This is a genomic window from Patescibacteria group bacterium, from assembly GCA_016784145.1.
Lineage (GTDB): Bacteria > Patescibacteriota > Patescibacteriia > UBA2591 > UBA6264 > BS150m-G65.
In genome coordinates this window covers 115,344-173,014 of the sequence record JADHVF010000002.1, presented here as the reverse complement: position 1 = coordinate 173,014, position 57,671 = coordinate 115,344, and the positions used below count along the sequence as shown (strand labels likewise).

Genomic DNA, 57,671 nt, shown 5'->3' with positions numbered 1-57,671 from the left:
ACAATAAAAAATTATCTTATTCTGAGGCTTTTAAAGAAATAATTAAATTATTGAATCAGACTAAAAATTATAACGGTATTTTTGTTTTTCTTTGGCATAATTGTTATATGACTGAATTATTCACGCCTAAATGGAAAAGACTCTTTGAAAATTTTTATAAATTAATCTCAAAAGAAAAATATTTGGTTATTCCAATAAATAAAATAAATAAAGATGCTAAAAGCATTAGTAATTAAAAAAAACAAAATAAAAATATTTACTCTTATAATTATTTATAGAGTTATTTTAGATCTATCCTATTATTTGATTATTTCTCCTTTTTGGGCTTACTCTAAGTTTGTATTTCAACCTAATTCTTTTAAATTAATTGAATCATATTTATTACTTTTCATTGTTTTTGTTCTCATTCCTAAAAAAACAAAAAAACCATCTCATATAATTTTATGGATGCTATTTTTAATATCTTATATTCCAATGCTTACTCTTTTCTGCCTAATGGATGAATCAAGAATCTTTATGTATGCCTCCACTTTTTTCTGGATAATAATTTCTTTGATAATACAAGCTATCCCTCTTAAATTAAATATTAAAAAAATAAAACAATCTAAAGCTATTATATGGACAATATTTATCATTATTTCAACTTTATCTTTTATTTTTATTTATAAATACTTAGGATTCCAAATAAATTTTAATATCAGAAATGTATATGAAATACGCTCTAGCTATGCTAATCTACATGTCTTACTTGCTAATTATACATTAAATTGGTTTGCAAAAATTATAGGACCTTTATTTTTTACAATATTTTTAATTAAAAAAAAATGGGGATTACTTATATTAACCACATTGCTTCAAATATTGTTATTTTCTGGAACAGGAAATAAATTATATTTATTCATATTACCATTTATATTAGTATTAATTTGGGCTTTAAATAAAAAAAACTTTTATTCAAGAATAACAATTAGCTTGATCGGATTAATATTGTTAAGTGTACTAATTTATTACACAACAAATGACCTCTTACCCCCTTCTTTTGCTATACGACGAAGTTTACTAGTGCCAGCACAATTATCATTTTTTTACTATGATTTTTTTTCAGAAAATCCATATACATATCTTTCTCAGCATCACTTTTTTCAAAATTTCATAAATTATCCATATGAATTATCTCCCTCGAAACTTATAGCAAAAAACTACTTAAGCAACCCAGCAGGTAATCCCAATAATGGAATTATTAGCGATGGATACATAAATTTTGGATTTTTAGGCATGCTGTTATGGGCTATAATATTATCATTTATCCTAAAATTAATAGACAATATTTCTTATAAAAAAAATATTAAAGTAGTAATGGCAGTTCTGGCAACATTTATATTATCCATCCGAGGAACAGCTTTGCTTACTGCCTTTATCACGCACGGCCTTTTACTCGCTTTATTATTATTATATTTATTACCAAAAGAAAACTTAAATAGAAAATATGAATAAAATTTGCATTCTTACGTCTGTTCATCCTTTGCTTGATACAAGAATTTTTTATAAACAAACTAAAACATTAGTTAATTCAGGTTACAATGTTACTTTAATCGCCCAGCATAATAAAAATGAAACAATAGATAAAATAAAAATAATTGCTATTCCAAAATCTAGAAACAGAATTAAAAGATTTTTAAAACTAGATTATTTAACCTATAGAAAAGCCTTAAAACAAAAAGCAGATATATATCATTTTCATGATCCAGAATTATTGCCATGGATGCTAAAACTAAAAAAGAAAACAGAAGCAAAAATAATTTACGATGTTCATGAAGATGTTACTAAACAAATTTTATCTAAACATTGGATTCCTAAAATATTTAGAAAAATAATTTCTAATTTATTTAATTTATTTGAAAAATGGGTATCTAAAAAATTAGATTATATTATCACTGCTACACCAAATATTAAAAGTAATTTTAAACAAAATAATGTAATTGATATTAAAAATTATCCTATTCTTTCTTTATTTCCAAAAGAAGAAAAGAAAAAAGAAGCAAACTCAAAAAAATATATTGAATTGATTTATGTTGGTGGTTTGTCAAAAGAAAGAGGAATTAAAAAAATTATTAAATCTTTAAAGTATATTAATTCTAAATATAATGTAAAATTAACATTAATTGGTAAATTTTCTGAAAAAAAGTTTGAAGAAGAGATTAAGAGTATGGCAGAATGGAATAGTATCAACTTCTTAGGGTTCTTACCTCAAAAAAAAGCATATCAACACATGAATAATGCTAATATAGGTCTTATCTGTTTTCTCCCTGAACCAAATCACATTAATGCAATCCCAAATAAAATTTTTGAATATATGATAAATAAATTGCCAATAATTGCATCTGATTTTCCCTTATGGAAAGAAATTATAGAAAAAAATGATTGTGGGTTTTGTGTTGATCCAAAAAAACCTAAAAAAATTGCTGAGACAATTGAACATTTCATAAAACATCCAGAACAAGCAAAACAAATGAGAGAAAATGGACAAAAAGCTATTTTAAAAAGATATAATTGGGAGAAAGAAAGCAAAAAATTATTAAAAGTATATAAAAAATTATTAAAATAAACTATGAAAAAAATAAAATTTCTTTATAAAAAAGCAATTGTGACTGGCGGAGCAGGATTTATTGGTAGTCATATAATTGAAGAACTTCTAAATCTAGGAGTACAAGTTATTAGTATTGATGATTACAGCGCTGGTAAAAAAGAAAACTTGAATAAATTTAAAGACAATAAATTATTTAAAGCTGTAAAATGTGATGTAACTGATTATAATAATTTAAAAAAATATTTTAAAAATATTGACATCGTCTTTCATGAAGCGGCTTCTAAAAAAACGATTTGTCTAAAAGACCCTAGAAGAGATCTTGAAGTTAATGGAAAAGGGACTTTTAATATATTAGAATTGTCCAGAGATTTTGGAGTAAAAAAAGTTGTACATGCCTCAACTGGTTCAGTTTATGGAGAAGCGCAATATTTTCCTCAAGATGAAAAGCACCCATTAAATCCAACCTCATATTATGGGGTGAGCAAATTAGCAGGAGAAAGATATGCCAAAGCATTTGAGCATCTTTATAATATGGATATTACGATTCTTCGTTATTTCCATGTTTATGGGCCTAGACAAGAATCTAGTGATGTTGGTGGAGTTGTATCTATTTTCGGACGAAAAGCACTAAACAATCAACCCCCTATTATTTTTGGAGATGGAACACAGCAAAGATCATTTACCTATGTTAAAGATATCGCTGCTATTAACCTTTTAGTTGCTCAGAAAAAAGAAACCAAAGGAGAAGTTTATAACTGTGCCTCTGGCATCAAAGTAACAATTAAAGAATTAGCTGATAAAATATTAAACCAACTAAATAAATCTGATCTAAAAATTAAATATACTGAATGGACTCCCGGAGACATAAAAATATTTGACATTGATAACTCTAAATTAAAAAAATTAGGATTCAATTTTAATACTAACTTTGAGAAAGGATTAAAAACAACTATTAATTGGCTTAAAAAATATTTAAACAAATAAAAAGATATGTTGAAAAATAAATCTATTGGAGTAGTTGTACCAGCATACAACGAGGAAAAATTAATTGAAAAAACTCTAGCAACTATCCCTAACTTTGTAGACAAAATTATTGTCGTCAATGATTTTAGCAAAGACAAAACAAAAAATATTATTGAAGGATATAAGAATCAAGATAAAAGAATTATCTTAATTAATCATAAAAAAAATCAAGGACTTGGACAGTCTTTGATAGATGGCTACTTAAAAAGCATTGAATTAAAAATAGATATTATCGCTATTATGGCAGGCGATGCTCAAATGGACCCAGATGATTTACATAAAATCATTGAACCAATTATTAAAAAAAATATCGGCTATGTTAAAGGAAATCGTCTATTAACTCATAATATTAGTAAAATCATGCCAATGCATCGATTAATTGGCAATTCTTTTTTAACATTGCTTACTAAATTCGCAACCGGATACTGGAGTTTAATCGACCCACAATGTGGATATACTGCTATTTCGCTTCAAGCCCTCGAATCAATAAATATTAAAAAAATGACAAAAGGATATGGATATAATGCAGACATTCTAAATATGTTAAATCTTGCAAACATTAAAGTGCAAGATGTTGAAGTTAAGCCAATTTACGGAGAAGAAAAAAGCAAAATAAAATTAATAACTTATATTCCCAAGGTTAGTTATCTTCTTCTAATACTATATTTAAGAAGAATGACTCATAAATATCTTGTAAGAGAATTTCATCCATTAATATTTTTTTACCTGTTTAGCTTTATTAACATCTTCCTTATTTCCATGCCATTAATGATCAGGTTTTTTTACTTATTTTTCAAATTAAACGAAGCTCCAAAAACTACATTAATTATTCTTTGTTTTTCCATAATGATGGGTTTTTTTTCCTTCTTTTTTGGAATGTGGCTAGACATGGAAGACAACAAAAAATTAACAAAAAAATAATAAAAATGAATTCAAAAAAAACAAAATATCTTCCAAGAAATAAAATGCATAATTTTAAAAATTATTTCATTCATGCAATTTATTTTGCTTTGTATGGAATGGTTAAATATATTCCATTCCCTTTATGTAATTATCTTCGTTATCTTGTTTTAAAATTATTCATGGGAAGAAATTTAAAAACATCTTATATCGGAGAAATGGTTAATATTTATTTCCCCTGGAATGTAAAAATTGGAGAAAAGTGTTCTTTAAATGAAGGGGTAATCATTGATGGAACAGGGGAAGTAAAGATTGGCAAAGGAGTAAGAATCGCAGCTAGAACAATGATTAATACTGCTGACCATAAAACAGATTCTGATAAATTAATCGCTGAACAAGGATTTATTATAGGAAAAGTAATTATTGAAGACGATGTTTGGATTGGAGGACATGTCATTATAAACAAAGGAGTAAAAATTGGAAAAGGATCAATAATTGGAGCAGGGGCTGTTGTTACTAAGAATATTCCTCCATATTCAATCGCTGTTGGTGTACCATGCAAGGTAATTAAAAAAAGAGAATAAAAAGTATTTTATGTTAAAAAAAATTTTAAATAAAATACCAACTTCTCAAAAATTTAATATTGATGTTAGTTGGAATATTTTAAGCTTCGTAATAATGGGAATAATTGGAATTTTATTAAACATTATTATTGCTAAATTCTACAATACTTCGGTCCTTGGAGTTTTTAATCAAGTATATGCTTTTTTTATTTTTTTCTCTCAACTTTCTGTAGCAGGAATCCATCTATCTGTCTTGAAAAATGTTTCTCAATTCCATACTGATTACAATAAAAAAAATATTATATTTTCGTCTTCCTTGTATTTAACTATTATTATTTCTTTTTTAATTTCAATATCTGTCTTTTGGCTAAAAGACTTTATTGGCATTCTGCTAAATAGCCCATCTGTTAGTATTGGTATTTATTATGGATTACCTGGGCTATTCTTCCTAGCAATAAACAAAATATATTTATCATTTTATAATGCTTGTCGCAAAATGAAATTTTATGCAAGCATAAATATAATAAGATTTTGTTTATTATTACTATCTCTTATTCTTTTCATCTATTTAAAAATTGATGTAAATAAATTGCCTGTTATATTTTCTTTAGCTGAAGGAATTACTTTTGTTATACTTTTTATTTATAGTATTAAATTTATAAAATATTCTTTTTCTAAAAAAATAATACAATGGATTATTAAACACATTAAATTTGGCGTCAAAGGATTGCTAGGACATGCTTTACTAGACTTAAACACAAGAACTGATATTATTATGTTGGGCTTTTTTGTATCAGACAGTACTGTTGGCATCTATAGCTTAGCTGCAATATTGGCTGAAGGATTTGACCAGCTAACAGCTGCTTTTAAAATAAATATTAATCCTCTTTTAGCTAGATACAAATTTAAAAAAACAAAACAAGCATTAAAATCTTTAATATCTAGTGGAAGAAATCTTACATATAAAATTATGTTTCCTATAGGGGTGTTATCTATTTTTCTCTTTCCTCTAATGCTTTCCTTATTAAAAATAAAAACCGAATTTTCAAAAGCATGGCCAATATTCTCTATTTTAATTTTGTTTCAAATTATCTGTGTTGGCTATGCCCCTTTCAGAATGCTTCTTACACAAACAGGATTTCCTGGGTATCAAACATTTTTTGTATCTTTATTTTTTATAAGTAATATTATCTTAAATTTAATACTTATCCCTGTTTTTGGAATGTATGGAGCCGCAATAGCTACTGGAACGTCATTTATCTTAGGCATTCTTTATTTAAAAATTTTTACTTGGAAAAAATTAAAAATAAAAATTTAAAATTATGTGTGGAATATTTGGTGTTATAACAAAAGAAAAAACTAATTTTAAACAAAAAAAACTAATAAAAAGTCTTTTTATTTTATCTGAATCAAGAGGGAAGGAAGCATCTGGAATTGCTTTGATTGATGATAAAAAAATAAATGTATGCAAAACTCCTAACAGGGCACGTTATTTTATAAAAAGCAAATCATTTAATAAATGTTTTGCTAAAATAAACAAAAATTTTATTGGATGTATTGGACACTCGCGACTAGTAACCGATGGGTACGAACATGAAAATAAAAATAATCAGCCCGTAATTAAAAACAAACTAGCTGTTATCCATAATGGCATAATTGTAAATACTAAAGACCTCTGGAGAGACTACTCAAAAGAAATAAAACAAAGCCAATTAGACACTGAAATAATTCCTGTAATTATTTCTTCTGAACTAAATAATAATAAAAATTTATCAGAAACAATAAAGATATTATTCAATAAAATTTATGGGATGACTTCTGTCGCAATTTTATTTAATAATTTAAATAATTTACTCCTGGCTACAAATAACGGTTCTTTATATTATCTTTTAGATGAATCAAACAATATATTTGCTTTTGCGTCAGAATTTTATATATTAAAAAAATTCATTAAAAAAAATAAATTAAATAATTACTTTTCTGAAAAAAATATCACTCAATTAAAAGCAGGAGAATATCTTTTGCTAGATTTAAAAAAAATAAAACACGAAAAAACAAACATTAAAGCCTGTCAAAATTTTACAAATATTAAGACATTATCTGTCCCTAGAAAAATAAAAGATATTGCTGTAATTTCAAAAAAGAAAGACAAATACATTAACACCAGTTTTGAGTATAATGCTCAAAATATTTCAAATCAATTTTATAAAACATACCAACAAAGAAAAAAAGAAATTTCTAAAATAAAATATTGCAAACAATGTATACTCCCTGAAACCTTTCCTTATATTTATTTTGATAAAAATGGCGTTTGTAATTATTGCAATAAATATTTTAAAATAAACTATCAAGGAAAACAGAATTTAAAAAATATTCTTAAAAAATATCAAAAACCAAACAGCCGACATGATTGTCTAGTTCCCTTTAGTGGAGGGAGAGATAGTAGCTATATGCTTCATTTTCTAAAAAAAGAATTAAAAATGAACCCATTAGCTTATTCTTATGACTGGGGAATGATAACTGATTTGGGCAGAAGGAATCAATCAAGAATTTGTGGAAAACTGGGAATAGAGCATATTTTAATTTCTGCTGATATTAGAAAAAAAAGGGAAAATATTAAAAAAAATATATTAGCTTGGATAAAAAGGCCAAACCTTGGAACAATCCCTTTATTTATGGCTGGGGATAAAAAATATTTCTACTATGCCAATCTTCTTATGAAACAAAATAATTTAAAAATTTCTATTCTTGGAGAAAACTTATTAGAAACAACTAATTTTAAATCTGGTTTATGTAAAATTAAGCCAAATTTTGACAAAAAAAATACATACGCTCTTACCTCTAAAAATAAATTAAAAATGCTTTATTTTTATGGGAAAGAATACATATTAAATCCGGCATATCTTAATTCTTCGCTATTCGATACCATAGACGCCTTTAAGTCCTACTATCTAATTAAACATCAAAATATTAATATTTATAATTTTATAAAGTGGGAAGAGAGAAAAATAAATAAAACACTTATTGAAGAATATGACTGGGAAACAGATCCACATACAAAAAATACCTGGCGAATTGGTGATGGCACAGTAGCATTTTATAATTATATTTATTATATAGTAGCTGGGTTTACTGAAAATAATACATTTAGAAGTAATCAAATTAGAGAAGGAGTAATTACTAGGGAAAAAGCATTAATGTTGGCTGAAGACGAAAATAGGCCAAGATATGAATCAATTAAATGGTATTGTAATACTATAAAAATTGATTTTGAAAAAACATTAAAAATAATAAATTCAATTCCAAAACTTTATAACAAATAAAATGAAAATTATAAGCAAAATTACAAATAATAATAAACAAATATACATGGTATTACTTTTGTTTGTTATATTATACATTACTCACTTAATAAAATATTTTTGGACCCTACCAACTCCATCAGACCCATTGCAATATCTAGGATCTGCTGCCTGGGGGACAACATATGGATATTGGCCTTGGCTAGACAGAATAAGCCTGGCAGTAAATCTTAAATTATTCACGATTTTCTTTTCAAAAATATATATTGCAGGGATGGTATATATAGGATTCATTAATTCTCTAATTTTATCCATATCAATGCTTTGGGCTTTTAAAAAATCAGGGATATGGGCATCATTATTAATTGGCTTATTTATAAATTCTTCTTATTTAATGCTTGGCTGGGGAACATATTTATATCCAGACCAAACAGTCGCTCTTTATTGCTTAATCTCATTTTTCTTTTATTTTTCAAACATAAAAGAAAAAAAATATTTTAACTCAATCTTAATTTCAGGAATATTTGCTTCATTGGCAACACTAACAAAAGCAACTGGAATAATGGCTCCCCTATTTTTTCTTGGACATATTATTTATAAAAAAGATTGGAAAAAATTAAAACAATTTATAACTGGCATGATCTTAGGAACCATTATTATCGTTTTACTATTTATTTCATTATATAATTGGCAATCTTTTGTAAATGTATATAATCAATTCTTTTTTGGGAACAATGGTCTTATTTCTAATATTAATGCAATAAATAACCCTCATTATGGTACTAATGCTGGATATTTTTATAAAACTCTATTGTCAATCAAATATTTCCCTCTAATTGCATTGTTTATTGTTGTTAAAGCATATAAAAAAGAAAAAACTAGAAATTTATTTCTTTTTGCTTGGGGAAATATAATCATTATAAGCATATTAAAGGCAAATGGACCAGCTATTCCTAGCTATATTTATACAGCCTACGTATTTACTTGTCTAGGATTAGCGATATATTTATCTGATTTAATTAAAAATACAACCAAAAATGAATAAAAAAAATATCAGCAAGCATTTACTAACTATTGTTTTAATCTTAACATTAATTTTAATAGTGCTTGGGATTAAAATTGGGATTAAATATAGTCCTGTAAAAACATTTAATTATAGTTACAATTACTTGCAACCGCTTGATATTTATGGGTCAACCTTATTAAATTATCCAACAATAATTAATAAATTATATTCATTTGGTCCAATAATTTTATTTGGCGCTTTAATTTATCTTTTAATATCAAAAACAACCAAATCATTAATTTTATTTATTTTTATTTCTTCTTTTCTACTTTCATTTTTTAATGGAGGCCTTGCCTTTAAAAAAGCTGATTTTGATAGAGAAGAATCCAATTTCTTTTATCAAAATGCTCCTATTTTAAATATGGTTCCAGATAAAAAATTTAGCATCTATATTGAAGAATGGAACAAACATAATAATTCAGATCGCATTTTATGGATATATAGAATATTTTTTGATGAAAAATATAAAAGAATATTTGACGCTAAATACAAGTCACAATATCTAAATGAAAACTTAATTAAAAAAAATATATCATTTATAAAAAAAGAAACTAATCTTTTAGACAAAATTAATGGAAATCAAGTTTTAACAGACAATGAAAAAATTATCTATAGATATTTTCCTTCTGCTCAAAAAATAAAAAGTATAAAACACAATGGAAAAACATTATTCATACTAGATATATCACAAAATAAAAAAAATCTAATAAAAATTGATGAATATAAAAATGATTTTTCTATATGGAGTGGACCTGATAAAATAACAATGGAAGAATTAACCAAAACATCTCCTCCATTAATTTTGTCAGGAAATAGAGGAAATTTTTCCTTTCAAAGAACAAAAGAAAAAAATGATAATATTGTAAAAATACAATTAATAAAACCACATACTTCTGAACAATCTGTTATTCAATTTGGAATTAATGGCGGAAACATTCAAAGCCCAGAGAATATTATTGCGACATTCAATGTTTTTGCCAGAATATCATCAGACAAAACCTCTGCTTCAATTTTTATTCAAGACAAAACAGACGAATGGGAAAGAAATTCAACCATAATAAATTCTCTTGAATGGAAGAAATATTCTATTAAGAAAAAATTTAGGCCTGGCATTTCTAATATTAGTATTGGAATTAACTATCAACCTAAAAACAAAAAAAACTGGCTTGAAATAAAAAATATAAATATCATTTTTGAAAAATAAATATGAATAAAGATAAATTACCATTTGTTTCAATAATAATTCCTTGCAGAAATGAAGAAAAATTTATTAAAAAATGCCTAGATTCTATTCTTTGGCAAAACTATCTTAAAAATAAAATAGAAGTTTTAGTGATTGATGGAATGAGTAATGACAAAACAAGGTCGATCATAAAAGAATATTCTAAAAAATATCATTCTATTCAATTATTAATTAACAAAAAAATAACCAAACCATTTGCGCTAAATATTGGCATAGAAAAAGCAAAAGGAGAAATTACAATGATAATGGATGCTCATGCTGGATATAAAAAAAATTATGTTTCTAAATGCGTTGAAACTTTAATTGAATATAATGCTGACAATATCGGTGGAATATTAAAAACAATCCCACGAGAAAATACTATTTCAGCTAAAGCCATTGTTACTTGTCTTTCTGGTTTTTTTGGCGTAGGTGGTTCACATTTTAGAAAAGGATTAAGTAAAATTAAAGAAGTTGACACTGTATTTGGTGGATGTTATCAAAAGGATGTATTTAAAAAAATTGGACTATTTAACGAAAATCTTGTGAGAAGTCAGGATATGGAATTAAATATAAGATTAAAAAAAGCTGGTGGAAAAATTATTCTAAATCCAGATATAATATCATGCTACTATCCAAAATCAACTTTAAAAGAATTTTTTATTCATAATATTCAAGATGGCATTTGGTCTATTTATCCATTAAAATTCGTTAAATTACCTTTTAAAGCAAGACATTATATCCCTTTAATTTTTGTTTTGTATTTAACATTTACTGGATTATTAGGAATTTTTTATTCTTTTAGCTGGTTTTTATTCTCGTTTATAATTATATTGTATTTATTATTAAATCTATTTTTTTCTATTAATATTGCCTATAAAGAAAAAAATATAAAATATTTGATTTTAATGCCTATTACTTTTGCTTGTCGTCATTTTGGTTATGCCATGGGGGCATTAATTGGATTAATTAAATTATCTTTAAAATAAAAATATGGAAAAAAGAAAACATGAAGAAAAAACATTTCATAACAAAGTCAGAGATAAAAAATTAGAAAAGAATGCATCTCAACATAAACACTTAACTTCAAATAAAAAAATATATTCAATCACTAGAAAAAGTAGAAATTTTGTTAATAATTGGTTAATTAAAAACTGTTCTAATAAAAAAACACTAGATTATTGTTGTGGAGATGGGGATATGGCTATTTTTTTAGCAAAAAATAATGCTTATTCATTTGGCATAGATATCTCTGATGTCTCTATTCAAAATTGTAAAAAATCAGCAGCCAATAATAATATCAAAAAGAAGCCAATTTTTTTAATTATGGATGCTGAAAAGCTTGAATTCCCAGATAATTATTTTGATATTATTACATGCATTGGAATGTTACATCATCTTGACATAAACAAAGCATATATAGAATTAAAAAGGGTTATTAAACCAAATGGGAAAATCATATGTAATGAACCGCTTGTATATAATCCAATTTTTCATTTATATAGAAAATTAACACCCCATTTAAGAACAAAATGGGAAATGAACCATATTTTGAACAAAAAAGCTATAATGGATGCAAAAAAATATTTCAACAAAATTGATGATATTAAATTCTTTCACCTTTTTACTGTATTAGCTGTACCTTTTCGAAATTTAAAAATATTTAATTTTGTTTTAACATTTTTTGAAAAAATTGATTCAATAATACTTAGAATTCCAATTATAAAATGGCTGGCCTGGCAAACTGTTTTTATCCTTTCTAATCCAAAAAAATAAAAAAATAATATGAAAAAGAAACAATCTCGCTCAGCAATTGCAATAGCTGGAAAAAAATTTAGGACTAAAAATATTTCAAAAAGAGTACAAAAAATAGTTATTTCCCCTATTAAAGAAATGTCTATTTTGGCAGACCAAATAGAAGAAAAAATTGGGCAAAATAAAATTATCTCTTTTGGACAAGGTATCCCCCATTTAGATACTCCTGATTATATAAAACAAGGAATTAAAAAATCTTTAGATAAAAAAACAACTGCTTTTTATACTCTTGAGCCAGGCATCACTGAATTAAGGGAACTGGTGGCTAATTTTTTAAAAAAAGAAAAAAAAATAACCAATATCAAGGCAAAAAAAGAGATAATGATTTCTACTGGAGCACAAGAAGGATTAGCTTGCGCATTAGCCACAATTATAGATCCTGGCGATGAAGTATTGGTTATCTCCCCTGCTTTTGCATCTCATATTGAACAAATAATACAGTTTAATGGCATCCCTAAATTTGTTTTTTTAGACGAAAAGAAAAATTGGGCATTAAACATAAAAAAATGTGAAAAAAAAATAAGCAAAAAAACAAAAGCAATTATTCTCAGTCATCCATCTAATCCTACAGGAAAAGTTTTTTCAAAAAAAGAAATAATAGAATTATCTAAATTTGTTAAAAAACACAACTTAATATTAATTACTGACGAAACTTATGATTTCCTTATTTATGACAATATCAAACATATATCACCTGCTTCTATTCCTAATATAAGAAATCAAATTATTCTTTGCGGTAGTTTTTCTAAAAAATACAGAGTAACTGGATACAGAATTGGGTATACTTTTGCTGATGAAGGGATTATTGACCACATGCTTAAAGTACATGATGCTCTGACTATTTGTGCGCCAGCTATTTCTCAAAAAGCAATAATAACTGCCCTTAAAAACAAGGACCAATCAGCCAAAACAATTAAAGAATTAACCAAAAAAATGTCTTTTAATAGAAATTTAATGTGCTCTGAGTTAGACAATCTCTCGGATATTTTTGAATACCAACCACCAATGGGGGCTTACTATATTTTGGTCAAGATAAAAATACCTAAAGTTGATTCATTTAAGTTAAGTTTAAAAATCTTAAAGCAAGCCCATATTATTACTATCCCTGGAGCAGCCTTTGGGCCAAGTGGTGAAGGACATTTAAGATTTTCTTTTGCCGGAGAAGCAAAAGATATAAAAAAAGGATTTCAAAGATTAAAAAAATGGGCTATTCAATGGAAAAAAGAAGCATATAAGTTATAAAAAAATGAAACAAAGAAAAAAAGAGGAAATTTCTCACTATGAAAAATTATCTGAAAGATGGATCAAGAAAAAAAATAAAAATAACTGGGACAAAGATATTGAAAATTATAATATTAACATGCTTTTAAGTTATAATTTTTGTAAAAACTGGTTGAAACAAAATATCACTTCTAATATGAAAATCTTAGATTATGGTTGTGGGCATGGCATGCATTCTATTTTGCTGGCAAAATTAGGAGCAAAAGTTTATGGTATTGATTTATCAAACAAATCATTACAAATCGCAAAAAAAAGAGCCGAACAAGAAAAAATAAACCACAAAATAAAATTTATTAAAGGAGATTGCGAAAAGACTGAATTTCCTGATAATTATTTTGATATTATATGGGATGGAGGGACATTTTCTTCTCTTAATATAAAAAAAGCATTCCCTGAATTAAATAGAATCTTAAAATCAAATGGAAAATTAATTGGCATAGAAACCTTTGGACATAACCCCTTAATAAATATAAAGCGATGGCTAAATAAAAAAAGAGGAATTAGAACCAAGTGGGCAGTGGAGCATATTATTAAAGACAAAGATTTAAAATTTGCTAAAAAATATTTTAATATAGAAAAAATATCTTATTTTCATTTATTAGCAATGTTTTTGTTCCCATTTAGAAATTTTTTAATAGGGAAAAAAATATTCAAATTTTTAGATAAAATAGATTATATATTATTAAAAAATAACTGGATTAAAAAATATGCTTTTAAGATTGTCTTTATTTTTTCAAAAAAATGATTAAACGAATTTTTGATATTTGTTTTTCCTTAATAGGGATAATTATTCTATCCCCTGTTTTTATTATCATTACAATGCTAATAAAAATAACATCTAATGGCCCTGTTATTTATAAAGGAATTCGTATTGGTAAAAATAAAAAACCATTTAATGTTTATAAGTTTCGTACAATGGTTTTAAATGCTAATAAAATAGGAGGGCCTTCGACTCCTAATAATGACATACGATTAACTAAAACAGGAAAATTTTTAAGAAAATACAAAATTGATGAACTTCCTCAGTTATTTAATGTAATTAAGGGAGAAATGAGCTTGGTTGGCCCTAGACCAGAAGTGCCTGAATATGCTAAACTATATAAAGAGGACGAACAAATTATCTTTAATATAAGACCAGGAATAACTGACTTGGCATCATTATGGAATTCTAATGAAGGAGAAATCTTAAAAAATAGCCATGACCCTGAAAAAACTTATTTAGAAGAAATAAGACCAAAAAAAGTTAAACTACAAATAAAATATGTCAAACAAATGTCATTTTTAAATGATTTAAAAATAATTTTCAAAACAATTAAAAAAATTATCAAAAATTAATATGGAAAACAAAAAATTTTTATTAAAATTATATAAAAAAATGGTAGAAATAAGGTTGTTTGAAGAAAGTCTAGTTGATCCAATTCTAAGAGGCGAAATTAAAACTCCCTGCCATTTATATACAGGACAAGAAGCAGTTGCTGTTGGCGTTTGTGCTGCTTTAACAGACAATGATTATATTCTTGGAAATCATCGGTCTCATGGACATTATCTGGCCAAAGGAGGAAGCATTGATAAATTAATGCTTGAAATTTTTGGAAAAAAAGATGGCTGTGCAAAAGGAAGAGGAGGGTCAATGCATATAATTGACAACCAGCACGGATTATTAGGAACAGTTCCGTTGGTAGCTGCTACAATTTCGCTTGCTTTGGGTGCAGCTTTATCATCAAAAATAAACAAAGACAAAAAAGTAACAATTAGTTTTTTTGGCGACGGAGCAGTTGATGAAGGAGTCTTACATGAATCATTAAACTTTGCTTCTTTAAAAAAATTGCCAATTATTTTTGTTTGTGAAAATAACCTATATTCAACTCACATGCCAATAAAAGATTGTCTGGCTAATACTAAAATCTATGAATTTGCCAAGTCATATAACATGCCTTCCAAACAAGTACAAGGGAATGATGTCTTAAAAGTTTATAACACAACTAAAACCATGGTAAAGTATGCCAAAAATAACCAAGGGCCTTCTTTTATTGAGTGCTTAACATATCGAATGAGAGGACATGTTGGCCCTGATGACAATATCCAAGGAGAACACACTGATATTAGACCAAATAAAGAAGTTATTAAATGGGCTAAAAAAGATCCAATTAAAAATTTTGAGAAAATATTAATGAAAAAAAATATTTTAAACAAACAAACAATTAACAATATATATAAAAAATTAAATTCAAAAATTATTAAAGCATATAAATTAACACTTAAAAGTGATTTTCCAAAACAAGGAGAATTATTAAAACATGTATATGAAAAATAAAAAAAACCAAAGATTATTAACTTATAGTTTGGCAATTAATGAAGCAATCCATCAGGCAATGGGTCAAGACAAATCTGTCTTTTTAATTGGACAAGGAGTTAAAAGCCCCTGGTATGTTGGAAATACTTGTAATGGGTTATTAGAAAAATACGGAGAAGAACGAGTAATTGATACACCTGTTTCTGAAAATGCTATTACTGGAGCTGGCATTGGAGCAAGTATTGCTGGCATGAGACCAATTGTAGTTCATCCAAGAATGGATTTTATGATTTATGGATTAGACCCAATAATAAACCAAGCGGCTAATTGGGACTATATTTTTGGTGGACAATCAACCGCATCAGTTGTAATTTGGCCTATTATTAATCGTGGAGGTGAACAAGGAGCCCAACATTCTCAAGCACTCCAATCTTTATTTGCTCATATTCCTGGACTACAAGTTGTAATGCCAGCTACTCCATATGATGCTAAAGGATTAATGATATCAGCCATTAAATCAAATAATCCTGTAGTATATATTGATGATAGATGGCTTTATGGACTGAAAGAAAATGTTCCAAAAAAAATATACTCTGTTCCAATTGGAAAAGGGGTAATAAGAAAAAAAGGCAAAGATATCACAATTGTTGGAATATCGTATATGGCCAATGAAGCCATAAAAGCAGGCGAAGAATTAAAAAAATATAAAATTGATGCTGAAATAATTGATATCAGAACTGTTAAACCAATAGACCTCCCAATTATTATTAATTCTATTAAAAAAACAGGGAAATTAATTATTGCTGAGGCAGCCTGGCTTACTGGCGGAGTTGCTGGAGAGATTTCTGCTTTGGTTGCTGATAAAGGATTCAAGTATCTAAAAAAACCAATCAAAAGAGTCTGCTTGCCTGATTCTCCTGCCCCAACCAGTGCCCCTCTTGAAAAGAAATATTACACAACCTACAAAGATATTATTAAAAAAGTAAAACAATTATTAAAATAATTATGTATAAAGTACGATTTGTTAATCCTGAAAAACAATACAAAGACCATCGCAAAAAATTTCTTAAGAAAATTGATGATATTTTCTCAAGAGGAGATTTAATTATGAGACAAGATTTAGTCAAATTTGAAAAAAACTTTGCTAAATATATTGGTGTTAAGCATGCTATTGGTGTTAATTCTGGAACAGATGCACTAACCCTTTCCCTGGAAGCAGTTGGACTAAAAAAGCAAGACAAAGTAATTACTGTTGGACATACTTTTATGGCTAGTATTTCTTGTATTTATCATCAAAATGCTGAAGCAAAACTTATTGATGTTGGCGAAGATTTCAATATGAATACTGATTTAATAGTCAAGAACATAACAAAACAAACAAAAGCTATTCTGCCTGTCCATTTAAATGGAAGGATGTGTGATATGGAAAAAATAATGAAAATTGCTAAGCAATATAATTTAATAGTTGTCGAAGATGCTGCCCAAGCAATTGGAGCTAAAATGAAAATTAAAAATAAATGGAAAAAAGCTGGCACATTCGGAATAACAGGCTGCTTTTCAATGTATCCATTTAAAATGCTCGGGGCATTTGGTGATGCTGGTATGGTTACAACCAATGACGATAAAATCGCTAGGAAAATACGTCTATTACGCTATAATGGCGAAGATAGACAAAACAGAAAGTTTTACTTTCATGGCTATACTGCCTTATTAGACAATGTTCAAGCAGGATTACTGGATATTAAATTAAAATATCTGCCAACATGGATAAAAAAACGACAACAAATTGCCAAACTATATAATGATGGATTAAAAGATATTTCAGAAATAAATACTCCTAATTTTGAAGATTCAAAATTTTTTGATGTCTGGCAAAATTATGTTATTCAATCAACTAATAGAGACAAATTAAAAAAATATCTGGACAAAGAAGCCAAAATAGAAACATTGATTTCCTGGCCAGCCCCTACTTACAAAGAGCCTATTTTAATGCCAAACAAGATATATTTATCAAAAACAGAAGAAATATGTAAACAAGTATTGTCTTTGCCAATGTATCCAGAATTAACTATTTCTCAAGTGAAATATGTTATTAAATCAATTCAAAAATTTTATGACAATAAAAGATAAAATTTGGGAAAGAACAACTTTAAAAAGAACTATTTTTTTTGTTGTAACTGATATTATTCTAATTTCTTTAGCTTGTTATTTAGGATTTTTATTACGATTTGATGGAAAAATTCCTATTGAATATTATACCATGATTAAAGGGTTTGTGGCCATGAGCTTGCCTATAATTCTTTTTTTATTTTCGCTGGAAAAACTTTATTCTATTTCATGGTCATTTATAAGCATTAGAGAATTATTAAAATTATTCAGAGCAGTAATGATTGGCTTTTTAACAATTGGAGCCATTTTATTTATTTTTAGAGACAAAACAATCTTTACCGGCTTTCCCCGTTCAATTATCTTTGTGTCTGGGTTTTTATGTCTGCTAACTACTGGCGGATTTAGGTTTGCTAAAAGAGTTTATGCTCATTTATTTAAAAATGGGGTGACAAATAATAAAAAAAATGGGAAGCGTGTTCTTATTGTCGGAGCTGGAGAAGCTGGCGAACAATTAGCCCGTCATATTACTGTTTCTGGTAATACCCCCTATCTGCCAGTTGGATTTGTTGACGACAACCACATGAAACAAAATATATTAATTCATGGCATAAAAGTTTTGGGAAGAATTAAAAATATACCTGTTATTATTAAAAAACATCAAATAAAAGAGATAATAATTGCTTTGCCATCTGCTTCTAAAAAAATAATTAAAAATACTGTTAATCTTAGCCGCGAAGCAGGCATTCAAAAAATTAAAATCTTGCCTAGCACGGCTGAAATTTTAGATGAAAAGATTAGCTTAAAAGATTTGAGAGAAATCTCTATTGAAGACCTGTTAGGACGTCAACCAGTAAAAATTGATACTCAAGCAATCCAATCTTATATCAACAACAAAACTATTTTAATAACAGGAGCAGCTGGTTCGATTGGCTCTCAGTTATGTGAAGAAATTATTAAATTTGCTCCTAAAAAAATAATAGCTTTAGACCAAAGAGAAACAGCTATATTTTATTTAGAAAAAAAATTAAACAGATTATTCCCTGATGCCAGTAAAATATTTATTATTGCTGATATTTGTGATAAAAATAAAATTAACAATGTATTTAAAAAACATCAACCAGAGATAGTATTTCATGCAGCTGCCTACAAACATGTACCAATGATGGAATCAAACCCGGACGAAGCTATTAAAAATAATATTTTTGGTACTTTAACTGTTGGTCAAGCTTCTATTAAAAATAAAATTGAAAAATTTGTAATGGTTTCTACTGACAAAGCAATTAATCCAACCTCTGTAATGGGAGCTAGTAAAAGAATATGTGAAATGATATGTGTCTGTTTAAATAGCAAAAACCAAACAAAATTTTCTGCTGTTCGCTTTGGAAATGTTCTTGACTCTCAAGGGAATGTTGTTAAAATATTTGAAAATCAAATCAAAACAGGTGGGCCAGTTGAAGTAACTCATCCTGAGATGAAAAGATATTTTATGGTTACTGCTGAAGCTTGTCTATTAATAATGCAGTCAGGCGCAATTGGACAAGGTGGTGAAGTTTTTGTACTAGACATGGGACAAGCCATTAAAATTGTTGATTTGGCCAAAGAAATGATTAAATTAGCTGGCTATGAACCGGATATTGATATCCCTGTTATTTATAGCGGGATTAGACAGGGGGAAAAACTTTTTGAAGAAATCCTGATTGACAAAGAAAAGCCAACCAAGCATGAAAAAATATTTATTTCTCATCTTGAAAAAGTTAATGAAACTAAAATAAAAGAACTAATACAAGAATTAAAGCAATCATTAGCAGACATGGATGTTAAAAAAATGAAAGAATTGCTTGATATTAAATAAAAAACAGCATATTGACAAACAGAGAAATAATAAATATAATAAGAATATATGAATATGGAAAATCAAGATCAAGACAATCAATATCATGAAGATGAAATTGACTTAAGAGATTATGTTAATGTCATTATAAAAAGAAAAAAAGAGATTATAAGCATATTTTTAATTGCTATTATTATCTCTATTGTAATTAGTTTTATGCTCTCGCCTATTTATCAAGCCAGCAATTTAGTTAAAATTGGCAAAAACAAAAATTATCTTTCTAAAGAAAAAGGATTTTCTTATGCCACCTTGCAAGAGTTTGAAGACATTAAATCCGTCTTTAATACAGACACTGTCTTGAAACAAATAAGAACCAAATTACAAGCATCAACTGATTTTTCAGAACAATCAACAACCAATGACATTAAATCAATGATTGAAATAGCCAACCCTAATCAAGGCAAACAAGAATCACAATTCATTCAAATAATTGGGAAAAGCAATACGCCTACTAAAGCTGTTAGTATTGTTAAGGTTGTGACTGATATTTTGTTAACCTATCATGAAAACATGTTTGCTCAAGCAGCTAAAACACTTGATACTGAATTACGTGTAATTGAGTTAGATAAAGCTAAAATAGATAAAGACAAAGTTAAAACAACAGCCGACTTAGAGAGATTAGATCAAGATATCAAAAAATATGAAGAAGAAATTAACAAAAGAAATAATGCTTATTCTGATGGACAAGGTAGAATTGCTCAAAGCTATATTAATCTTTTAGCCGGAGCTAAAAACCAAAAAGAAAACAAAGAAGCTCAATTATTAACCCTAGAACAAAAACTTATCAGCTTGGAGCAAGATATTCAGCAAAAACAACATGAAAAGAATTATGAAGTCAAGCCTACTGAAGTAGAAGTAGAGGCAAGTTTACCCGAAACACCAATCAGCCCGAAAAAACAGCAAAATGTGATGATTGGAGGCATACTAGGATTGTTTGCAGGAATATTTTATGCCTTTGGATCTGAATATTTTAAAAAAGAAGAAGAATAAATCAAATTCCAAGAAATAAGATACAAACAAATTCCTTTGCAAACTCTATAAACAAGATAAGCAGAGCAAACAATAACCAATAACCAAACAAAAAAATATTTGTTTGGTTTTTATATTTTGATTATTGCTTGATTATTGCCATGCCCGCCGAAATTCTGCGAAACAGAACACAAGAGAGCATCTTATGTCTTGATTATTATTTGGTTATTGTATTTTGTATCTTAATCGCTTTGTTTTTATTTTTTAATGCTTTTATGTTTTTATTTTTTTGCTTCTCTACTCTGTTGCTTGCTTGCTTATTTCTGTTAAAATTTCTTTTTTAAGCTTATTAGCTGTTTTAGGATTATCTCTTAAAAAATTCTTTGCTTTTTCCCACCCAACGCCAAGTTTGGCTTTGTCATAACTTAATGTATTCCCTGTTTTAATAACCAACCCATGGGTAGCTCCAAGATTAATTAAATCGCCTGCATAAGATATGCCTTCGTTATAAATAATTTCAAAATCACAAGTTTTAAACGGCGGGGCTACTTTGTTCTTAACAATTTTAGCCCTAACTCTATTTCCTATTACTTCATCTTTTCTTTTAATTTGAGCTAATTTCTTAACATGTATTCTAACTGAAGAATAAAACTTTAAGGCCATACCCCCGGTGGTTGTTTCTGGATTACCAAAAAATACTCCTATTCTCATTCTAATTTGATTAATAAAAATTACACACGTTTTTGTTCTACCAATAATACTAGTTAATTTTCTTAACCCCTGACTCATTAATCTTGCTTGTAAGCCAATATGATGGTCTCCCATTTCTCCTTCTATTTCTCTTCTAGGGGTTAAAGCTGCCACGGAATCAACTACAATAATATCTACCCCGTTTGAGCGAACAAGCGTTTCAACTATTTCTAAAGCTTGCTCTCCACTATCTGGTTGTGAAATAAACATATCATTAATTTTAACTCCTATTCTCTCTGCATATTGAGGATCTAAGGCATGTTCTGCATCAATAAAAGCAGCTATTCCTCCTTTTTTCTGTGCCTGCGAAATAATATGAAGTGCTAAAGTTGATTTGCCGCTCATCTCTTGTCCAAAAATTTCTGTCACTCTTCCTCTGGGAATACCACCTACTCCTAATGCTAAATCAAGTGAAAGACAACCAGTTGAAATAACTTCGGTTGCTTGATGCTTTGCCTCCCTTAATCTCATTATTGTTCCTTCACCATATTTTGACCTTATTTGTTCAATGGCATTTTCAGTTGCTTTTTCTCTTTTATTTTGCTCATTTTTTTTAGTATTTTTTTTTGTCATATAATAAAATTATTCTTTTAAAATTATTTTTCTATTAATAACTGTTTTTTTAGCATGTTGTTTGGTTGCAGAAATTTCAATATTATTTAATCCAGGCGAAAGCTCTATTTCTTGTTTAAAAAATCCATTGCTATTAAGCACTATTGATTCATTGTTCACAAAAAGATTTGAAGATATTGGAGATACTCTTCCTTTGATAATAAGGGTTGATTCTTGTGTTATTAAATTATCTACTGGATTAAAAATTTTAATTTCTGGAGATGTTAGCACTCCTTGCTTTATATTAATGCCTAAATAAAGCAAAACTAAAAGCATAAAAACAGTCACAAAAGCTGATTTAATACCAAAAGATTGTTTTGATAATTTTAATTTGTTTGTTTTAGATAATGTCTCTCTATTTTTATTAAAACCAACCTTAAAATCTCTGTTAAGATTGGTTATCATGTCTTTGGAATCAATTTTTAAGAACTCTGAATATTTTTTAAGAGCTCCCCTGGCATAAGATGGACTTGAAAATTTATAAAAATTATTATTTTCTAAAAACTTCAAATAATTTAAGGAAATATTTGTCTTTGATTCTACTTGTTTCAAAGATAAATTAAAAGATTTACGAACTTGTTTAAGAACATCTCCAATTGTATTATTTTTAATTTTATGACGAATAAAAGACACTTTATTGATTATTTATTATTGATTAACGATTAGTGATTATTGATTATTGATTAGTGATTATTGATTATTTATTATTTATTAGTGATTATTGATTAGTGATTATTTATTATTTATTAGTGATTATTGATTAGTGATTAATGATTACTAATTATTGATTATCAGCTTCTTCTGTGTCTTCTGTCTCACTATTTTCTTCAAATGACTTATAAACTTTTCTTGGCTTGGCTCCATCTGCCGGACCAATAATCCCTTTTTCTTCCAATAAATCAAGTATTCGAGCTGCCCGAGCATAGCCAATTCTTAGTCTTCTTTGTAAATAAGATGCAGATGCTTTGCCAGCCTGAATAATTATTTCCTCTGCTTCTGGCAATAATTCATCTTGTTTTAAATCACTAAAACCATCAGTTGTTTCTTGGGCTGGTTCTTTAATAACCTCTTCATCATAAGATTGATCTAGTTTTTCAGTTAAATAAGAAACTACTTTTTTTACCTCTTGGTCTGAAACATAAGCAGCTTGAATTCTTTTGGGCTTTGATAATTCCGAAGAAATAAAAAGCGCGTCCCCTCTGCCTAGTAGCTTTTCAGCCCCTGAGAAATCTAAAATTGTTCTAGAATCAATCAAGGAAGCCACTGAAAAAGCAATTCTATTTGTAATATTTGCTTTTATTATTCCTGTAATCACATTAACAGAAGGTCTTTGAGTTGCTAAAATCAAATGAATTCCAACTGCTCTAGCCATTTGAGTCAATCTTACAATACATGATTCTAATTCTTGAGGGACAAGAGCCATTAAATCTGCTAATTCATCTATTATTATAATTATATTTGGTAATTTTTCTTCTGCATATTTATTGTAAGAAGAAATATCTCTTTTTTTTGCTTTTGACAAAACTTCAAAACGTCTGTCCATCTCTGTGATTGCCCATCTTAATGAACTAACTGCTTTATCAGGGTCAGTAATCACTGGAGTTAAAAGATGTGGCAAGGTATTATAAAGAGTTAATTCAACTTTTTTAGGATCAATTAGAATAAATCTTAAATCTTCTATTGAATTTTGGTAAAGCAAACTAATTATTATTGCATTCAAAAAAATTGTTTTACCAGAGCCAGTTGCACCAGCAATTAATAAATGGGGCATTTTATCAAAGTCTCTCAGCCAAACATCTCCTGAGACATCCATGCCTAAAGAAATTGTAAAGTTTGATTGGCTATTCTTAAATTCTTTACTATCTAGCATTTGTTTCAATCTAACAACTGCTATTTTGTTATTTGGAACCTCCACTCCAACCAGTGACCTGCCCGGAATAGGGGCTTCAATTCGAATTGGATGAACTGCGAGGGCCATGGCTAAATCATCTTGTAAAGTTGTAATCTTTGATAATTTAATACCCTCGGCTGGTTTAAAAGTATATTGTGTAACAGTAGGCCCTGTTTTGGTCTCCCCCATTTGAACTGGTATTGAAAAATTTTGCAATGTATTTTCAATAATTAATTTATTTTCATCCGTATCTCCTGCATTTGGTCTAGACAAAGACCCATCTAACAAATCAAGAGGTAAATCTATTTTCTTATTAGAAAAAGTTTTTTTACTTTGCTCAACATTAATTTCAGAAAATTCTTGTTTTTTATTTATTGAAAAAAGCTTTGGTTTTAACTTTTTTTTAATTGAACTTATTGGTTGTTTCTTGTTAGAAACATCATCAATTAATTTTTGTTGCTGATGATTTTCTGTTGACCTATCTTTTCTTTTCTTAAAATCAAATTTAATTAAGCCCGTTAAAACAATAATTGCTAAAACAATTAAAAATCCTATAAAAATAACCCATGTGGCAATATTGCCAAAAGTATTAAGCATAATATAGCTCAAACCAAAACCAATATATCCCCCACCATTATGTAGTTGAAATGATGTTTTGTCATTAATAAAATTAATATGAGCCAGCCCAGACAAAATCAAAACCATTAAAAATAAAGCTACTATTCTAGCTTTAAAGGAAAATATATGACTTTTTTCTGAAACTTTATTGTAAGCAAAATAAAAAAATGATATTACAAGCAAGCAAACAGGAACTCCCCAAGTAGCCCTGCCTAATAATATTTTAAAAATTAAACTTAAAAATTCTCCACCAACACCAGCTAAATTAAACATTCCCAAAAGCAAAAGCACGGCTACAACAATTAAAACAACCCCTGTTATTTGTTGCCTTGCTTTATGATTTTGGTGAACAATTTTTTTCTTTTTATTAACTTTTGCTTTTATTTTTCGCATATATTAATTATAACATATAAAAAAATATTTTCAATGTTTACTATATTTTGATAACATAAAAAATTCCAAGAAATAATTTCCTGGAATATTATATATAAAATTAAAGATTATAATGGTTTTATTTTTATTATTTTTTTGTTTTATATCCTGTGCCAACTGGTATTAATCGCCCGATAATAACATTTTCTTTCAATCCTTTTAGATTGTCTACTTTTTGACTAATGGCAGCATCTATCAAAACTCTTGATGTTTGCTGAAATGAAGCCGATGAAAGCCAACTATCAGTTGATAAAGAAACTTTTGTTATTCCTGTTAATAATTCTTTTGCCTTGGCCGGGGCTTTTTTCTTGGCTTTCATTTGATCATTAACCTCTGCTAAATTACTCTTGGAGACTATTTCTCCGATTAAAAATTCTGTATCACCAGCATCTATAATCCTGACCCTTGAAAACATCTGTTTAATTATTATCTCTATATGTTTATCGTTTAATTTTTGCCCTTGAGATGAATAAATGTATTGAATTTCCCTAAAAATATACTTTTCAACTTCTAATTTTCCTTTTAATTTATAAACTTCTTTTAAGTCAAGATTGCCATCGGTTAAAAGCTGTCCTTTGTTTATTTTTTCTTTGTCTTTTACTAATACTCTGTATCCGCCTACTTCATATTCCTCTTCTTTTATTGAGTTATAAATAACATTGATTTTATCTTTGACATTTAACTCTATTTCCCCTTTATTAATCGCTTTAATCTGCTTATTTTTAAATGTTGCCAAAATATCTCCTTTTGAGACTTTATCTTTATTAGTTACTTTTAATTTCCAATTATCATCAATTTTATGTTCATCTTTTTGTGATTCCTTGTATTGAATCACTATCTTCTTAGAGGAATTATTTTCATCTTTAATTCTAACAGTCCCATTATAATTAGATATAATAGCTTTCTTTTTAGGAGCTCTTGTTTCAAATATTTCTTCAACTCTTGGCAATCCTTGAGTAATATCCTCTCCAGCCACTCCTCCAGTATGAAAAGTTCTCAAAGTTAATTGAGTGCCAGGCTCACCAATGCTTTGAGCTGCTATAATCCCAACCGGAGTTCCTTGTTTGACTTTTTTATTGTAAGCCAAATCATTTCCATAACACCTAGCACAAACTCCTTTATTTAATTTACAAGTAAGAAGAGAATATATGAAAACTTCTTCTGGATCTATTTTTGCTATTGTCTGGGCTTGTTCTGTCCCTATTATTTCTCCTGTTTTAACAATAACTTTTTTCGTTTTAAGGTTAATTATATCCCGGGCAGCTGTTCTGCCAGTTAATCTTTCTTCCCATGTTTCTCCAACCTCTTTATTATCTTCACTGCTAATTCTATATCCTTGCTTATCACTACACTTCTCTTCTGATACAACAATATCTTGAGCAACATCAACCATTCTTCTAGTTAAATATCCTGCTTCGGCTGTTCTTAAAGCTGTATCTGCTGTTCCTTTCCTTGAACCATGAGTAGAGATAAAAAACTCTAAAACACTAAATCCTTCTTTAAAAGAAGATTTAATTGGCAATTCTATTAAGCGACCAGAAGGAGAAGAGACAATCCCTCTCATGCCAAACATTTGTGATAATTGAACCCACGAGCCTCTTGCTCCTGATTGAACCATTGAAAAAGCTGGCCCATAATCTTTTTTTGTCTGCACAACAATATCTGTTATTTCATCTTTTGTTTTTAACCAGACATCAATACTTTTTAAATATCTTTCCTCTTCTGAAAGCAACCCCTCATCATATTCTGACTGTATTTTTACTATTTCTTTTTCAGATAATTTTATTATTTTTTCTTTTTCAGGAATGACTGGCAAGTCATCCATTCCCCATGAAAGACCTGAAAGTGTAAGAAAAAAAATAGCTGTTTTTTTGATTTTATCTAAAGTTTCTACTGTTAAATCTTCTCCGTGTTGTTCATAAATTTTAACAATGATTTCTTTTAAATCCTTCTTTCTGATTGGGTTTTTCAAATCATAAAATCCTTTTGGCAGAGTAGAATTAAAAATTAACCTGCCCAAACTTGTTTTAATTATTTTTTTATCAACCTTAATATTAATTCTGTCTTGAATATCTATTTTGTTTGCCTCATGAGCCAAAATTGCTTCATCCATACTACTAAAATACATTTTTTCTTTTGTTTTTGTTTTTCTAATAAAAGTCATATGATATGCTCCCCAAACTATATCTTGGGTTGGAGCAACAACTGGCTTGCCATCAGCTGGTTTTAAGATATTTTTTGTTGAAAGCATTATTTCTTTTGCTTCTGTTTGTCCTTTGGCAGTAATAGGCAAATAAACAGCCATCTGATCTCCGTCAAAATCCGCATTAAAAGCAGCACAAACCAAAGGATGAATTTGAATTGCCTTGCCTTCTATTAATACTGGCTGAAATGCTTGAATCCCTAAACGATGAAGTGTCGGAGCTCTATTTAAAAGAACATATGATTTTTTAGTTACCTCTTCTAATATATCCCAAACAATATCTTGACCATCTTCTATTAATCTATTAGCACTTTTTACATTATGAACCACCTCTTTTTCAATTAGTTTAGAAGCAACAAATGGCTTAAAAAGTTCAATAGCCATTATTTTTGGCAACCCACATTGATGGAGTTTTAATTTTGGGCCGACTACAATTACTGACCTGCCTGAATAATCTACTCTTTTCCCTAATAAATTCTTTCTAAATCTCCCTTGTTTGCCTTTTAGTATATCTGCTAAAGATTTTAATGGTCTTTTTTGCCCCGTGGAAGCAATAGTTGTTTTGCCTGCCCTCATATTATTATCAAACAAAGCATCAACTGCTTCTTGAAGCATTCTTTTTTCGTTTCTTAAAATTACTTCGGGAGAACGAAGTTCATAAAGTCGTTTCAATCTATTGTTGCGATTTATAACTCTACGATACAAGTCATTTAAGTCAGAAGAAGCAAACCTCCCTCCATCTAGAGGCACTAATGGCCTTAGCTCCGGAGGAATAACCGGGATTACATTTAAAATCATATTTGCCGGACTGATTTTATTCTTAATAAAATCTTGAACATATCTGGCTCTTCTGGCAATTTTTTTCTTAGCCAAAGGATTTCTTGTTTTATCTTCTTCTTTTTTTAATTTTCTAAATAACTTATTCAAGTCAGTAGTAGCTAGTAAACTTAAAATTGATTCTGCTCCAATATCTGCTTCAAAAATGTGTCCATATTTTAAAGAAAAATCTCTGTATTCTACTTCTGTTAATAAATTTTTTCTTTTAATTTTTAAAATTTCATTTTTAGCTGATTTATAATTACTTGTTAATTGTTCTAGTCTATTAAAATATTCATCAGAATTAATTTTAAAATCTTGTTTGATTTCTTTCTTTTTATCTTGATATTCTTTTAATAAATCTTTTAAAAAAATTTCTTTTAATTCTTCTTTAACATCTGTGATAATAAAATTAGCAAAATAAACCACCTTTTCAAGTGACTGAATGGTCATTCCTAGAATTAAACCTATTTTTGATGGCATGCCTCTTAAAAACCAAATATGAGCTACTGGAGCTACTAAACTTATGTGTCCAAATCTTTTTCTTCTAACTAGACGTCTGGTTATTTCAACTCCGCAACGATCACAAACAATACCCTTGTATCTTAATTTTTTATACTTTCCACAAGCACATTGCCAATCTTTAACAGGTCCAAAAATTTTTTGACAAAACAAACCATCTCTTTCTGGTTTTCTGCTTCTATAATTGATGGTTTCTGGTTTTAGTACTTCTCCATAAGACCAAGACAACACTTCTTCTGATGAAGCAATGCTTAATCCAATAGAATCAAAATCAAAAGATTTTAATTTGCTTGTTGATTGTAAACTTATGGTACCAATTGTTGAGGGAGTAGGCATATTTTATTTATTTATTTTTTTTGAATATCCAAAATTAATATTTCTTTTATTTCTAAACATTTCTACATTTAATCCAAGCCCCTTAAGCTCACGAACTAAAACACTAAATGATTCTGGTATATTAATTTCTGTCACTGGTTTACCATTTATAATTGATTCATATGCTTTTGTCCTACCAGTTACATCATCTGATTTAACTGTAAGCATTTCTTGTAAATTATAAGATGCTCCATATCCTTCTAACGCCCAAACTTCCATTTCTCCAAATCTTTGCCCGCCAAATTGAGCTTTTCCTCCTAATGGTTGTTGAGTAATTAAAGAATATGGTCCTATTGAACGTTGATGTATTTTATTTTCAACCAAATGATTTAATTTTAACATATAAGCTATTCCAACTGTTACTGGGTTCTGGAATAATTTACCTGTTCGGCCATCACAAAGTTTCATTTTCCCTGTTTTACTATAACCGGCTTCGTTTAATTTTTTTCCTATCTCGTCTTCTGTCAGGCCATTCAATGCAGGCGTGATTATTTTTTTTCCTAATTTATTAGCAGCCAATCCTAAATGTGTTTCCAGTACTTGCCCTAAATTCATTCTTGAAACAATTCCTAGAGGATTAAGAATAATGTCAACTGGTTGACCATTTTCTAACAAATACGGCATATCTTCTTCTGAGACAATTCTTGAAACAACCCCTTTATTTCCGTGTCTGCCAGCTAATTTATCTCCTACTTGAATTTTTCTTAAACTAAGAACTAAAATTTGAATTGATTTTACAATCCCCGGACCTAATTTATCACCATTTTCTCTTGAAAAAATTTTTATATTAATAACCTTCCCAGATTCTCCGTGTTTTAAATAAAGAGAAGAATCTCGAACATCTTGAGCTTTTTCTCCAAAAATCGCCCTTAATAATTTTTCTTCTGCGCTTAATTCAGTCTCTCCTCTTGGAGTTATTTTCCCGATTAAAATATCTCCTGGCTTGACCTCTGCTCCTTGTCTAATTATTCCTTCTTGATCGAGATTCGCTAACTTTTCTTCACTAACATTTGGAATATCTCTAGTAGTGACCTCTGGACCAAATTTTGTTTCCCTAATATCAATTACATGCTGAGCAATATGCAATGAAGTCAATTTATCGTTTTTCATCAACCTAGAAGAGATGCAAATAGCATCTTCATAATTGCTTCCTTCCCATGACATAAAAGCAACCAAAAAATTACTCCCAAGAGCTAGTTTCCCATCTTCTATTGAAGACCCTTCTGCTAAAATGTCTCCTTTATCTAATTTTTGATTTTTAAATGCCACTGGATGCTGGTCAAAGCAAGTATCAAAATTTGACCGTCTATATTTATTTAAATGATATTTTTTTGTTTTATTGCCAGCATAAACAACTTCAATATAATCCCCGCTTACTTTTTTTACCTTGCCTTTTGCTTCAGATTCAATTAAATAGCCTGAGTCACTAGCAATTTTACCCTCAATACCAGTTCCAATAACAGGAGATTCTGGCTTAAACAAAGGGACTGCCTGTCTTTGCATATTTGTCCCCATCAAAGCTCGCACACCATCATCATGCTCTAAAAAAGGAATAAGAGATGTGCCAACACTAATTATTTGATTAGGAGCAATGTCAATAAACTCAACGTCTTTATAATTCGCAAAAGTGGGCCTCCCATAAACCCTGGCTTCAACTTGTTTTATCTGTATTTTTCCATTTTTATCAATCTTAGTAAAAAACGGAGCCAAAATGTATTTTTCTTCTTCATAAGCATTAAGATAAACAATTTCTTCTGTTAATTTCCCATTTTTTACTTTTCTATATGGCGATTCTATAAACCCATATTCATTAACTCTAGCATAACAAGTCAATTGGCCAACTAAACCAACGCTTGGGCCTTCTGGGGTTTGAATTGGACATATTTTTCCATAGTAAGTTTTATGCACATCACGAACCTCTGCTCCAGCTCGATCTTTGTTTAATCCACCAGGACCAACAACAGTTAATCTTCTTTTATGTTCTAATTCTGATAATACATTTACCTGGTCCATGAACTGAGATAATTGTGAAGACATAAAAAATTCTCTAATAATTCCCGAAACTGGCCTTATGTTTATAAGTTGACCTGGAATAATTTTTTTTGATTCTGTAATACTGCTCATTCTATCTTTGATAATTCTTTGTAATCTAAGCATGCCTACTCTCATTCTATTTTGAACCAATTCTCCAACTGCTCTTATTCTTCTATTAAAAAGATGGTCAATGTCATCTGATGGCATTTGTGTTATATTAAATTTTATTATTTCAAAAATAATTTCAATCAGATCTTCTTGTCTGATTGTTCTTTCTTTTATTTTAGTATCAATCTCTAATCGACTATTCATTTTAAATCTACCAACCTTACTCATGTCATATCTATTATGATTAAAGAACATGGCATAAATTAAAGAACGAGCATTATCAACCGTGGCCATGTCTCCAGGTCTAATTTTACGGTAAACCTCTATTAGCCCTTCTTCTTCTGTTGTTGATGGGTCTTTTTCCATGGCTGCTTTTATATAATCAAGCACCAAGCTCTCTTCTAATTTATCTCTTTTAGCTAATTTTTTAAAAATATCAATAATTTCCTTATCTGTTTTTATTCCAAACACTCTTAAAAGAGCTGTCACTGATGTTTTCCTTTGTCTATCTATTCTTGCCCAGAGAACATTGCGAAAATCTGTCTCAAATTCAAGCCAAGCCCCTCTGTCTGGAATAATTTTTGCACCATAAAAAAATCGCCCTTTGATTAATTTACTTGAAAAAAATACTCCAGGCGATCGAACAAGCTGCTGCACAACAACTCTTTCAATCCCATTAATAATAAAAGTCCCTTGATCTGTCATCAAGGGCATATCTCCAAAATGGACTTTTTGTGTTATTTTTTTACCTGTTTTTTTATTTAATAAACGAACCTTTACTGTTAAGGGAGCTTCGTATGTTAAATTTTTATTTTTAGTAGTTATTTCGTCAAACCTTGGCTCATCAACAGACAGGCTTACAAAATATAATTCAAAAGCATCCCCTATTAAATCTTTTACTGGAGAGAATTCTTTTAATAATTCTTTTAATCCTTGATTTAAAAATCGTGAATACGACTCTTTTTGGATGCTTATTAAATCTGGCAAAAAAATATTTGAATTTTTATTTGAAAAAAAAGTTTTCTTTGTCTCTTTCATTTAAAAAAATAGCTAAAACTGCTAAAAAAATAATAAAATAAGTGCAAAGTGTATTTATAATAACAAAAAAATTTTATTTTGTCAATAAAAAAAACTTGATTTTTTACACAAAACAAAAAAGTTATCCACATTTACTCCACAAGTAATTTTACTTCTTGACTAACAATTTTCTAACTACTTCTCTATCATCCCATTGTACTTTCTCTCCTTTGGCTCCCATTATTAATGATTCTGATCCCTTGCCAGTAATAACTATAATGTCTTCTGGTTGAGCTAAATTAATTGCCTTGTTAATAGCTTCTTCCCTATCAATAATTTTAACTACTTTTTGCTTACTTATCCCTGAAATTATTTCATCAATAATTTGCTCGGGGTCTTCATCATAAGGATCCTCGTTTGTAACTATTAAATGGTCACAATATTTTTCAGCAATGTTAGCTAAAACAGGCCTTTTCCATTTATCTCTTCCTCCGCCAGCTGAACCAAAAACACAAATTAATTTATTATCAAAATTATTTTTAATTGATTTATAAACTTTCTCTAAAGAATCAGGCGTATGAGCATAATCAACAATAATAAGCGGATTTTTATTAACTATCTCCATTCTGCCAGCCACTTTATTTATCTTGGCAACTGCTTGCTGGCAAGTTTTTAAATCAATACCACAACCAAGTCCCACACAAGTAGCACTTAATACATTATAAACATTAAACTCTCCTAATAAATTGATTCTAAAATTAATATTATTAATACTAAATTCTGTACCATTTTTACTGGCTATTAAATTGCTGGCTGTTAAAATTTTAATTTGCTGGTTAGATTGTCCTATCAAATCCGATTGAGATATGGATATGTTTTTATCTTTAGCCCTTTTAAGACTATACCCATATTTTTTATTAACATTAAATTTTAAAAAATAATCACTATACTTATCATCTAAATTAACAATAATTGTTTTAGCGATTTTTTTATTATTAATTTTTTTAATTTTATTTTTAGTAATATGTTTAAAAAGTTTTTGCTTGGCTTGCCTATATTTTTCAAAACTCCCATGAGATTCAATATGTTCTTTTGCTAAATTTGTAAAAACAACAAAATCATAATTAATCCCGAGATGTCTATATTGTTTAATTCCCTCAGAGGTTGTTTCAATAATTGCATATTCACAATTGTCATCTACCATTTTTTTTAATAACTTTTGTAAAGCAAAGCGCCCCAGCATGGTCATCTTTTGATTATTTCTCCATTCTTTATTTCCAATTTTAAAATTAAAAGTTGTAGCAAAACCTGTTTTAAATTCTGCTTGTTCTAATATTTTAGAAATAATATTAACTACAGTTGATTTTCCAGCTGTGCCTGTTACTCCAATCACAATCATTTTTTGACTAGGCCATTTATAGATAAAAGCTGATAAATATGCTAATGCCCAGTGATAAAACATTAAAAATTGTTTTGGTAAAATTTTTTTTAATTTTGATTTAAGCATGCTTATATTATTTATCATCATCAATTAATAAAGATAATGGAATACCTCTATTAAGCTCTTTAAAGTTTGGCAAATCTTCTATGTCTTTAATTCCTAAATATTTAACAAATTCTAAACTTACATTATAAGATAATTCATTATCATTATTTTTATAATTATCCGGTTTTTTTTCAATAATTAGTCCTTTAATTAAAAGATTTCTTAAAATAATCGTGCAATTTACGCCTCTTATCTCCTCTAAGTCTTGTTTTTTGATTGGCCCCCTATAAGCAATTATTGATAATGTTTCTAAAGATGCTGGCGTAAGCTCTTCATTCACTTCTGTCTTTAAAAATCTTTGAACAATAGACCCATGCTTTGGATCCGTAGTCATTTGCCACTGTTTATTGCTATGAATTATTCTAATCCCTTTTTCTTCATTTTGATAATCCTGTGTTAGTTCTTTCAATGCTTGAGACACATCTTTTTTTTCTTTTCCTGTAATTTTTATTAAATCTTTCTTGTCCAAAGGACGATTAGCAATAAAAAGTAAACACTCAATAATTGATTTTAATTCTTTCATTTTTTTCTTATAATAATTTCACCAAATAGCTCTGCTTGGCTTATTTTTATTTGCTCTTTTTTTACAAGCTCTAACATTGCTAAAAATATTACTATTTTTTCCTCTGTTTTTTTTCTATTAATTATATTATTAAAAATAATTTTTTCTTTTTGTTTTACAAGCAAAAGAAGCTCATTTATTTTTTTTCTTAAAGAGATTGTTTTTATTTTTATTACTTTGGTTGCTTGTTTATATTTTAAAATTTCTTTAACAATGTTTTGCCAAGTTTTATGAATAATTTTAGGAGTTATCTTTAAGTCAACAGAATAATCTTTAGACATATTTAAAGGAATTCTTTTTCTAGAAAAAGAATGATTTGAGCTAGCCAATAATTCAAATACTTGCTTAGAAGCAGAAGCAAATTTTTGATAAATTTTAATTCTATTTATAAGATTATCATCTCCCTCTAAATCATCATATTCATTTCCTGGCAAAACCAACAATCTTGATTTTAATAAAATTATTCTTGAAGCTATCTCTAAAAAATCAATCAATTCTTTAGATTCTATTTGATTTGATGATTCAATGTAATATAAAAATTCATCTAATACTTTTGCTAAAGAAATTTCACTAACATCCATTTCCTGTTTTTCAATTAACTTAAGCAATAGATGAAATGGCCCCTGAAATTGTTCAAGCTTAACTTTGTACATATTTAATTTTGTATAATTGCTTTTATTCTTCTAATTCCTGCTCCTGACGATGTTTCTTTTATAATCTTAAATGTCCCAATTTCTTTAGTGTTTTTAACATGTGGCCCAGCACAAACTTCTTTTGAATAATTTCCAACTGAATAAACACTTACTTGCTTAGGATATTTTTCCTTAAAAAAAGCCAAGGCACCCAACTTAATAGCATCATCATATGACATATTTTCTATACATATCCTTATTCCTTTTTTAATTTTAGCATTAACAATATTTTCAATCTTAGCTATTTTTTCTGGTGTCAATTTGCTAGCATGAGTAAAGTCAAATCTTAATCTTTCAAGAGTTAAGTCTGATCCTGCCTGTTGAACATGTTCCCCTAAAACATCCCTTAATGCCTGATGCAATAAATGAGTGGCTGTATGAAGAGCAGCAACTTTCTTCCCCCATTGCCCGACTCCTCCAAATTTCTTAATTGCCCCTACTCGAGATATTTGCTTATGTTTAACAAATTCTTTATTAAAATCACTTTTACTTACTTTTAGCCCCTGTTCTACTGCCATTTCTTGTGTTAATTCAAAAGGAAATCCATAAGTGTCGTATAGATGAAAAATATCTTTTCCATTAATAACCTTTTGATTTATTTTTTTAATATTAAATGCCAGTTGATTAAATTTTTTTAAGCCTTGTGCTAATGTTTTGGAAAATTTTTCTTGCTCTGTTTGAATAATGGTTAAAATATTATTTTTATTTTGCAATAATTCTGGATACGATTCCTTGTAAACATCTATTATTTTGGTTGATATATTAATTAAAAAATCATTGTCTGTATTAAGGTTTCTTGAATGTCTCATTGTTCTTCTAATTAATTTTCTTAACACATACCCCCTATCTTCTTTTGATGGCAAAACCCCATCTGATATTAAAAAACAAGTTGCTCTTAAATGATCAGCAATTATTCTTGAAGCTTTATTAGTAATTTTATTTAATTCAAAATTGCCTAAATTATTAATAGTGTCAATTATTGGCATAAATAAATCTGTCTCGTAATTTGTCTTTTTATTTTGAATAATTGATGCAATTCTTTCTAGCCCAGCCCCTGTATCAATATTTTTTCCTGGCAATTTAAGAAAAGTTTTATCACTTGTTTTATTATATTGCATAAAAACTAAATTCCATATTTCTACAAATCTGCCACATTTACAATTTAATCCGCATTTTTTTGTATCACATGTTTGAGTCTTGAAATTTTCTCCTTTATCATAATAGATTTCTGAACAAGGACCACAAGGCCCTGTTTGAGTTACTGGTCCCCAAAAATTATCCTTCATTCCCAATTGTTTAATTTTATTTTTAGCAATACCAGCTTTCTCCCAAATATCAATTGCTTGTTTATCTTTTAAAACCTCTGGTGTTCCTTTGAAAACTGAGACCCACAATCTATCTTTGCTTAAATTAAGATGCTCTGTTAAAAATTCTAATGACCAATTAATAATTTCCTCTTTAAAATAATCATTAAAAGACCAATTTCCTAACATCTCAAAAAAAGTATGGTGAAAATCATCACCAACTTCATCAATGTCAGATGTTCTAAAACATTTTTGAATAGAGCAAGCTCTTTTGTATGGAGAGGCAATCTGACCACTTAAATAAGGAATAAATTGCTGCATGCCTGCAGAAGTAAAAAGAGCAGTAGGGTCTGCTGGAACTAACGAAGCAGAAGAAACCACTTTATGCTCTTTGTTTTTAAAAAATAATAAAAATTGTTTTCGTATCTCTTGAGATTTCATTATTTGGTTTTTTTGGTTTCTTTTAAACATTTTTTACAATACACTGGACGAACTCCATCTGGGACAAAAGGAACAAAAACATCAACCTTGCACTTATTACACTTTGACTCATACTTAATTACTCTTTCATCTCTAGGAGCTTGTCCTTGTTCATCTGTTCCACTCCAGCGAGCTATTTTGTCTTCAACAATTTTTCTCGGCTCAGCATATCTTTCTCTTGAAAGGGCAATAACCTTGTCACTATTCCCTTTTGACTCTGCTAAAGGAGGCAATGTAATTGCTGAAAATGGCTCTGATGTAATCCCGTCAATCATTAATTTTATATATGTATTGTATTTATCCAAATCAACTAAGTCAGTTTCTTCAAATCTAGGCAAAAACTCTCTAGACAAAAACACTGCGTCTTCTGCTCCTATCCTAAAAGATACAATTGTGCCCACATTTCCAAAAACTGCATCTCTTACCTTGCTTGTTTGTTCAGCAATCAATTGACCAATATATTGATGTGCGATAATCAAATTTAAATGATATTTTCTTGCCTCTGAGAGAATGTCAGCAAATGCTTCTGTTACAAAATTTTGAAATTCATCTACATAAAGATAAAAATTTTTCCTTTCTTTTTCTAAAATATCAACTCTACTCATGGCTGCTAATTGAATCTTTGTAATCATCATTGCTCCTAGTAAAGCCGAGGCATCTTCCCCAATTCTCCCTTTTGACAAATTCATTATTAATATTTTTTTTTCATCCATTATTTCTCTTAAATTTATCTTTGATTTCACCTGTCCAACAATGTTCCTTATTAATGAAGTAGATAAAAATTGCCCGACTTTATTTTGAATAGGCAAAATTGCTTCTGTTCTTATTTTTTCTGGATATCTTGGATATTCATTAGTCCAAAATGACTTAACAACCGGGTCTGTTAATCTGGATACAACTTTTTCTCTAAAATCCTTATCAACCAATATTCTCATAATTCCCAGTAGCGTACTGCCTGGATATTCTAACAGCGCTAAAACAGCATTTCTTAAAACATATTCTAACCTTGGCCCCCATGAATCAGCCCATATTTTTTTAAAAACACCAACCAATCCCGAAGCAATCAAATGACGATGTTCCTCTCCTACTCTCTCTAGAACATTAAAAGCAAATGGATATTCAATATCAGACGGATTAAAATAAACAACATCATTAATTCTTGAACCCGGCACAAAATCAAGCACTCTTTCAGCCAAATCTCCATGAGGGTCAACAACACCTACTCCATTCCCCATTTGAATATCTTGATAAATCATATTTTCTAACACCGTTGATTTCCCTGTTCCTGTTTTGCCTATTAGATACATATGACGTGTTCTATCAATTTTTTTAATACCAAACTTTTTATTTATATCTCTATAATTTGTCTTACCAAAAAAAATTATTTGTTCTTGTTTTTCTGTCATATATTTATTTTTATCTATTTATATATATTTATATATATTTATTGCTTGTTTGTCAATTTAATTATTTTTTTGTTTAAAAAAAGAATTAAAAATATATAAAAAAAAGAAAAAATCACCAATGTTATAATTTTCCCTTTTGTTTGAAAAAATAATACTGGTAAAGTAAAAAATAAAGCAATTAACCAATAAAAAAATACTGCTTGTTTGTGTGAAAATCCTATGTCTAATAATCGAAAATGTAAATGTATTTTATCTCCTGAAAACGGCGATTTGTGATATTTAAAAATTCTTTGAAAAAATACTCCCAATAAATCAAAAACAGCTAATCCAAGAATTAAAAACGTTGTAGCTATTTTACTACCTGAAATTATTGCCAAAGCCCCTAAAATAAAACCAGCAAACAAACTCCCCCCTTCTCCTAAAAAAATTTTAGCAGGGTGAAAATTAAAAATTAAAAACCCTGCAAATGCTCCCGACAATATCACTGCTATTAATCCAATGTCTGGTTGATAAAATTTAGTAAAAAAACAGAGTCCAATAATCCCAAGCAAGCCAATCAAGCTTATTCCTGAAACAAGCCCATCTAATCCATCAAGTAATTTTGTAGAATACATTAATAATATTAACCAAACAAAAGTTATTATATCTGCTAATGGAGTAAAATAGTAAGGGATTCCATTTAAATTAATAACCTCTATTTTATATTTATCTAAATACAAATATCCTGGACCAAATGGATTATTAATATATTCAATACCAACACCGCTAATAATAAAAACTAAAATAGCAATTATCGGCCAAATAATTTGATAAATTGGGCGTAGATTATATTTGTCATCTAAAAATCCGCCAACCATCAAAATTAACCCAGCTAAAAATAAAGCAATTAGATGCTTTATTTTAAATGACTCTGGTTGTAAAACATTAAAATTAATTGCTAATAACAAGACAGCAAAAAATGAAATAAAAATGATAAAACCACCTAATAATGGCATTGGTTGATTATGAATTTTCCGCTTAGATCGTGATGGTAGATCGATTATTTTATTTTTAATTGCAATTTTTTTGACAATAGGAAATAAAAAAATAGCTACACAAAAACTAATGATAAAAAATAAAAAAACCATAAAACATTAAACTATTTATTATAATCAAGATAATCCTGCAAGATAATAGCAGCTGCTACAGCATGACTAAATATCTTTGCTTGCTTGTTTTTCATATTTTTTAATGAATTATCTGCGATTTTACTTGTGAACCTTTCGTCAGATTCAACAACTTTTATGTTTGTTTCTTTTTTTAATTTTTTTATAAAAACACTTGTTTTTCTCGTTTGGGCTGTTTCTTTGCCAGACAATCCAATTGGATAACCAACAATAATTTTTATTATATTTTTCTCTAAAATAATATTATTAAGTTTTTTAAATAAATCTTGTTCTTTTAATTCTATAAAAACTTTGTATGGACTGGCAATTTTTAAATTCTCATCTGCCAATGATGTGCCAATATATTTTTTTCCAAAATCTATTCCTAAAAACATATTATTTTGTTAAAACTTTTGCTTTATTTTTAGTCACTAAAATTGTATGCTCAAAATGAGCTGACAAACTATTATCAGCCGTAACAATCGTCCAACCATCATTTAATGTTCGTACTTTCCAATCACCGACTGTAATCATTGGCTCTAATGCCAAAGTCATTCCTTGTTTTAAAATAGGGCCAGTTCCTGGCTCTCCATAATTAAAAATACTTGGTTCTTCATGTAATTCTCTGCCAATTCCATGCCCAGTAAGGTCCCTAACAACAGCAAAATTATTTTTAACAACATATGATTGAATTGTATTAGAAATATCTCCTAAATAAATCCCTGGTTTGATTATTTCTATTGCCTTGTCTAGAGATTGCTTAGCAACTTTTACTAATTTTCTTGTTTGTTTTGATCCTCTACCCATGATTAAAGTAACAGCCATGTCTGAAAAAAAATCTTTATATTTTAAACCACAATCTAGCCCAATAACGTCATTATTTTTAATAATTCTATTAGATGGAATCCCATGAACAATCTCTTCATTTATTGAGACACAAAGGCAAGCAGGAAATTTATTATGGCCATGCTTAAAATTTTTAAAAGCCGGCTGAGCGCCCGCTTTTACTATTAATTCTTCTGCTAATCTATCTAATTCTATTGTGGTTATCCCTGGAACAGTTTGTTTAACAACCTTTTTTAATATGGCTGATAAAAGCTTACCAGATTGAATCATTGCTTCAATTTCGGATTGATTTTTTATTGATATGCTCATATTTATTTTTAAACACCTTCGTATTCATGCATTGAAATTTGAGCTTGAATCTGCTTGACTGTTTCTAGGACTACACTAACTACAATTAAAATCGCTGCTCCCCCAACCACAAATGTAGTCACCTTAAAAACGTTTTGAGTAATGATAGGCAAAACAGCAATTATACCTAATGACATTGCTCCTGCTAACATTATTCTGTTGCTAATATTAGATAAATATTTAGAAGTTGGTTGGCCCGGCCTAATGCCAGGGATAAACCCCCCTTGTTTTTGTAAATTATCAGAAATTTGTTTAGGATGAAAAATAATACTAGTATAAAAATATGTAAAAGCCACTACTAAAATAAAATAAACAACCCCATAAACAATTTGATTTTGAAATAAATTAATCATTGATTGACCAATACCAGCTATAAAAGAAGAATCAGCCCTAGACATTATTTGACCTATTAATCCTGGAAACAAAACTATTGAAATCGCGAAAATTATTGGAATCATTCCTGCTTGATTTACTCTTAAAGGTAAATACGTGTCCATACCGCCATACATTTTATTCCCTCTAATTCTTCTAGCATAAGAAATCGGAATATTCCTCTGAGCCTCTGTAATAAAAACAACTCCTAAAATGGTAATTAAAGCTAAAGCAGTAATTGTTGACAAATTAATTATCTGTTCTTTTGAAAATGTAACAATAGTTTGTTGGATTGAAATAGGGATTCCTTCTACTATGCCTGCGAATATAATAAGAGAAATTCCATTGCCTATTTTCTTTTCTGTAATTAATTCTCCTAGCCACATTAAAAATATTGTACCAGCCATCATAACAATTATTACATTGGCCATTTGAAATTTTGTTAATTCAGGGATTATTTGACTTGAAGATTGTCTAAAAAGCATAATCATCCCATAAGATTGAAGCAAGGCCAATGGAATTGTCAAAAGCCTTGAATACTGATTTATCTTTTGCCTACCAGTAGCGCCTTGTTTGCTAATTTCTTCTAACTTTGGAATAACCATTGTCAATAACTGCATAATAATAGAAGCCGTAATAAAAGGAGCAATTCCCATTGCTACAATAGAAAAATTAGACATTGCTCCTCCAGAGAGAATATTTAACATGCCTAACATTTCATTTTGAGAGAAAAATTCTTTCAAATTGGCAACATTAACTCCTGGGACTGGAATATGAGCTGCTATTCTAAAAATAGTTAACATTGCTAAAACAAATAAAATACTTTTTCTTAAGTCTTTAATTTGCCATACTTGTCTTATTTTATCTAATGCTTTCATATTACTTAATACTATTAATAATTATTGCTTTGCCCTTGGCCTTAACTATTGCTTGACTTGCTTGCTTAGAAAAAGCATGTGCTTTTATATTAAGCTCTTTTTTTAATGAAATAGATGTGCTTGACATTAAAACCTTGTATTTTGTCTTGTTTGTTTTTATTAAATTTAATTTTTTTAATTCCTTAGGACCAATTATATCTTTATTTTTAAATAATTTTTCAAGATCAACCAACTTTAAAATAGCCAATCTCTGCCTTGAGCTCTTAAACCCTTTAAGCTTTGGTAAATTTCTAATATTTCGTTTCAACCCTCTTATTTTTAACCCTTTTTTGCCTCCGCTTCTTGAGCGTTGTCCACCTCGTCCCCTGCCTGCATAATTTCCTCCTTTAGAAGAATCCCCTCTCCCTACGCGTTTTTTCTTTTTTCTTTTAATAGTGGATTTTAAATTTGATAAACTAATAGACATAAAAAATATTAATCATTAAAAGATTCCAATGCTTTAATAGTTGCACGGACATTATTTATTTTATTTTTTGAACCTAAAATTTTAGCTGTAACGTTTTCTATTCCGACTAAAGTTAAAACTATTCTCACTACTCCCCCGGCAACAATGCCATGTCCTTGCTTAGCAGGTCTTAATAAAATTCTAGCAGATTTATGTTTTATTTTTATGGCATGAGGAATAGTATGGTTAACAATCTTTATTTCCTTTATTTCTTTGGTTGCTTTTTTCATTGCTTTTTGAACAGCTATAGCTACATCCAATCCTTTTGCTACTCCTACTCCAATTTTTCCTTTTTTGTTTCCAATAACAAGACAAGCCCTGAAACGCATCCTTTTTCCCCCTTTAACAACTCTTGTTACTCTGGCTAAATCAACTAATTGTTGTTCATATTCTCTAACATTCCTATCTCTTGGCTGTCTTTTGGTTATTTTTTTTATTGGCATAATTTATTTTTTATTCTAAAAAATGTAATTTAAAAAATTATTCCTTGTTTTCTAACTGCCTCTGCTAGTGCTTTTACTCTGCCGTGATATTTATATCCTCCTCTATCAAAAACAATTTTTTTAATTTCTTTACCAATCAATCCTTGGCCAACCAACTTACCTACTTCACTAGCTGCCTGTGTTTTTGTTTTGTTATTTATCTTTTGACTGTTAGCAGATAAAATTATATGAGCTTTGTTGTCATCAATTACTTGTGCATATATATATTTATTGCTTCTAAACACAAATAGTCGTGGACATTTACTAGTGCCATTTATTTTTGCTCTTATTTTGTTGTGCCTTGCCTTTCTTTTGTCTTGTTTATTTTTTCTATTCATAAATATTTATTAAGCAATATCACCAGCCGTAGCTTTTTTGCCTGCTTTTCTTAAAACAACTTCATCTTTATAACGAATCCCTCTTCCTTTATAAGGCTCTGGTTTTCTAATTCTTCTAATTTTAGCAGCAGTATCTCCTACTGCTTGCTTATCAATACCCGAAACAGTTACCATGTCTTTCTCTGCTTTTATGTCTATTCCAACTGGAATAGGAAATTCAACTAAATGAGAAAACCCCACTTTAAGAATTAGAACATCTCCTCTTGTTTCAGCTCTATACCCAACTCCAACTAATTTCAATTGTTTAGTAAATCCCTTAGACAGCCCTTCTATCATATTAAAAATTAACTTTGAAGCCGTCCCCCACATTGATTTTTGTTTTTTTAATTCTGGGTTTAAAACAAATACATTAATCTTATTATCTTTAATTTTAACATCAATAAAATCAGGAAAAGATTGAAATAATTCTCCTTTATCTCCTTTAGCATGAATAATATTATCTTTAAATTCCACTTTAATTCCAGTTGGAATATCAATTGTCATTCGTCCTATTCTAGACATAATTTTAATTAGTTATTTTTTTTCTTATTTCACAAATTAATTCCCCTCCCACCCCTTTTATTCTAGCATCACTGCCCGTGGTTAATCCGCTTGATGTAGAAATAATAATTATTCCGCCTCCTTCTAAGACTTTTGGTATTTTGTCTTTAGTTGCATATATTCTACACCCTGGTTTGCTTATGCGTTTTAAATTATTTATAAAAGGATGTCCATTTTTATCATATTTTAATGTAACTTTTATTTGCTTAAATCTAGAATCTAAAACATCCTCTTTTGTTGATTTAATAGAAAGAGTTTCTATTTTTTTAACAAATCCTTGTTTAGCTAAAATTTCAGCAATTTTAAGTTTTTTGTTTGAATAAGGAATTAATACTTCTGTTTTTTTCACTGCTAGACTATTCCTTATCCTGGTTAACATATCAGCTATTGGGTCTGTCATAAAATTAATCGATTTAATTAATTAAAACATACAAATTACCAAGATGATTTTCTTATTCCTGGAATTACTCCTTTATTTACTAATTCTCTAAAACAAATACGGCAAAGGGCGAACTCCCTCATATATCCATGCCTCCTTCCGCATCTCCAACAACGACGAACAAGCCTGCTGGAATATTTTGGTTTCTTGATTGATTTAATTATTTGCGCTTTAGTAGCCATAAAAATAATTATTTATTTTCTCTAAATGGAATCCCTAATAATTTAAATAATGCAATTGCCTGCTCTTTGTTAGGCGCACTAGTTGTAATAACAACTTGAAGCCCGTGAGATCTTTGAATGTTTTCAGGAATTATCTCGGGAAACACTACTTGGTCTATAATGCCAACAGATAAATTCCCTCCATTATCAATACTTGTTATTCTTACTCCTCTAAAATCTCTTGTTCTTGGCAAAGTAATTTTAATAAATTTTTCTAAAAAATCATACATTTTATTAGAACGCAACACAGTCTTGACTCCAACAATATTTGTTTGCCTTATTTTAAATCCTGCTATAGCTTTTTTAGCAAAAACTTTCACTGGAATCTGGCCTGTTATTTGCTTTATTGTATCTTCTACTATCTCTATGTATTTAGAATTTTTCTTTGAAATATCCAAATTAATCCCAACATTAACAGTAATTTTAAGAATTTTGGGGGCCATTAATTTATTACTTAAATTAAAAATTTTTACAAGCTCAGGAATTATCTTTTTTTGATATTTTTCTTTTAAAGTCATATGAAAAAATTATTTAAATACATCTTTACATTTTCTACAAAACCTTCTCTTATTGCCATTTTTTAAAACTTTATATCCCACTCTAACTGTTTTTTTACATCTAGGGCAAATTAAAGTAACATTAGAAAGACTTAAGGGCATGGCCATTTTTATTCTTTGCCCTTTTTCTTCTGCTTTTTTAGGACGAACATGCTTAACACTTAAGTTTAATCCTTCAATAACAATTTTATTTTGAGCAGGCAAAACTCTTAGCACCTTGCCTTGCTTGCCCTTGTCTTTGCCTGATAAAATTTTAACTATATCATTTTTTTTAATTTTCATAATACTTCTGGAGATAATGAAATAATTTTAAGATAACCTTTGGCTCTTAACTCTCTAGAGACTACACTAAAAATTCTATTGCCTTTTGGTAATTTTGTTTTTTTATCAATAATTACAGCAGCATTGTCATCAAATCTAACATAAGTGCCATCTTTTCTTTTAACAGGGGCTTTTGTTCTGACAATAACAGCATAAACAACTTCCCCTTTTTTTGTCAAAGTATGAGGAGTTGCTTTTTTTACACTAGCTGTAATCATATCTCCAACTCTGGCATATCTTCTTTTGTATCCACCCAAAACCTTGATGCACATAATAATTTTTGCACCCGAGTTGTCAATAACTTTAAGTTTTGATTCTACTTGAATCATATATTATTTATTATTTAATAATTTCTATTAATCGCCATCTTTTATCTTTTGATAAAGGCCTGCATTCTTGGAATAAAACATTGTCTCCTTCTTTAGCCATGCCCTTGGCATCATGAACCTTGAATCTTTTATTATGTTTATATCTTTTTTTATATAATGGATGCTTTTTAATTCTAGTTACATTAACAATAATTGTCTTATCCATTTTATCACTTACAACTATTCCTTTGAATTTTCCTTTAATCATTTTGTTTTTCTTTTAAAATAGTTAAAATTTTAGCAATTAATTTTTTAGCTTTTCGCATATCTCTAACTTTTCTTATCTGTTTTAACTGAACTTTAAATCTTAATTCTCTCAATTTCTCATGAGATTCTAATAATAATTTATTTAATTCTTGTTTGCTTTTTTGCCTAATTTCTTTTATCTTCATAAAATTTAAATTTTAGACACAATTCTTGTTTTAACTGGCAATTTATGTGATGCTGATTTTAATACTTTTTTAGACAGTTCTTCGTCTAATCCAGTAATTTCAAATATGATTGTTCCTGGCTTAATTGGGACAACATAATATTCAACCGCTCCTTTCCCTCCTCCCATTGGAACCTCTGCTCCTTTCTTTGTTATTGGCTTGCTTGGAAAAATTCTAATCCATAATTTTCCCTGTTTTTTAATATGTCTTGATATGGTTTTACGAGCAGATTCAATTTGGCGAGAAGTAATCCAATTTTGTTCCAATGATTTTAATCCATAATCACCAAAGCTTAAAACATGACCTCTATTTGCAACTCCCTTTGTGCGTCTTCTTCCTTTATGACTTTTTCTATATTTTGTTTTCTTTGGCATTAACATATGATGTATATTTAATCTGCTTTTTCTTTTTTAAATTGTTGGCCTTTATAAATCCAAACCTTTATTCCAATTACCCCAAAAACCGTATGAGCCGCTCCTCTAGAATAATCCATATCTGCTCTCATTTTTTGAAGAGGAAGTTGCCCCCAAATTAATTTTTCTGACCTAGCAATCTGAGCTCCATTTAATCTCCCTTTAATAATAATTTTTACACCTTTTGCTCCAGCCGTACTTACATCTCTAATTATTTTTTTCATAACTCTACGATAAGGCAATCTTTTTTCTATGGCACTAATTGCTTCCTCTAATATAATATTGGCTGACAACATTGGCGATTTTTCTTCTACTATATTCAATTCAATGGATTGATTCTCTTTTAAAAACTTGTCCTTAATTTGCTTTCTAATTTTTTGGATCCCTGTCCCTCCTCTACCAATAATTATACCTGGTTTTGAAGTATGAATAATAATTTTTATAGAATTTAATAGTCTTTCTATTTTAATAGAAGAAATTCCGCAATTTTTTAATTTTAATGATAAAAATTTTCTAATTTGTAAGTCATTCTTTAAAAAATCTTTAAACTCATGCTTATTAGCAAACCATTTTGATTCCCAATCTCTTGTAAATGGGATACGGAAAATTTTTGGATTAACTTTTCTGGCCATAATAATAATTTTTTATATACTTTTTCTTCTAAAAATTCTACTTAATCTTCCTCCTGATTGTTTTTGAGTCACATTATCAACATGTTGCTTAGACCGATGTTTCCCTTTCATACGACTATCAAAAATTTCTTCATGCTTAGCTTGTTTATCTTTATCCATGTCTGTTAATTTACTCTGCTTTTCTCTTGGAACAGAAACTGGTTCGCCAGATTTAGCGATTTTTTTAATGCTTGGCTCTGCTAATTTTTGGACTTTCTTTTTTATTTTTTCTTCTTTAACTTGATTTAAAATAATAGTTAAATGAGAACTTCTTTTTCTTATTGGAGCAGCTCTGCCAAATGCTCGAGCACGCCATCTTTTAAGAGTAACACCATCGTCAACCATAATTTCTTTTATAAAAAGATTTTCTTTTTTAAGAGAAAAATTATTTTCAGCATTAGCAATAGCTGAATTTAGCGTTTTTAAAATAAAAGAAGCTGACTTTCTGGTAATAAAATTTAGAGAATCAATCGCATCAAGAACATTCATTCCTTTTATAACAATACTAACCTGTCTCATTTTTTTTGGTGAAATTCTGATATTTTTTGTAATTGCTATTATATTCATTATTATTATTTATTGACTTTTTCAGCTTCTCTCTGCATTTTTCCTCCATGCTTAACAAACTTTTTAGTTAAGGAAAATTCTCCTAATTTATGTCCAACCATGTTTTCAACAACAAAAACTGGCACGTATATTTTTCCATTATGAACACCAATAGTAAATCCTATCATTTGAGGAACAATAACACATGCCCTTGACCATGTTTTAATTACTGTTTTGTCTCCTTGTTTTAATTTTGAAATTTTTTTTAATAATCTTTGGTCAATCCAAGGACCTTTTTTAAGACTTCTAGACATAAATTATTTTATTTACGTTTTTTATGTTTTCTATGCTTAACTATATATTTATTTGTCCATTTCTTTTTTGAACGAGTTTTAACACCTAATGCTGGCTTTCCCCACGGCGTTTTAGGATGTTTTAACCCTATTGGAGAACCTCCTTCTCCTCCTCCATGAGGATGAGCAACCGGAGCCATCGCTTTTCCTCTAACAGTTGGCCTAATTCCTCTATGACGCATTCTGCCTGCTTTCCCCCAACGAACAAAACGCCATTCTTTATTACTTACCTGCCCCAAACTAGCTGAACATTCTTTTGAAACTAATCTTATTTCTCCAGAAGGCAATTTAATTTGAGCATACTTATCCTTAAATCCCATTAAAGTGGCAAAATTTCCAGCCGAACGAACAATTTTTCCTCCTTGATCTCTAGCTAATTCTATATTATATATAAATGCTCCTGCTAAAATATGCTTTAATGGCATACGATTTCCATTATCTGGTTCTATTTTATTTTTTGAACTTAGGATTTTATCTCCTGCTTTTAATTTACTAGGAGCAAGAATATAACTTTTGGCTCCATCAACATAAAAAATTAAAGCAATCCAAGCCGAACGATTTGGGTCATATTCTAGGGCTTTCACAATGCCAATAATATCAAATTTTTCTCGTCTAAAATCAACTTTTCTGTAAAAACGTTTTGCTTGTCCGCCTTTATGCCTGGTTACAACCTTGCCTTTTGACCTACCTGCCTTGTATTTTAAAATTGTTATCAACTTTTTTTCAGGTCTGTCTTTGCTTAATTCTGGATTTTTTATCTGACTCATTTTTCTCCTGGAAGGAGTTGTTGGTTTATGAACTTTTAACATATTATTTTTTAGAAAATTCTATTTTTTCTCCCTTTTTAAGATAAACTAATGCTTTTTTTCTTTTCTTTGTAATCCCCATGCTTTTGCCATATCTTTTTCTTTTTCCTTTTGACTTTATTATGTTAACTCTAACAGGCATAAATCCATAAAGTTCCTTAATTGCTTTCTTTATCATTATTTTATTAGCATTAATTGGAACCTCAAATGTATACACTCCCTGTTCTTGTAAAACCATTGCCTTTTCAGTAATAATAGGCCTGGTTAATGATAAATATGCCAACCCTGTGGCATGCTTCAATATTTTATCTTTTTGAGTTGATTTTTGGGGAACTTTTTTTGAAACAACTGAACCACTATTGGTTGTTTGAGTCTTTTTTTTAATTTTAGTTGACTGTCTCTTTGTTTTACTTGTAACAGCTAAATCACCCCTCTTTGGTTGAGTTTTTTTATCAACTTTTGAATCTGTTTTAATTTTCTTTTTAGAAAAGAATAACATACATTAAATTTGTTTATAGTGTTTAACTATTTTATCAATTCCTTTTACCGTGGTTAATAAATAATCTGATTTCAAGATATCTAATATATTTAAACTTGTAATCTTAATTGTTTTTATATTTTTAATATTTCTAGCTGACTTAATTGTTTTTATATTTTTGTCATCCAAGGAAAAAAGAATTTTTTTATTCTGCTCTATTTTTAATTTTGATAATATATTAAAAAAATCTTTTGTTTTTATTTCTTGTAAATCAATTTTATCTAATACATATATATTTTTTTCTTTTGCTTTATCTGTCAAACACATTAAAAAAACTTTTTTTCTTAATTTTTTATTAATCTTTTTTTGATAATTTCTTTCTTTAGTTGGTCCAAAGGTTACTCCTCCTCCACGCCAAAGTGGAGAACGAATTGTACCTGCTCTGGCTCTACCAGTCCCTTTTTGCCTCCATGGCTTTCTCCCCCCTCCTCTTTTATCTGACCTTGTTTTTGTGTGCGCAAATGGATGTCTTTTATTTGATAAAAGAGACACAACAACCTGATGAACTAAATCATTGTTTATTTCTTTTTCAAAAATATCTGAATCTAATTTTTTGGTATCAACAATTTTTCCTTGCTGATTATATACATCCACTTTAATCATAAACCTATTTTTTAAGCTTCAACAATTTTTAATAATGAATTTCTAGCCCCAGGAATAGACCCTTTAACAAGAATAATATTTTCTTTTGGAAAAATTTTAACGATCTTTAAATCATAAACTGTTTTAAAATTATTTCCCATTCTGCCAGGCATTTTTTTTCCTTTAAAAACTCTAGCCGGACCAGTAGCTCCAATTGATCCAGGCATTCTTAACTGATCTTTATGTCCATGACTAGCTGGAGAGCCATGAAATCCATGTCTTTTAACAACCCCTTGAAATCCTCTGCCTTTTGTCTTTCCTAAAATCTTAACCATGTCTCCAACCTTAAAAATATCTACATTTATTATATCTCCTTTTTTTAATTTACTATCATTTATTCTAAACTCCCTTAAATACTTAAATGTATTTTCATTTTTTTTTAAAAGTCCCTGAACATGCCCTTGACTGGCTTTGTTTATTTTTTTTCTTGTTTCAAATCCAACTTGAATTGCATTATATCCATCATTGTCTTTTGATTTAACCTGAACAACCAAACATGGCCCAGATTGAATCTTCGTCACTGGAATAATTTCATTATCTTTATTAAAGATATGAGTCATGGCTAATTTTTTTCCAAGAATAAATTTCATAAACAATTCTGGCTAATTAAAAAACCGGACAGCCAAATAATTTACCGGCTAAATCCGGGCAATAAAATTAATTTAATTTTAAATCTTTGGCAATGGAGTCATGTAATTAAAATCAACACTTCGTTTTTTTAAAACGGTTTTTTAATCTTAATTAAAAACTATTTTATTTGTAAAACTTTTTATCTTATAAAAACACTACATTTTTATTTCAATATCTACTCCAGCAGGCAAATCTAACCCTGTCAGCTTTTCTATTACTTTTGGGTTAAAATCAATAATATCAATTAGCCTTTTGTGGGTTCTTTTTTCATATTGATCTCTTGAATCTTTATGAACAAAAGAAGACCTTAAAACAGTATATTTTCTTTTTTCAGTTGGAAGAAAAATTGGGCCAATAATCTTAGCATCTAAATGCTTCAAAGATTCAATAATGTTTTTAATTGCTTCATCTATAATTCTATGGTCATATGATTTGACCTTGATACGAATCTTTGGTTTATATTCTTTCTTGTCTAATTTTTTAGCAACAATTTTGTCTTTTTGCTTACTTTTATTTTTCATTACATTATAAAAAACTAATTCATTTCTAAACTAATATTCTAACTGTTAAATCAAAACATTACTTGGTTATCTTTGTTACAACTCCTGCTCCAACTGTTCTCCCACCTTCTCTAATTGCAAATCTTTGCTTTTCTTCAAGTGCAATTGGTTTATAGAGTTTAACCTTAAGGTCTAATGTATCCCCTGGCATAGCCATTTCAGTTCCTTCTGGTAAAAACGCTTCGCCAGTAACATCAGTTGTTCTAATATAAAACTGGGGCTTATACCCAGCCAAAAATGGGGTATGTCTGCCCCCTTCTTCTTTGGATAAAATATAAACCTGACAATCAAATTCTGTATGAGGAGTAACAGTCCCTGGCTTAGCAATTACTTGCCCTCTTTCAATGTCTGTTTTTTTAGTTCCTCTTAAAAGAATACCTGCATTATCTCCAGCAAACCCTTCTTCTAATGACTTCCTAAACATTTCTATGCCCGTAACAATTGTTTTAGTTGTTGGTCTTAATCCTACAATTTCAATCTCATCATTTAATTTAACAATTCCTTTTTCAATTTTTCCAGTAACAACTGTTCCCCTGCCTTCAATTGAAAAAATATCTTCAATTGGCATTAAAAATGGTTTCTCTGTATCTCTTTTTGGTTCTGGAATATATGAATCAAGGGAATCAAGCAATTTTAAGATTGGTCCACAATGCTCGCAATCTGTTTTTCCACAACCACATTCTATTGCTTTAGTAGCCGAGCCTTCAATAATAGGGGTCTCATCTCCTGGAAATTCATACTTTTTAAGAATGTCTTTAACTTCTTCTTTAACAAGTTCAATCAACTCTTTGTCTTCAACTTGGTCTGTCTTGTTTAAAAACACGACAATAGATGGTACTCCAACTTGTCTAGCCAGCAAGATATGCTCTCTTGTTTGAGGCATTGGACCATCAGTGGCTGAAATAACCAAAATAGCTCCATCCATTTGAGCTGCACCAGTAACCATGTTTTTAACATAGTCAGCATGTCCTGGACAATCAATGTGAGCATAATGTCTTTTGTCTGTTTCATACTCGACATGAGCTAACGAAATTGTAATTCCTCTACTTCTTTCTTCAGGAGCATTGTCAATTTCATCAACACTTCTTGTTTCAGCCTTTCCTCCAGAAGCTGTTAAAACTTTTAATATTGCCGCTGTTAAAGCTGTTTTGCCATGGTCAACATGACCAATTGTACCAACATTTAAATGCGGCTTTGTTCTTTCGAATTTTTCTTTAGCTGCCATATTAATTTTTCCTCATTTTAGATTGTAGGTTAAAAAATATCTACAAATCAAATTATTAGTTTATTAGTGAATATAATTATAACAATATTACAAATACAATGTCAAGTGTATTTATTAATTATGTTATAAAATATTATAACATTTTTTCTAAAATCTGTCCATGTCTATTTATTGAAACCAAGAATCTTGTAATTGAAAAACTAAATTATTCCCATTAGTTTTAAATATTATATCCCCATTTTTATCTGTTCTAAAAATTTTATCATATGGTATTAATTGAGTTAAATTTTTTAAAACCCGCAAACTAGGATGACCAAACTGATTTTCTCCTGATGAAATAACTCCATAACTTGGATTAATTTTTTTTAAAAAATCCATGGTTGAAGAATATTTTGAGCCGTGATGGCCTGCCTTAAAAACATCGCTAGACAAATCAATATCATTGTTAATCAACTCTGCTTCTGTTTCTTTAGTAGCATCTCCTGTAAACAAAAAACTATTATTTTTATAAACTAATTTCATTACAATAGAGGTAAAATTATCATCTGCTTTAAAATCCTTAACCAATGATTGCTGAGGCCAAAAAAATTTCATTAAAACATTTTCTTCTACCTTAATATCTATAGGAGCATCAATAATTCTGTGTGGAATATTTTTTTTCTTAATAAGATTTTGCCACTTATAAACAAGTGGCTTTGAGTCGTCAAGCCCATTGCTAATTATTTGCTTAACTGGATATCGCTCTAAAACCTCCACTAATCCTGTTAAGTGATCTAGTCCTGTATGAGTTAAAATAATTATATCTATAATTCTGTTGTCAAAAGAGATATACTTGTCTAATTTATTAATAATATTTATATCAGGACCACCATCAATTAAGATATTTTGATGAGCTGGCGTTTGAATTAAAGTAGCATCACCCTGTCCAATATCTAAAAAAATTACTCTTAAATTAGTATCATTTAAACAAGCCAGCCAATAAATATATCCTAAAAAAATAAGGCTTATTAAAAATAATATTCCAATAATAAAAATACTTTTTTTAAAAAAAATTTCTTTACTTAACATGGATAATTTCTCATAATTTATGATTTGTTATTCCTTTAATTTTAAAAAACCAAATTAATATCAAGACATACAACCCAATTACTCCCAAAAACGAAAAATCTTTGATATAAAACGATAAATATGGAATATTTGCTCCAATTTTAGCTATTAAAACAACATAAGTCAATAATATCCATACAGGCCATAACAAAAAATTTACCAACCAAGGAAAAATCAATCCTAAAAAAATAAAAAGAAAACCAAATATCATTAAAAATGATAATAAAGGCAAAATTAAAATATTAGATAATAAAGATATTAAAGACAAGCTTCCAAACCAATACAAAACTAATGGTAAAACAAAAATTTGAGCTGACAAAGTAATAGATAAATAATACCTTAATGGAAATTTATTGTTGTTTGGAACTTGACTAAAAATATGATTAAAATAATCTCTAAACATTCCTATGCCTAAAACAGCCATAAAAGATAATTGAAATCCTATATCAGATTTTAAAACTCTTGGGTTTAGCAGTAGCATTAAAACGCAAACAAAAGCAAGTGTTTGCATAAAATTTTTAGGACGCCCTATTTTGGTTGCATAAGATAAAATAATCCCCATAATAGCTGCCCGGACCGCTGAAACTGGCGCTCCCACCAATAAAACAAAAAGAGAAATAGCAAAACACATTAAATAAAAAGATTTGGCTTGGCTAATATGCAATGTGTTTACAAAAAAAGTAATTAATAGTAAACAAATAATACTAATGTGAAGCCCTGAAATAGCCAGAATATGCGATATGCCTGCCTGACTAAAATTATCTCTTGTTAAGGGTGGTATTTGATGGCGAATGCCAAGCAACATTGCGGTCAAAATTGATCCCTGAGGTTGAGAAAAATTTTTATTAATTAAACTATTAGCATTAGATTTAAATAATAATATTTTTTCATAAAAAAAATTGCCTGTCTTTCTGGTAATAATTTTTATTTTAGGCCAATAACAACTAAAATAAATATCATCTTTAGCAAGCCATTCATAATAATTAAATCTATCAGATGATTGAGATTGATTAAGATTACACTCAACTTCTAAAATATCTCCGTATTTGTAATCAGACAAAACAGGCGCGTTAACTAATATTCTGCCTTTTAATTTATGTTTCTGAAAAGAAACATTGCCAATAATTAATTTTAATTTATCAATCCTCTTAATTGGCTCTTTAATAACTTTTCCCTGAAAAACAATTGTTTGGTTGTTATAAAAACTAACATGATTTTTATCTATTTTTGGAAGGCTTATTTCATAACGAATTACGCCAAGTATAAAAAATAAAAAAATAACCAAAACAGGCAATACTTGTTTTGGTTTAATAAACACAAATATAATTAAAATCAATAAAAATAAAGGAATATAAACAATTGCTGGGATAAACAAAAAAGAGGTAATTGCAACCCCTACAATAAAAGATAAAAATATTTTCATTTTTTTATTTATTTCTTAATAAAATCTTTAATATTCTATTCCTTGTCTAGCCTTAACTCCTTGATAATAATAATGTTTTATTAATTTCATTTCTGTTACCAGGTGAGCTATTTTTATTATGGCTGGTAATGCTCCCCTGCCCGTCAAAATTAATTCCATGTTATTTGGTTTATGTTTTAATAAATTTACAAAATAATCTTTATCAATCATTTTTTCTTTTAAAACAAAATTTATTTCATCAAGAATTATTAAATCATATTGATTCTCTTTAAAAATTTGCTCCAGAATAATCATGCCTTTGATTGCCTCTGTTTTGTCCTGTTTACTTATTTTAAAATCATATTTACTCTTATTTTTATTAAAATGAGAAATTCCATTTACCCAAAAATCAATCCCTATTTTTAGTAAACTATTTCTTTCTCCATAATCAAATCCTCCTTTAGCAAAAAAAATAATTCCGACTTTCAATCCCCAACCAACTGCCCTGACTGCACTGCCAAGACAAGCAGTTGTTTTGCCCTTTCCGTTTCCAGTATAAACATGAATTTTGCCTAATTTTTTTTTCATTTTTATTCAACTGTTACACTCTTTGCTAAATTTCTTGGTTTGTCCACATCGCAACCTCTTAAAACAGCCATATGATATGCTAAAAGTTGCAACGGCACAACATTTAATATTGGAGTCAAAAATCCATCTATTTTTGGAACATAAATAACTTCATCAACTATCTTTTTTATGGCCTGATTACCTTTAGTAGCAATAGCAATAACAATTCCTCCTCTGGCTTTAACTTCTTCAATATTATTAATTACTTTTTGATAAACATTATCAACCGTATCAGTTGCTACAACTATTACTGGCATATTTTTATCTATCAGCGCAATTGGTCCATGCTTCATTTCTGCGGCTGGATAGCCTTCTGCGTGAATATACGAAATTTCTTTCAATTTTAAGGCTCCTTCAAGAGCAGTTGGAAAGTTGTACTCCCTGCCTAAATAAAGAAAATTATTAAACTTGTAATATTTAGTTGCTAATTTTTTAATCTGTTTATTTTGATTTAATATTTGTTTTATTTTGGCTGGAATACTATCAATTGATTTAATTCTTGTGGCTGCTTCTAATGGTTTTATCCTGCCTCTTTTTATTCCCAGCAATACTGCAATTTGTGCTAAAACAACTACCTGACATGTAAAAGCTTTTGTTGAAGCAACCCCTATCTCTGGGCCAGCATGAATATAAACGCCCGCATCAGTTTCTCTGGCAATAGTTGAACCAACCACATTTACAATGCCAAAAACATTTGCATTATTTTCTTTTATTTTTCTTAATGATTCTAATGTATCCGCTGTTTCTCCTGATTGAGAAAGAACAAAATATGCTTTTTGCTTATCAATTGGCGTATTTTTATACCTAAACTCTGAAGCATATTCTGTTTTACTAAAAATACCTGTTAAGTGTTCAAATAAATACTCTCCGATAAGCCCTGAATGCCAAGATGTTCCACAAGCCAAAAATACAAACCCATTAACATTTTTTAAAAAATCAATCCAATCATTTATACCTCCTAACTGTATTCTTGCTTCTTTTGTTAGGCATCTTCCTCTTATACAATTTTTTATTGATTCTGATTGTTCAAATATTTCTTTAAGCATAAAATGATCAAATCCTTGTTTAGCTATTTTAGATAAATCCCATGACACTTTATCAATTTGTTTTGTAATATTTCTATTTTCTAAATCTGTTATTTGGCATCCTTTGCTTGACAAAATAGCAATTTCCCCGTCACTTAAATAAATAACTTTTCTAGTGTGTTCAATAATTGCTGCTGGATCTGAAGCAACAATATATTTTCCCTTTTTAACAATACCAATAACAAGAGGGCTCCCTTTTTTGGCCACAATTAATTTATCAAGAGCCAAAGATGAAATAATTGCCAAACCATAAGTTCCCTCAACCAATGCCAGTGCTTTCTGAACAGCAATTAATAAATTATTATTTTTGCCTTCTGAATCTTTTGTATTAGTCCCCCTGCTCGTAGGATAATTTTCTTCAATCAAGTGAGCTACTACTTCTGTATCTGTATTAGAATAAAATTTATGACCTCGTTTATTTAGCCATGATTTTAATGTTTTGTAATTTTCAATAATTCCATTATGCACTAAAAAAATTTCTTTTTTACAATCAAAATGGGGGTGGGCATTAATTTTGTTTGGCTCTCCATGAGTGGCCCAACGAGTATGACTAATCCCTAAACTTCCATCCAATGACTCTATTTTAATTTTTTTAGCTAACCACAAAACTCTTCCCTTTTCTTTAATAACTTTAATTCTCCCTTTGTTTAAAACCGCACAACCAGCGCTATCATAACCACGATATTCTAATCGCTTTAACCCTCTTAATAAAATTTCTGTTGTATTTTTTTTGCCAATACAGGCAACTATTCCACACATATAATAATAATTATTTAAATTTTAATTTGCTTTCAATTATTTCATTTAAGTTGCCATCTAAGATTGA

The 57,671-nt window shown here is 28.9% G+C and carries 60 protein-coding genes (2 of these 60 cut by a window edge); 20 read left to right on the top strand and 40 right to left on the bottom strand.

What is annotated here, in order from left to right:
* The 20 genes in view from ISS06_02030 to ISS06_01935 are tightly spaced (at most 54 nt apart) and all read left to right on the top strand, a layout consistent with a single transcriptional unit that may run on beyond the window.
* Positions 1-236: the end of a polysaccharide deacetylase family protein gene (locus ISS06_02030; protein MBL7053959.1), read on the top strand. The gene continues 1,153 nt to the left of window position 1, outside the view; only the last 236 of its 1,389 coding nucleotides appear in the window; the start codon falls outside the window, past its left edge; the stop codon is at positions 234-236.
* Positions 214-1,494: a hypothetical protein gene (locus ISS06_02025; protein MBL7053958.1), complete on the top strand. Its 1,281-nt coding sequence runs from the start codon at positions 214-216 to the stop codon at positions 1,492-1,494. The genes ISS06_02030 and ISS06_02025 overlap by 23 nt, the downstream gene beginning before the upstream one ends.
* Positions 1,487-2,605 carry a glycosyltransferase family 4 protein gene (locus ISS06_02020; protein MBL7053957.1) on the top strand — a complete coding sequence of 373 codons (1,119 nt, stop codon included), beginning with the start codon at positions 1,487-1,489 and terminating at the stop codon, positions 2,603-2,605. Before ISS06_02025 ends, ISS06_02020 begins: the two co-directional genes overlap by 8 nt.
* 3 nt (positions 2,606-2,608) lie before the next feature.
* A complete protein-coding gene (locus tag ISS06_02015; protein ID MBL7053956.1) occupies positions 2,609-3,571 on the top strand; it encodes an SDR family NAD(P)-dependent oxidoreductase in 963 nt (320 codons plus the stop codon).
* 6 nt (positions 3,572-3,577) lie between these two features.
* Positions 3,578-4,531 (top strand): glycosyltransferase family 2 protein, encoded by a 954-nt coding sequence (locus tag ISS06_02010; protein ID MBL7053955.1) that lies wholly within the window; start codon positions 3,578-3,580, stop codon positions 4,529-4,531.
* 5 nt (positions 4,532-4,536) lie between these two features.
* The gene (locus tag ISS06_02005) at positions 4,537-5,094 is read left to right on the top strand and encodes an acyltransferase (GenBank protein ID MBL7053954.1); all 558 of its coding nucleotides are present in this window, start codon (positions 4,537-4,539) and stop codon (positions 5,092-5,094) included.
* Positions 5,095-5,104: 10 nt separating this feature from the next.
* Entirely contained in the window at positions 5,105-6,391 is a 1,287-nt protein-coding gene (locus tag ISS06_02000) for an oligosaccharide flippase family protein (protein MBL7053953.1), read from the top strand.
* A 4-nt stretch (positions 6,392-6,395) separates the two neighbouring features.
* A complete protein-coding gene (locus tag ISS06_01995) occupies positions 6,396-8,396 on the top strand; it encodes a hypothetical protein (GenBank protein MBL7053952.1) in 2,001 nt (666 codons plus the stop codon).
* 1 nt (position 8,397) lies between these two features.
* On the top strand, positions 8,398-9,420 hold the full coding sequence (locus tag ISS06_01990) for a hypothetical protein (protein ID MBL7053951.1): 1,023 nt from the start codon (positions 8,398-8,400) through the stop codon (positions 9,418-9,420).
* Positions 9,413-10,645 carry a hypothetical protein gene (locus ISS06_01985; GenBank protein ID MBL7053950.1) on the top strand — a complete coding sequence of 411 codons (1,233 nt, stop codon included), beginning with the start codon at positions 9,413-9,415 and terminating at the stop codon, positions 10,643-10,645. Before ISS06_01990 ends, ISS06_01985 begins: the two co-directional genes overlap by 8 nt.
* Before the next feature lie 2 nt (positions 10,646-10,647).
* Complete coding sequence (locus ISS06_01980; GenBank protein MBL7053949.1) at positions 10,648-11,652, top strand: glycosyltransferase family 2 protein; 1,005 nt, start codon at positions 10,648-10,650, stop codon at positions 11,650-11,652.
* Positions 11,653-11,656: 4 nt separating this feature from the next.
* Positions 11,657-12,439, top strand: coding sequence for a class I SAM-dependent methyltransferase (locus ISS06_01975; GenBank protein ID MBL7053948.1), 783 nt, complete (start codon positions 11,657-11,659; stop codon positions 12,437-12,439).
* A 9-nt stretch (positions 12,440-12,448) separates the two neighbouring features.
* The gene (locus ISS06_01970) at positions 12,449-13,720 is read left to right on the top strand and encodes a pyridoxal phosphate-dependent aminotransferase (protein MBL7053947.1); all 1,272 of its coding nucleotides are present in this window, start codon (positions 12,449-12,451) and stop codon (positions 13,718-13,720) included.
* 4 nt (positions 13,721-13,724) lie between these two features.
* Positions 13,725-14,504, top strand: coding sequence for a class I SAM-dependent methyltransferase (locus tag ISS06_01965; protein ID MBL7053946.1), 780 nt, complete (start codon positions 13,725-13,727; stop codon positions 14,502-14,504).
* Positions 14,501-15,094: a sugar transferase gene (locus ISS06_01960; protein ID MBL7053945.1), complete on the top strand. Its 594-nt coding sequence runs from the start codon at positions 14,501-14,503 to the stop codon at positions 15,092-15,094. The genes ISS06_01965 and ISS06_01960 overlap by 4 nt, the downstream gene beginning before the upstream one ends.
* A gap of 1 nt (position 15,095) precedes the next feature.
* Positions 15,096-16,073 (top strand): thiamine pyrophosphate-dependent dehydrogenase E1 component subunit alpha, encoded by a 978-nt coding sequence (locus ISS06_01955; protein MBL7053944.1) that lies wholly within the window; start codon positions 15,096-15,098, stop codon positions 16,071-16,073.
* Complete coding sequence (locus ISS06_01950; protein MBL7053943.1) at positions 16,063-17,055, top strand: alpha-ketoacid dehydrogenase subunit beta; 993 nt, start codon at positions 16,063-16,065, stop codon at positions 17,053-17,055. The genes ISS06_01955 and ISS06_01950 overlap by 11 nt, the downstream gene beginning before the upstream one ends.
* 2 nt (positions 17,056-17,057) lie before the next feature.
* On the top strand, positions 17,058-18,182 hold the full coding sequence (locus ISS06_01945; protein MBL7053942.1) for a DegT/DnrJ/EryC1/StrS family aminotransferase: 1,125 nt from the start codon (positions 17,058-17,060) through the stop codon (positions 18,180-18,182).
* Entirely contained in the window at positions 18,166-20,013 is a 1,848-nt protein-coding gene (locus ISS06_01940) for a polysaccharide biosynthesis protein (protein ID MBL7053941.1), read from the top strand. Before ISS06_01945 ends, ISS06_01940 begins: the two co-directional genes overlap by 17 nt.
* A gap of 54 nt (positions 20,014-20,067) precedes the next feature.
* Positions 20,068-21,042, top strand: a complete 975-nt coding sequence (locus tag ISS06_01935) for a hypothetical protein (protein ID MBL7053940.1) — start codon at positions 20,068-20,070, stop codon at positions 21,040-21,042.
* A gap of 276 nt (positions 21,043-21,318) precedes the next feature.
* On the opposite strand, the gene recA is transcribed toward ISS06_01935, so the two are convergent.
* The 40 genes from recA to prfB all read right to left on the bottom strand — a co-directional run.
* Positions 21,319-22,344: a recombinase RecA gene (gene recA / locus ISS06_01930; GenBank protein MBL7053939.1), complete on the bottom strand. Its 1,026-nt coding sequence runs from the start codon at positions 22,342-22,344 to the stop codon at positions 21,319-21,321.
* Between the two features lie 9 nt (positions 22,345-22,353).
* Positions 22,354-23,016 (bottom strand): helix-turn-helix domain-containing protein, encoded by a 663-nt coding sequence (locus ISS06_01925; GenBank protein ID MBL7053938.1) that lies wholly within the window; start codon positions 23,014-23,016, stop codon positions 22,354-22,356.
* Between the two features lie 148 nt (positions 23,017-23,164).
* Complete coding sequence (locus ISS06_01920; protein MBL7053937.1) at positions 23,165-25,285, bottom strand: DNA translocase FtsK 4TM domain-containing protein; 2,121 nt, start codon at positions 25,283-25,285, stop codon at positions 23,165-23,167.
* Between the two features lie 127 nt (positions 25,286-25,412).
* A complete protein-coding gene (rpoC, locus tag ISS06_01915) occupies positions 25,413-29,201 on the bottom strand; it encodes a DNA-directed RNA polymerase subunit beta' (GenBank protein MBL7053936.1) in 3,789 nt (1,262 codons plus the stop codon).
* Between the two features lie 3 nt (positions 29,202-29,204).
* On the bottom strand, positions 29,205-32,420 hold the full coding sequence (locus tag ISS06_01910; protein ID MBL7053935.1) for a DNA-directed RNA polymerase subunit beta: 3,216 nt from the start codon (positions 32,418-32,420) through the stop codon (positions 29,205-29,207).
* A 148-nt stretch (positions 32,421-32,568) separates the two neighbouring features.
* On the bottom strand, positions 32,569-33,906 hold the full coding sequence (locus ISS06_01905; GenBank protein ID MBL7053934.1) for a UDP-N-acetylmuramoyl-L-alanyl-D-glutamate--2,6-diaminopimelate ligase: 1,338 nt from the start codon (positions 33,904-33,906) through the stop codon (positions 32,569-32,571).
* Positions 33,907-33,913: 7 nt separating this feature from the next.
* Positions 33,914-34,468 carry an SMC-Scp complex subunit ScpB gene (scpB, locus tag ISS06_01900; GenBank protein ID MBL7053933.1) on the bottom strand — a complete coding sequence of 185 codons (555 nt, stop codon included), beginning with the start codon at positions 34,466-34,468 and terminating at the stop codon, positions 33,914-33,916.
* Complete coding sequence (locus tag ISS06_01895) at positions 34,465-35,160, bottom strand: segregation/condensation protein A (protein ID MBL7053932.1); 696 nt, start codon at positions 35,158-35,160, stop codon at positions 34,465-34,467. Before ISS06_01895 ends, scpB begins: the two co-directional genes overlap by 4 nt.
* 2 nt (positions 35,161-35,162) lie before the next feature.
* The gene (locus ISS06_01890; GenBank protein ID MBL7053931.1) at positions 35,163-36,944 is read right to left on the bottom strand and encodes an alanine--tRNA ligase; all 1,782 of its coding nucleotides are present in this window, start codon (positions 36,942-36,944) and stop codon (positions 35,163-35,165) included.
* Positions 36,944-38,389, bottom strand: a complete 1,446-nt coding sequence (locus ISS06_01885) for a type IV secretion system DNA-binding domain-containing protein (GenBank protein MBL7053930.1) — start codon at positions 38,387-38,389, stop codon at positions 36,944-36,946. The genes ISS06_01890 and ISS06_01885 overlap by 1 nt, the downstream gene beginning before the upstream one ends.
* 38 nt (positions 38,390-38,427) lie before the next feature.
* Entirely contained in the window at positions 38,428-39,516 is a 1,089-nt protein-coding gene (locus ISS06_01880) for an undecaprenyl/decaprenyl-phosphate alpha-N-acetylglucosaminyl 1-phosphate transferase (GenBank protein MBL7053929.1), read from the bottom strand.
* 11 nt (positions 39,517-39,527) lie between these two features.
* Positions 39,528-39,929: a Holliday junction resolvase RuvX gene (gene ruvX / locus ISS06_01875; GenBank protein ID MBL7053928.1), complete on the bottom strand. Its 402-nt coding sequence runs from the start codon at positions 39,927-39,929 to the stop codon at positions 39,528-39,530.
* A 1-nt stretch (position 39,930) separates the two neighbouring features.
* Positions 39,931-40,689 (bottom strand): type I methionyl aminopeptidase, encoded by a 759-nt coding sequence (map, locus tag ISS06_01870; protein MBL7053927.1) that lies wholly within the window; start codon positions 40,687-40,689, stop codon positions 39,931-39,933.
* An 8-nt stretch (positions 40,690-40,697) separates the two neighbouring features.
* Entirely contained in the window at positions 40,698-41,978 is a 1,281-nt protein-coding gene (secY, locus tag ISS06_01865; protein ID MBL7053926.1) for a preprotein translocase subunit SecY, read from the bottom strand.
* Between the two features lies 1 nt (position 41,979).
* Positions 41,980-42,444, bottom strand: coding sequence for an uL15 family ribosomal protein (locus tag ISS06_01860; GenBank protein MBL7053925.1), 465 nt, complete (start codon positions 42,442-42,444; stop codon positions 41,980-41,982).
* 8 nt (positions 42,445-42,452) lie between these two features.
* Entirely contained in the window at positions 42,453-42,926 is a 474-nt protein-coding gene (gene rpsE, locus ISS06_01855) for a 30S ribosomal protein S5 (protein MBL7053924.1), read from the bottom strand.
* Positions 42,927-42,955: 29 nt separating this feature from the next.
* Positions 42,956-43,303 carry a 50S ribosomal protein L18 gene (locus ISS06_01850; protein ID MBL7053923.1) on the bottom strand — a complete coding sequence of 116 codons (348 nt, stop codon included), beginning with the start codon at positions 43,301-43,303 and terminating at the stop codon, positions 42,956-42,958.
* Between the two features lie 9 nt (positions 43,304-43,312).
* Entirely contained in the window at positions 43,313-43,864 is a 552-nt protein-coding gene (rplF, locus tag ISS06_01845) for a 50S ribosomal protein L6 (protein MBL7053922.1), read from the bottom strand.
* Between the two features lie 4 nt (positions 43,865-43,868).
* Positions 43,869-44,303 carry a 30S ribosomal protein S8 gene (gene rpsH / locus ISS06_01840; GenBank protein ID MBL7053921.1) on the bottom strand — a complete coding sequence of 145 codons (435 nt, stop codon included), beginning with the start codon at positions 44,301-44,303 and terminating at the stop codon, positions 43,869-43,871.
* A gap of 35 nt (positions 44,304-44,338) precedes the next feature.
* Complete coding sequence (locus ISS06_01835) at positions 44,339-44,524, bottom strand: type Z 30S ribosomal protein S14 (GenBank protein ID MBL7053920.1); 186 nt, start codon at positions 44,522-44,524, stop codon at positions 44,339-44,341.
* 8 nt (positions 44,525-44,532) lie between these two features.
* The gene (gene rplE / locus ISS06_01830) at positions 44,533-45,081 is read right to left on the bottom strand and encodes a 50S ribosomal protein L5 (GenBank protein MBL7053919.1); all 549 of its coding nucleotides are present in this window, start codon (positions 45,079-45,081) and stop codon (positions 44,533-44,535) included.
* Positions 45,082-45,090: 9 nt separating this feature from the next.
* Positions 45,091-45,402, bottom strand: coding sequence for a 50S ribosomal protein L24 (locus tag ISS06_01825; protein MBL7053918.1), 312 nt, complete (start codon positions 45,400-45,402; stop codon positions 45,091-45,093).
* Positions 45,399-45,770: a 50S ribosomal protein L14 gene (gene rplN / locus ISS06_01820; GenBank protein ID MBL7053917.1), complete on the bottom strand. Its 372-nt coding sequence runs from the start codon at positions 45,768-45,770 to the stop codon at positions 45,399-45,401. The genes ISS06_01825 and rplN overlap by 4 nt, the downstream gene beginning before the upstream one ends.
* Before the next feature lie 10 nt (positions 45,771-45,780).
* Positions 45,781-46,017, bottom strand: coding sequence for a 30S ribosomal protein S17 (gene rpsQ / locus ISS06_01815; protein ID MBL7053916.1), 237 nt, complete (start codon positions 46,015-46,017; stop codon positions 45,781-45,783).
* Positions 46,010-46,201 carry a 50S ribosomal protein L29 gene (gene rpmC / locus ISS06_01810; GenBank protein ID MBL7053915.1) on the bottom strand — a complete coding sequence of 64 codons (192 nt, stop codon included), beginning with the start codon at positions 46,199-46,201 and terminating at the stop codon, positions 46,010-46,012. The genes rpsQ and rpmC overlap by 8 nt, the downstream gene beginning before the upstream one ends.
* A 5-nt stretch (positions 46,202-46,206) precedes the next feature.
* Positions 46,207-46,620 (bottom strand): 50S ribosomal protein L16, encoded by a 414-nt coding sequence (rplP, locus tag ISS06_01805; GenBank protein MBL7053914.1) that lies wholly within the window; start codon positions 46,618-46,620, stop codon positions 46,207-46,209.
* Between the two features lie 11 nt (positions 46,621-46,631).
* The gene (gene rpsC, locus ISS06_01800) at positions 46,632-47,285 is read right to left on the bottom strand and encodes a 30S ribosomal protein S3 (GenBank protein ID MBL7053913.1); all 654 of its coding nucleotides are present in this window, start codon (positions 47,283-47,285) and stop codon (positions 46,632-46,634) included.
* Positions 47,286-47,297: 12 nt separating this feature from the next.
* The gene (gene rplV / locus ISS06_01795; protein MBL7053912.1) at positions 47,298-47,891 is read right to left on the bottom strand and encodes a 50S ribosomal protein L22; all 594 of its coding nucleotides are present in this window, start codon (positions 47,889-47,891) and stop codon (positions 47,298-47,300) included.
* Between the two features lie 5 nt (positions 47,892-47,896).
* Positions 47,897-48,184 carry a 30S ribosomal protein S19 gene (rpsS, locus tag ISS06_01790; GenBank protein ID MBL7053911.1) on the bottom strand — a complete coding sequence of 96 codons (288 nt, stop codon included), beginning with the start codon at positions 48,182-48,184 and terminating at the stop codon, positions 47,897-47,899.
* An 8-nt stretch (positions 48,185-48,192) separates the two neighbouring features.
* Entirely contained in the window at positions 48,193-49,032 is an 840-nt protein-coding gene (gene rplB / locus ISS06_01785; GenBank protein ID MBL7053910.1) for a 50S ribosomal protein L2, read from the bottom strand.
* Position 49,033: 1 nt separating this feature from the next.
* Positions 49,034-49,528, bottom strand: a complete 495-nt coding sequence (rplW, locus tag ISS06_01780) for a 50S ribosomal protein L23 (protein ID MBL7053909.1) — start codon at positions 49,526-49,528, stop codon at positions 49,034-49,036.
* Positions 49,529-49,531: 3 nt separating this feature from the next.
* Positions 49,532-50,170 (bottom strand): 50S ribosomal protein L4, encoded by a 639-nt coding sequence (gene rplD / locus ISS06_01775; GenBank protein MBL7053908.1) that lies wholly within the window; start codon positions 50,168-50,170, stop codon positions 49,532-49,534.
* An 11-nt stretch (positions 50,171-50,181) separates the two neighbouring features.
* On the bottom strand, positions 50,182-50,799 hold the full coding sequence (gene rplC, locus ISS06_01770) for a 50S ribosomal protein L3 (protein ID MBL7053907.1): 618 nt from the start codon (positions 50,797-50,799) through the stop codon (positions 50,182-50,184).
* A 195-nt stretch (positions 50,800-50,994) separates the two neighbouring features.
* Entirely contained in the window at positions 50,995-51,360 is a 366-nt protein-coding gene (gene rpsJ, locus ISS06_01765) for a 30S ribosomal protein S10 (protein ID MBL7053906.1), read from the bottom strand.
* A gap of 58 nt (positions 51,361-51,418) precedes the next feature.
* Entirely contained in the window at positions 51,419-52,624 is a 1,206-nt protein-coding gene (gene tuf, locus ISS06_01760) for an elongation factor Tu (GenBank protein MBL7053905.1), read from the bottom strand.
* Positions 52,625-52,792: 168 nt separating this feature from the next.
* Positions 52,793-53,692, bottom strand: a complete 900-nt coding sequence (locus ISS06_01755; protein MBL7053904.1) for an MBL fold metallo-hydrolase — start codon at positions 53,690-53,692, stop codon at positions 52,793-52,795.
* A gap of 10 nt (positions 53,693-53,702) precedes the next feature.
* Positions 53,703-55,154 carry a ComEC/Rec2 family competence protein gene (locus tag ISS06_01750; GenBank protein ID MBL7053903.1) on the bottom strand — a complete coding sequence of 484 codons (1,452 nt, stop codon included), beginning with the start codon at positions 55,152-55,154 and terminating at the stop codon, positions 53,703-53,705.
* 27 nt (positions 55,155-55,181) lie between these two features.
* A complete protein-coding gene (locus ISS06_01745) occupies positions 55,182-55,727 on the bottom strand; it encodes a cob(I)yrinic acid a,c-diamide adenosyltransferase (protein ID MBL7053902.1) in 546 nt (181 codons plus the stop codon).
* Entirely contained in the window at positions 55,724-57,604 is a 1,881-nt protein-coding gene (glmS, locus tag ISS06_01740; GenBank protein ID MBL7053901.1) for a glutamine--fructose-6-phosphate transaminase (isomerizing), read from the bottom strand. Before glmS ends, ISS06_01745 begins: the two co-directional genes overlap by 4 nt.
* Positions 57,605-57,614: 10 nt before the next feature.
* Positions 57,615-57,671 carry the 3' end of a peptide chain release factor 2 gene (gene prfB, locus ISS06_01735; GenBank protein ID MBL7053900.1) on the bottom strand. 978 nt of this gene lie beyond the right edge of the window, so 57 of the gene's 1,035 nt are visible here — the last part of the coding sequence; the start codon falls outside the window, past its right edge; the stop codon is at positions 57,615-57,617.

Coding starts and splice junctions, on each gene's coding strand:
- ISS06_02025 (MBL7053958.1), top strand. CDS start 214: ATGCTAAAAGCATTAGTAATTAAAAAAAACAAAATAAAAATATTTACT.
- ISS06_02020 (MBL7053957.1), top strand. CDS start 1,487: ATGAATAAAATTTGCATTCTTACGTCTGTTCATCCTTTGCTTGATACA.
- ISS06_02015 (MBL7053956.1), top strand. CDS start 2,609: ATGAAAAAAATAAAATTTCTTTATAAAAAAGCAATTGTGACTGGCGGA.
- ISS06_02010 (MBL7053955.1), top strand. CDS start 3,578: ATGTTGAAAAATAAATCTATTGGAGTAGTTGTACCAGCATACAACGAG.
- ISS06_02005 (MBL7053954.1), top strand. CDS start 4,537: ATGAATTCAAAAAAAACAAAATATCTTCCAAGAAATAAAATGCATAAT.
- ISS06_02000 (MBL7053953.1), top strand. CDS start 5,105: ATGTTAAAAAAAATTTTAAATAAAATACCAACTTCTCAAAAATTTAAT.
- ISS06_01995 (MBL7053952.1), top strand. CDS start 6,396: ATGTGTGGAATATTTGGTGTTATAACAAAAGAAAAAACTAATTTTAAA.
- ISS06_01990 (MBL7053951.1), top strand. CDS start 8,398: ATGAAAATTATAAGCAAAATTACAAATAATAATAAACAAATATACATG.
- ISS06_01985 (MBL7053950.1), top strand. CDS start 9,413: ATGAATAAAAAAAATATCAGCAAGCATTTACTAACTATTGTTTTAATC.
- ISS06_01980 (MBL7053949.1), top strand. CDS start 10,648: ATGAATAAAGATAAATTACCATTTGTTTCAATAATAATTCCTTGCAGA.
- ISS06_01975 (MBL7053948.1), top strand. CDS start 11,657: ATGGAAAAAAGAAAACATGAAGAAAAAACATTTCATAACAAAGTCAGA.
- ISS06_01970 (MBL7053947.1), top strand. CDS start 12,449: ATGAAAAAGAAACAATCTCGCTCAGCAATTGCAATAGCTGGAAAAAAA.
- ISS06_01965 (MBL7053946.1), top strand. CDS start 13,725: ATGAAACAAAGAAAAAAAGAGGAAATTTCTCACTATGAAAAATTATCT.
- ISS06_01960 (MBL7053945.1), top strand. CDS start 14,501: ATGATTAAACGAATTTTTGATATTTGTTTTTCCTTAATAGGGATAATT.
- ISS06_01955 (MBL7053944.1), top strand. CDS start 15,096: ATGGAAAACAAAAAATTTTTATTAAAATTATATAAAAAAATGGTAGAA.
- ISS06_01950 (MBL7053943.1), top strand. CDS start 16,063: ATGAAAAATAAAAAAAACCAAAGATTATTAACTTATAGTTTGGCAATT.
- ISS06_01945 (MBL7053942.1), top strand. CDS start 17,058: ATGTATAAAGTACGATTTGTTAATCCTGAAAAACAATACAAAGACCAT.
- ISS06_01940 (MBL7053941.1), top strand. CDS start 18,166: ATGACAATAAAAGATAAAATTTGGGAAAGAACAACTTTAAAAAGAACT.
- ISS06_01935 (MBL7053940.1), top strand. CDS start 20,068: ATGGAAAATCAAGATCAAGACAATCAATATCATGAAGATGAAATTGAC.
- recA (MBL7053939.1), bottom strand. CDS start 22,344: ATGACAAAAAAAAATACTAAAAAAAATGAGCAAAATAAAAGAGAAAAA.
- ISS06_01920 (MBL7053937.1), bottom strand. CDS start 25,285: ATGCGAAAAATAAAAGCAAAAGTTAATAAAAAGAAAAAAATTGTTCAC.
- rpoC (MBL7053936.1), bottom strand. CDS start 29,201: ATGCCTACTCCCTCAACAATTGGTACCATAAGTTTACAATCAACAAGC.
- ISS06_01910 (MBL7053935.1), bottom strand. CDS start 32,420: ATGAAAGAGACAAAGAAAACTTTTTTTTCAAATAAAAATTCAAATATT.
- ISS06_01905 (MBL7053934.1), bottom strand. CDS start 33,906: ATGCTTAAATCAAAATTAAAAAAAATTTTACCAAAACAATTTTTAATG.
- scpB (MBL7053933.1), bottom strand. CDS start 34,468: ATGAAAGAATTAAAATCAATTATTGAGTGTTTACTTTTTATTGCTAAT.
- ISS06_01895 (MBL7053932.1), bottom strand. CDS start 35,160: ATGTACAAAGTTAAGCTTGAACAATTTCAGGGGCCATTTCATCTATTG.
- ISS06_01890 (MBL7053931.1), bottom strand. CDS start 36,944: ATGAAATCTCAAGAGATACGAAAACAATTTTTATTATTTTTTAAAAAC.
- ISS06_01885 (MBL7053930.1), bottom strand. CDS start 38,389: ATGACAGAAAAACAAGAACAAATAATTTTTTTTGGTAAGACAAATTAT.
- ISS06_01880 (MBL7053929.1), bottom strand. CDS start 39,516: ATGGTTTTTTTATTTTTTATCATTAGTTTTTGTGTAGCTATTTTTTTA.
- ruvX (MBL7053928.1), bottom strand. CDS start 39,929: ATGTTTTTAGGAATAGATTTTGGAAAAAAATATATTGGCACATCATTG.
- map (MBL7053927.1), bottom strand. CDS start 40,689: ATGAGCATATCAATAAAAAATCAATCCGAAATTGAAGCAATGATTCAA.
- secY (MBL7053926.1), bottom strand. CDS start 41,978: ATGAAAGCATTAGATAAAATAAGACAAGTATGGCAAATTAAAGACTTA.
- ISS06_01860 (MBL7053925.1), bottom strand. CDS start 42,444: ATGTCTATTAGTTTATCAAATTTAAAATCCACTATTAAAAGAAAAAAG.
- rpsE (MBL7053924.1), bottom strand. CDS start 42,926: ATGCCAATAAAAAAAATAACCAAAAGACAGCCAAGAGATAGGAATGTT.
- ISS06_01850 (MBL7053923.1), bottom strand. CDS start 43,303: ATGAATAGAAAAAATAAACAAGACAAAAGAAAGGCAAGGCACAACAAA.
- rplF (MBL7053922.1), bottom strand. CDS start 43,864: ATGTCTAGAATAGGACGAATGACAATTGATATTCCAACTGGAATTAAA.
- rpsH (MBL7053921.1), bottom strand. CDS start 44,303: ATGACAGACCCAATAGCTGATATGTTAACCAGGATAAGGAATAGTCTA.
- ISS06_01835 (MBL7053920.1), bottom strand. CDS start 44,524: ATGGCTACTAAAGCGCAAATAATTAAATCAATCAAGAAACCAAAATAT.
- rplE (MBL7053919.1), bottom strand. CDS start 45,081: ATGACTTTAAAAGAAAAATATCAAAAAAAGATAATTCCTGAGCTTGTA.
- ISS06_01825 (MBL7053918.1), bottom strand. CDS start 45,402: ATGAAAATTAAAAAAAATGATATAGTTAAAATTTTATCAGGCAAAGAC.
- rplN (MBL7053917.1), bottom strand. CDS start 45,770: ATGATTCAAGTAGAATCAAAACTTAAAGTTATTGACAACTCGGGTGCA.
- rpsQ (MBL7053916.1), bottom strand. CDS start 46,017: ATGATTAAAGGAAAATTCAAAGGAATAGTTGTAAGTGATAAAATGGAT.
- rpmC (MBL7053915.1), bottom strand. CDS start 46,201: ATGAAGATAAAAGAAATTAGGCAAAAAAGCAAACAAGAATTAAATAAA.
- rplP (MBL7053914.1), bottom strand. CDS start 46,620: ATGTTAATGCCAAAGAAAACAAAATATAGAAAAAGTCATAAAGGAAGA.
- rpsC (MBL7053913.1), bottom strand. CDS start 47,285: ATGGCCAGAAAAGTTAATCCAAAAATTTTCCGTATCCCATTTACAAGA.
- rplV (MBL7053912.1), bottom strand. CDS start 47,891: ATGAATATAATAGCAATTACAAAAAATATCAGAATTTCACCAAAAAAA.
- rpsS (MBL7053911.1), bottom strand. CDS start 48,184: ATGTCTAGAAGTCTTAAAAAAGGTCCTTGGATTGACCAAAGATTATTA.
- rplB (MBL7053910.1), bottom strand. CDS start 49,032: ATGTTAAAAGTTCATAAACCAACAACTCCTTCCAGGAGAAAAATGAGT.
- rplW (MBL7053909.1), bottom strand. CDS start 49,528: ATGTTATTCTTTTCTAAAAAGAAAATTAAAACAGATTCAAAAGTTGAT.
- rplD (MBL7053908.1), bottom strand. CDS start 50,170: ATGATTAAAGTGGATGTATATAATCAGCAAGGAAAAATTGTTGATACC.
- rplC (MBL7053907.1), bottom strand. CDS start 50,799: ATGAAATTTATTCTTGGAAAAAAATTAGCCATGACTCATATCTTTAAT.
- rpsJ (MBL7053906.1), bottom strand. CDS start 51,360: ATGAAAAATAAAAGTAAGCAAAAAGACAAAATTGTTGCTAAAAAATTA.
- tuf (MBL7053905.1), bottom strand. CDS start 52,624: ATGGCAGCTAAAGAAAAATTCGAAAGAACAAAGCCGCATTTAAATGTT.
- ISS06_01755 (MBL7053904.1), bottom strand. CDS start 53,692: ATGTTAAGTAAAGAAATTTTTTTTAAAAAAAGTATTTTTATTATTGGA.
- ISS06_01750 (MBL7053903.1), bottom strand. CDS start 55,154: ATGAAAATATTTTTATCTTTTATTGTAGGGGTTGCAATTACCTCTTTT.
- glmS (MBL7053901.1), bottom strand. CDS start 57,604: ATGTGTGGAATAGTTGCCTGTATTGGCAAAAAAAATACAACAGAAATT.